This window comes from Psychrobacillus sp. NPDC096426 (assembly GCF_044762745.1).
GTDB lineage: Bacteria > Bacillota > Bacilli > Bacillales_A > Planococcaceae > Psychrobacillus.
Genome location: NZ_JBIWEX010000007.1, coordinates 1 through 57671 on the forward strand (window position 1 = coordinate 1; position 57671 = coordinate 57671).

Annotated in this window: 56 protein-coding genes, 1 pseudogene and 2 other annotated features; of the genes and pseudogenes, 49 read left to right on the forward strand and 8 right to left on the reverse strand. The window is 36.4% G+C overall.

The window, feature by feature from the left end:
• From ACIQYS_RS07455 to ACIQYS_RS07465, 3 genes are all read left to right on the forward strand, one after another.
• Positions 1–272: aromatic-ring hydroxylase C-terminal domain-containing protein (locus ACIQYS_RS07455; RefSeq protein WP_483880183.1), on the forward strand; the 272-nt coding region annotated here is incomplete at its 5' end.
• Between the two features lie 28 nt (positions 273–300).
• Positions 301–1374: a maleylacetate reductase gene (locus tag ACIQYS_RS07460; RefSeq protein WP_402976991.1), complete on the forward strand. Its 1074-nt coding sequence runs from the start codon at positions 301–303 to the stop codon at positions 1372–1374.
• 183 nt (positions 1375–1557) lie between these two features.
• The gene (locus ACIQYS_RS07465; RefSeq protein WP_402976994.1) at positions 1558–2397 is read left to right on the forward strand and encodes a dioxygenase family protein; all 840 of its coding nucleotides are present in this window, start codon (positions 1558–1560) and stop codon (positions 2395–2397) included.
• 112 nt (positions 2398–2509) lie between these two features.
• Here ACIQYS_RS07465 and ACIQYS_RS07470 read toward each other — a convergent pair whose 3' ends face one another.
• Positions 2510–3289, reverse strand: coding sequence for an IclR family transcriptional regulator (locus ACIQYS_RS07470; RefSeq protein ID WP_402977592.1), 780 nt, complete (start codon positions 3287–3289; stop codon positions 2510–2512).
• A gap of 297 nt (positions 3290–3586) precedes the next feature.
• On the opposite strand from ACIQYS_RS07470, the gene ACIQYS_RS07475 reads away from it, so the two are divergent.
• The 8 genes from ACIQYS_RS07475 (at position 3587) to ACIQYS_RS07510 (ending at position 11751) form a co-directional block, all read left to right on the forward strand.
• Positions 3587–5050 (forward strand): aldehyde dehydrogenase, encoded by a 1464-nt coding sequence (locus ACIQYS_RS07475; RefSeq protein ID WP_402976997.1) that lies wholly within the window; start codon positions 3587–3589, stop codon positions 5048–5050.
• A gap of 16 nt (positions 5051–5066) precedes the next feature.
• Entirely contained in the window at positions 5067–5855 is a 789-nt protein-coding gene (locus tag ACIQYS_RS07480) for a 2-keto-4-pentenoate hydratase (protein ID WP_402977000.1), read from the forward strand.
• Between the two features lie 30 nt (positions 5856–5885).
• Positions 5886–6674 (forward strand): 2-keto-4-pentenoate hydratase, encoded by a 789-nt coding sequence (locus ACIQYS_RS07485; RefSeq protein ID WP_402977003.1) that lies wholly within the window; start codon positions 5886–5888, stop codon positions 6672–6674.
• Between the two features lie 21 nt (positions 6675–6695).
• A complete protein-coding gene (locus tag ACIQYS_RS07490) occupies positions 6696–6887 on the forward strand; it encodes a 4-oxalocrotonate tautomerase (RefSeq protein WP_402977006.1) in 192 nt (63 codons plus the stop codon).
• 141 nt (positions 6888–7028) lie between these two features.
• Complete coding sequence (locus ACIQYS_RS07495; protein ID WP_402977009.1) at positions 7029–8036, forward strand: VOC family protein; 1008 nt, start codon at positions 7029–7031, stop codon at positions 8034–8036.
• A gap of 163 nt (positions 8037–8199) precedes the next feature.
• Positions 8200–9219: an amidohydrolase family protein gene (locus tag ACIQYS_RS07500; protein ID WP_402977012.1), complete on the forward strand. Its 1020-nt coding sequence runs from the start codon at positions 8200–8202 to the stop codon at positions 9217–9219.
• A 333-nt stretch (positions 9220–9552) separates the two neighbouring features.
• On the forward strand, positions 9553–10899 hold the full coding sequence (locus ACIQYS_RS07505; protein WP_402977015.1) for an MFS transporter: 1347 nt from the start codon (positions 9553–9555) through the stop codon (positions 10897–10899).
• 309 nt (positions 10900–11208) lie between these two features.
• Positions 11209–11751: an NADPH-dependent FMN reductase gene (locus ACIQYS_RS07510; RefSeq protein ID WP_402977018.1), complete on the forward strand. Its 543-nt coding sequence runs from the start codon at positions 11209–11211 to the stop codon at positions 11749–11751.
• Positions 11752–11853: 102 nt separating this feature from the next.
• Here the strand turns inward: ACIQYS_RS07510 and ACIQYS_RS07515 are convergent, their stop codons facing one another.
• A complete protein-coding gene (locus ACIQYS_RS07515) occupies positions 11854–12504 on the reverse strand; it encodes a VC0807 family protein (protein WP_402977021.1) in 651 nt (216 codons plus the stop codon).
• Between the two features lie 4 nt (positions 12505–12508).
• A complete protein-coding gene (locus tag ACIQYS_RS07520) occupies positions 12509–13258 on the reverse strand; it encodes a MerR family transcriptional regulator (RefSeq protein WP_402977024.1) in 750 nt (249 codons plus the stop codon).
• A gap of 126 nt (positions 13259–13384) precedes the next feature.
• Here ACIQYS_RS07520 and ACIQYS_RS07525 point away from each other — a divergent pair, with 126 nt between their 5' ends.
• From ACIQYS_RS07525 to ACIQYS_RS07535, 3 genes are all read left to right on the forward strand, one after another.
• Complete coding sequence (locus ACIQYS_RS07525) at positions 13385–13939, forward strand: GNAT family N-acetyltransferase (RefSeq protein WP_402977027.1); 555 nt, start codon at positions 13385–13387, stop codon at positions 13937–13939.
• Positions 13940–14000: 61 nt separating this feature from the next.
• Positions 14001–14245 (forward strand) — a binding site (T-box leader).
• A 53-nt stretch (positions 14246–14298) separates the two neighbouring features.
• On the forward strand, positions 14299–17388 hold the full coding sequence (gene ileS, locus ACIQYS_RS07530; RefSeq protein WP_402977030.1) for an isoleucine--tRNA ligase: 3090 nt from the start codon (positions 14299–14301) through the stop codon (positions 17386–17388).
• Between the two features lie 91 nt (positions 17389–17479).
• Positions 17480–18055 (forward strand): GNAT family N-acetyltransferase, encoded by a 576-nt coding sequence (locus ACIQYS_RS07535; RefSeq protein WP_402977033.1) that lies wholly within the window; start codon positions 17480–17482, stop codon positions 18053–18055.
• A gap of 550 nt (positions 18056–18605) precedes the next feature.
• Here the strand turns inward: ACIQYS_RS07535 and ACIQYS_RS07540 are convergent.
• Positions 18606–19115, reverse strand: coding sequence for a DUF3231 family protein (locus ACIQYS_RS07540; protein WP_402977036.1), 510 nt, complete (start codon positions 19113–19115; stop codon positions 18606–18608).
• A gap of 270 nt (positions 19116–19385) precedes the next feature.
• Positions 19386–19603, forward strand: a binding site (T-box leader).
• Positions 19604–19682: 79 nt separating this feature from the next.
• Between ACIQYS_RS07540 and trpD the strand changes: the two genes are divergently transcribed.
• The 5 genes from trpD to trpA are packed head-to-tail and all read left to right on the forward strand — an operon-like array spanning position 19683 to position 24072.
• Positions 19683–20711, forward strand: coding sequence for an anthranilate phosphoribosyltransferase (gene trpD / locus ACIQYS_RS07545; protein WP_402977039.1), 1029 nt, complete (start codon positions 19683–19685; stop codon positions 20709–20711).
• Positions 20711–21502 carry an indole-3-glycerol phosphate synthase TrpC gene (trpC, locus tag ACIQYS_RS07550; protein WP_402977042.1) on the forward strand — a complete coding sequence of 264 codons (792 nt, stop codon included), beginning with the start codon at positions 20711–20713 and terminating at the stop codon, positions 21500–21502. Before trpD ends, trpC begins: the two co-directional genes overlap by 1 nt.
• Positions 21499–22101 carry a phosphoribosylanthranilate isomerase gene (locus ACIQYS_RS07555; protein ID WP_402977045.1) on the forward strand — a complete coding sequence of 201 codons (603 nt, stop codon included), beginning with the start codon at positions 21499–21501 and terminating at the stop codon, positions 22099–22101. The genes trpC and ACIQYS_RS07555 overlap by 4 nt, the downstream gene beginning before the upstream one ends.
• A gap of 4 nt (positions 22102–22105) precedes the next feature.
• Positions 22106–23296 (forward strand): tryptophan synthase subunit beta, encoded by a 1191-nt coding sequence (trpB, locus tag ACIQYS_RS07560; RefSeq protein WP_402977047.1) that lies wholly within the window; start codon positions 22106–22108, stop codon positions 23294–23296.
• Positions 23293–24072 carry a tryptophan synthase subunit alpha gene (trpA, locus tag ACIQYS_RS07565; protein ID WP_402977050.1) on the forward strand — a complete coding sequence of 260 codons (780 nt, stop codon included), beginning with the start codon at positions 23293–23295 and terminating at the stop codon, positions 24070–24072. Before trpB ends, trpA begins: the two co-directional genes overlap by 4 nt.
• Positions 24073–24221: 149 nt before the next feature.
• Here the strand turns inward: trpA and ACIQYS_RS07570 are convergent.
• A pseudogene (locus ACIQYS_RS07570) lies at positions 24222–24502 on the reverse strand (DUF2277 domain-containing protein).
• A 151-nt stretch (positions 24503–24653) separates the two neighbouring features.
• Between ACIQYS_RS07570 and ACIQYS_RS07575 the strand changes: the two are divergent.
• The gene (locus ACIQYS_RS07575; RefSeq protein WP_402977053.1) at positions 24654–25538 is read left to right on the forward strand and encodes a GNAT family N-acetyltransferase; all 885 of its coding nucleotides are present in this window, start codon (positions 24654–24656) and stop codon (positions 25536–25538) included.
• Between the two features lie 5 nt (positions 25539–25543).
• Here the strand turns inward: ACIQYS_RS07575 and ACIQYS_RS07580 are convergent, their stop codons facing one another.
• Positions 25544–25759, reverse strand: a complete 216-nt coding sequence (locus tag ACIQYS_RS07580) for a hypothetical protein (protein ID WP_402977056.1) — start codon at positions 25757–25759, stop codon at positions 25544–25546.
• 90 nt (positions 25760–25849) lie between these two features.
• Here ACIQYS_RS07580 and ACIQYS_RS07585 point away from each other — a divergent pair, with 90 nt between their 5' ends.
• The 11 genes from ACIQYS_RS07585 (at position 25850) to ACIQYS_RS07635 (ending at position 37914) form a co-directional block, all read left to right on the forward strand.
• On the forward strand, positions 25850–26335 hold the full coding sequence (locus tag ACIQYS_RS07585; RefSeq protein ID WP_402977059.1) for a tetratricopeptide repeat protein: 486 nt from the start codon (positions 25850–25852) through the stop codon (positions 26333–26335).
• 103 nt (positions 26336–26438) lie between these two features.
• Positions 26439–26813: a cytochrome-c oxidase gene (locus ACIQYS_RS07590; RefSeq protein ID WP_402977062.1), complete on the forward strand. Its 375-nt coding sequence runs from the start codon at positions 26439–26441 to the stop codon at positions 26811–26813.
• 236 nt (positions 26814–27049) lie between these two features.
• Complete coding sequence (locus ACIQYS_RS07595) at positions 27050–27838, forward strand: helix-turn-helix domain-containing protein (protein WP_402977065.1); 789 nt, start codon at positions 27050–27052, stop codon at positions 27836–27838.
• A gap of 237 nt (positions 27839–28075) precedes the next feature.
• Positions 28076–29314 carry an LL-diaminopimelate aminotransferase gene (locus ACIQYS_RS07600; protein ID WP_402977068.1) on the forward strand — a complete coding sequence of 413 codons (1239 nt, stop codon included), beginning with the start codon at positions 28076–28078 and terminating at the stop codon, positions 29312–29314.
• A 13-nt stretch (positions 29315–29327) separates the two neighbouring features.
• Positions 29328–30200: a diaminopimelate epimerase gene (gene dapF / locus ACIQYS_RS07605; protein WP_402977071.1), complete on the forward strand. Its 873-nt coding sequence runs from the start codon at positions 29328–29330 to the stop codon at positions 30198–30200.
• Positions 30201–30204: 4 nt separating this feature from the next.
• Entirely contained in the window at positions 30205–31530 is a 1326-nt protein-coding gene (gene glnA / locus ACIQYS_RS07610; protein WP_402977074.1) for a type I glutamate--ammonia ligase, read from the forward strand.
• A 53-nt stretch (positions 31531–31583) separates the two neighbouring features.
• On the forward strand, positions 31584–33434 hold the full coding sequence (gene asnB, locus ACIQYS_RS07615; RefSeq protein ID WP_402977077.1) for an asparagine synthase (glutamine-hydrolyzing): 1851 nt from the start codon (positions 31584–31586) through the stop codon (positions 33432–33434).
• Between the two features lie 230 nt (positions 33435–33664).
• Positions 33665–34108: a MarR family winged helix-turn-helix transcriptional regulator gene (locus ACIQYS_RS07620; protein WP_402977080.1), complete on the forward strand. Its 444-nt coding sequence runs from the start codon at positions 33665–33667 to the stop codon at positions 34106–34108.
• 68 nt (positions 34109–34176) lie between these two features.
• Complete coding sequence (locus ACIQYS_RS07625; RefSeq protein WP_402977083.1) at positions 34177–34995, forward strand: MBL fold metallo-hydrolase; 819 nt, start codon at positions 34177–34179, stop codon at positions 34993–34995.
• A 106-nt stretch (positions 34996–35101) separates the two neighbouring features.
• Positions 35102–36358: an MFS transporter gene (locus tag ACIQYS_RS07630; RefSeq protein ID WP_402977086.1), complete on the forward strand. Its 1257-nt coding sequence runs from the start codon at positions 35102–35104 to the stop codon at positions 36356–36358.
• 581 nt (positions 36359–36939) lie between these two features.
• A complete protein-coding gene (locus ACIQYS_RS07635) occupies positions 36940–37914 on the forward strand; it encodes an NAD(P)H-dependent flavin oxidoreductase (RefSeq protein ID WP_402977089.1) in 975 nt (324 codons plus the stop codon).
• Between the two features lie 54 nt (positions 37915–37968).
• Here ACIQYS_RS07635 and ACIQYS_RS07640 read toward each other — a convergent pair whose 3' ends face one another.
• Complete coding sequence (locus tag ACIQYS_RS07640; protein ID WP_402977092.1) at positions 37969–38250, reverse strand: DUF2277 domain-containing protein; 282 nt, start codon at positions 38248–38250, stop codon at positions 37969–37971.
• A 269-nt stretch (positions 38251–38519) separates the two neighbouring features.
• Here ACIQYS_RS07640 and ACIQYS_RS07645 point away from each other — a divergent pair, with 269 nt between their 5' ends.
• The 13 genes from ACIQYS_RS07645 (at position 38520) to ACIQYS_RS07705 (ending at position 50387) form a co-directional block, all read left to right on the forward strand.
• Positions 38520–38882 carry a cytochrome-c oxidase gene (locus ACIQYS_RS07645; protein ID WP_402977095.1) on the forward strand — a complete coding sequence of 121 codons (363 nt, stop codon included), beginning with the start codon at positions 38520–38522 and terminating at the stop codon, positions 38880–38882.
• A gap of 130 nt (positions 38883–39012) precedes the next feature.
• On the forward strand, positions 39013–39897 hold the full coding sequence (locus ACIQYS_RS07650) for an aminoglycoside phosphotransferase family protein (protein WP_402977098.1): 885 nt from the start codon (positions 39013–39015) through the stop codon (positions 39895–39897).
• Positions 39898–40051: 154 nt separating this feature from the next.
• Complete coding sequence (locus tag ACIQYS_RS07655) at positions 40052–40477, forward strand: NUDIX hydrolase (RefSeq protein ID WP_402977101.1); 426 nt, start codon at positions 40052–40054, stop codon at positions 40475–40477.
• Between the two features lie 407 nt (positions 40478–40884).
• Positions 40885–41433 carry an RNA polymerase sigma factor gene (locus ACIQYS_RS07660; RefSeq protein WP_402977105.1) on the forward strand — a complete coding sequence of 183 codons (549 nt, stop codon included), beginning with the start codon at positions 40885–40887 and terminating at the stop codon, positions 41431–41433.
• Positions 41426–42184: a hypothetical protein gene (locus tag ACIQYS_RS07665; protein WP_402977110.1), complete on the forward strand. Its 759-nt coding sequence runs from the start codon at positions 41426–41428 to the stop codon at positions 42182–42184. Before ACIQYS_RS07660 ends, ACIQYS_RS07665 begins: the two co-directional genes overlap by 8 nt.
• A gap of 1 nt (position 42185) precedes the next feature.
• Positions 42186–43064, forward strand: a complete 879-nt coding sequence (locus ACIQYS_RS07670) for an ABC transporter ATP-binding protein (RefSeq protein WP_402977113.1) — start codon at positions 42186–42188, stop codon at positions 43062–43064.
• Positions 43061–44320 carry a hypothetical protein gene (locus ACIQYS_RS07675; RefSeq protein ID WP_402977116.1) on the forward strand — a complete coding sequence of 420 codons (1260 nt, stop codon included), beginning with the start codon at positions 43061–43063 and terminating at the stop codon, positions 44318–44320. Before ACIQYS_RS07670 ends, ACIQYS_RS07675 begins: the two co-directional genes overlap by 4 nt.
• 13 nt (positions 44321–44333) lie before the next feature.
• Positions 44334–45473: a transporter gene (locus ACIQYS_RS07680; protein ID WP_402977119.1), complete on the forward strand. Its 1140-nt coding sequence runs from the start codon at positions 44334–44336 to the stop codon at positions 45471–45473.
• A 166-nt stretch (positions 45474–45639) separates the two neighbouring features.
• Positions 45640–46209 carry a helix-turn-helix domain-containing protein gene (locus ACIQYS_RS07685; protein WP_402977123.1) on the forward strand — a complete coding sequence of 190 codons (570 nt, stop codon included), beginning with the start codon at positions 45640–45642 and terminating at the stop codon, positions 46207–46209.
• 309 nt (positions 46210–46518) lie between these two features.
• A complete protein-coding gene (locus ACIQYS_RS07690; RefSeq protein WP_402977128.1) occupies positions 46519–47763 on the forward strand; it encodes a CynX/NimT family MFS transporter in 1245 nt (414 codons plus the stop codon).
• A 125-nt stretch (positions 47764–47888) separates the two neighbouring features.
• A complete protein-coding gene (locus ACIQYS_RS07695) occupies positions 47889–48476 on the forward strand; it encodes a lysophospholipid acyltransferase family protein (protein ID WP_402977131.1) in 588 nt (195 codons plus the stop codon).
• A gap of 143 nt (positions 48477–48619) precedes the next feature.
• Complete coding sequence (locus ACIQYS_RS07700) at positions 48620–49414, forward strand: DUF4097 family beta strand repeat-containing protein (RefSeq protein ID WP_402977134.1); 795 nt, start codon at positions 48620–48622, stop codon at positions 49412–49414.
• 160 nt (positions 49415–49574) lie between these two features.
• A complete protein-coding gene (locus ACIQYS_RS07705) occupies positions 49575–50387 on the forward strand; it encodes a YitT family protein (RefSeq protein ID WP_402977137.1) in 813 nt (270 codons plus the stop codon).
• Between the two features lie 38 nt (positions 50388–50425).
• Here ACIQYS_RS07705 and ACIQYS_RS07710 read toward each other — a convergent pair whose 3' ends face one another.
• Positions 50426–51889, reverse strand: coding sequence for a SulP family inorganic anion transporter (locus ACIQYS_RS07710; protein WP_402977140.1), 1464 nt, complete (start codon positions 51887–51889; stop codon positions 50426–50428).
• Between the two features lie 185 nt (positions 51890–52074).
• Here ACIQYS_RS07710 and ACIQYS_RS07715 point away from each other — a divergent pair, with 185 nt between their 5' ends.
• The 5 genes from ACIQYS_RS07715 to ACIQYS_RS07735 all read left to right on the forward strand — a co-directional run bounded on the left by ACIQYS_RS07715 (position 52075) and on the right by ACIQYS_RS07735 (position 57401).
• The gene (locus ACIQYS_RS07715) at positions 52075–53643 is read left to right on the forward strand and encodes a spore germination protein (RefSeq protein ID WP_402977143.1); all 1569 of its coding nucleotides are present in this window, start codon (positions 52075–52077) and stop codon (positions 53641–53643) included.
• A 21-nt stretch (positions 53644–53664) separates the two neighbouring features.
• Entirely contained in the window at positions 53665–54852 is a 1188-nt protein-coding gene (locus ACIQYS_RS07720) for a Ger(x)C family spore germination protein (protein ID WP_402977146.1), read from the forward strand.
• 4 nt (positions 54853–54856) lie between these two features.
• The gene (locus ACIQYS_RS07725; RefSeq protein ID WP_402977149.1) at positions 54857–55078 is read left to right on the forward strand and encodes a hypothetical protein; all 222 of its coding nucleotides are present in this window, start codon (positions 54857–54859) and stop codon (positions 55076–55078) included.
• 33 nt (positions 55079–55111) lie between these two features.
• Positions 55112–56251, forward strand: coding sequence for a GerAB/ArcD/ProY family transporter (locus ACIQYS_RS07730; protein WP_402977152.1), 1140 nt, complete (start codon positions 55112–55114; stop codon positions 56249–56251).
• A gap of 205 nt (positions 56252–56456) precedes the next feature.
• Positions 56457–57401 (forward strand): tyrosine-type recombinase/integrase, encoded by a 945-nt coding sequence (locus tag ACIQYS_RS07735; RefSeq protein ID WP_402977155.1) that lies wholly within the window; start codon positions 56457–56459, stop codon positions 57399–57401.
• Positions 57402–57671: the final 270 nt, after the last annotated feature.

The window sequence follows — 57671 nt, forward strand, 5'->3', positions numbered from 1 at the left end:
CTATTTTTGATCAATTAGGTCCATATTTCACCTTACTACGTTTTGATAGCTCGCTTGATATACATGCGTTTGAAAAAGTAGCAGCAGAGCGTAATGTACCGGTAAAAGTTGTCACACTTGAACAACAAGATTTACTGGAGAAATACGAGAAACCATTCATTTTAGTTCGTCCAGACCAACATGTTGCTTGGCGAGGAGAGCGATTAAGTAGTAGTGAAGCAGCAAAAATCTTAACTATAGTTTGTGGTCTCAAAGAAAAATCGAAGATTTAACATCTTTTACACGAAGGGGTGGACTAAAATGGATTTTCACTATGTAAGTCATGCGAATCGAGTAATTTTTGGTCAAGGAAAAATTAAGGAGACAAAAGAGGAACTGGCGAAACTAGGTAAAAAAGCGATTGTTCTTGCTACACCAGAACAAAAGGATCTAGCAAACGAAGTAGCAGAGATTATCGAAGAACTTTGCGGCTTTGTCTATACAAAAGCTGTTCAACACGTACCGGTTGAAACAGTTATAAATGCTCAAGCTATTGTAGAGAAGGAAAAAATTGATGTGTTACTAGCAGTTGGCGGCGGTTCATCAATCGGTCTGGCGAAAGCACTTGCTCTAAATACTTCTTTACCGATTTTAGCAATCCCTACGACTTATGCTGGTTCAGAAATGACACCTGTTTGGGGACTCACGGAAAATAATTTGAAAAAGACAGGTACAAATATGATTGTAAAGCCTAAAACGGTTATTTATGATTCGAACTTAACTTTAACTTTACCAAAAGGGCTAACAGTCACGAGCGGAATGAACGCTATTGCACACTGTGCGGAAGGATTATACGCAGAAAACGCCAACCCAATCGTTTCATTGTTTGCAGAAGATGGTGTCCGTGCATTAGCAAGCAGTCTCCCAAGAATCCTTGAAAAACCAGAAGACATGGAAGCACGTGGAGAAGCGCAATACGGCACAATGCTGGGCGGTATGGTACTTGGTTCTGTAGGTATGGCATTACACCATAAATTATGTCATACACTAGGTGGGACATTCAATCTTCCACACGCAGAAACACACACAGTCATCTTACCGTATGCAATTCAATACAACGCATCCCATATACCAAAAGCAATGGAAGCATTAGCGCGTGCGTTAAATACAACACCGGATGATGTACCAGGTGCTTTATATGATTTATCTTCTTCGTTAGGAAGCCATACATCTTTAGAGGCATTAGGAATAAAAGAAATTGAACTTGATAAAGCTGCAGAAATCGCAACGAAAAATCCGTACTACAATCCACGTCCAGTAAATAAAGAAGGAATTCGCGAGCTTCTTCAATATGCTTTCGAAGGAAAACGACCTGAACTTGCATATGTAAAATAAATATTTTACTTTATAGGAGACCATAAGCACTTCAAGAAATATAAGAGTGTTCTGGTGAAAATATCTTTAGCATAAACGTCTTATGACAGAGCGACTTGAAATAGTGATTGGGTATTTGCGACATTATGCGTAGAAGAAGACGGAAAGGTCATGCAGGGTAACACTATTTAGGGGGGATATTGTATGGACCAAAAGTTAGTTGTAGTCGAAAAGAAAGATCAACGCTTATACGATATTGCAGAAAAACTAACAAAACATATTCATGATGTAGTCATAGAGTACAAGGTAACAGAGGAAGAGTGGATTTCTGCAATCGAATTCTTGACAGAAGTCGGTGTTAAAAATGAATATATCTTATTGTCAGATGTTATGGGTGTTTCGGTGTTAGTGAATGACTTAGCTCACCATCACGATCATGAGGAGCATGTGACAGACCATAATGTAGAAGGGCCATTATATCGTGCAAATGCACCATTAGTAAAAACACCAGCGCAATTATGTACCGATGAAGCAATTTTAAATAGTGAGCAGCCTTATGTAATGGTTGGTCAAGTATTATCGGTGGATGGTAATCCAATTCCTAATGCTATCGTTGATGTATGGCAAGCGGATGAAAAAGGCGATTATGAAAACGAAGACCCAAACCAACCGGAATACAACTTACGTGCTCGTATTGAAACAGATGCAAAAGGACGTTATGAATTTAAGTCGGTTTTACCTGGAGGCTATGAAATTGGTAAAGGCGGTCCGACCGGTAAGTTCTTAAATCGCATAGGGCGTCACGCATGGCGTCCGGCACATATTCACTTTAAAATTGTAGCGGAAAACTTTAATGAGCTAACAACGATGGTATTTATTCCAAATGACCCATGGATTGACTCAGATGCCATTGGAGCTGTAAAAGATTCGTTAATTTTAGATTTAAAGCAAGTTGATAGCGTCAGCGAACAACAAAAGTACGGATTTAATAAAGCATTTTCCATAACGGAGTACAATTTTAAGTTAATCCCTGAGGTTAATTAACCGTATTTCTACTTTCTATATGAGCAAAGATACGCAAAAGGTTGAACCGTCGTATACGTAACGGTACGTACGGTGGTTTGAGAGGTTGGCTAATCAAATAATGATTAGCCTCCTACTCGATTTTTCTATACCCTAATCGACTCGACACTTCGGTACTTGCACGCAAGGTATGGTGTAGAATGCTTTGAATTTTTCCGGAATGGATTCGTTGTTTTGGTCCGACGACTGACAAAGCAGCTACAATCTTACCTGTGTAATCAAATATTGGGGTCCCAATGGAAATAACACCTTCTGAAAGTTCTTCATAACTGTAAGAATGCCCCTGTTCTTTAATTTGCTTTAATTGTGTCCGTAATGCGTCCGGTTCAGTGATTGTATGCTCAGTGAAACGTTGCAATCCATTTGCAATGATTGCTTCTGTGATTTCTTCATTTGAAAACGCCAGTAGAACTTTCCCAGAGCTCGTACAATACGCTGGATTGCGTTTTCCGACATGTGTTAAAAAGCGTACGGGGTGATTACACTCCACTTTTTGTAAATAAATGACTTCATGCTGATCCAATACAGAAATATGGGCAGTTTCACCGCATGCTTCTACAAGCTTATTTAAGACAGGTATGGATTCTTGATAGATATCCAAGTTGCTATTGATGATGCCACTTAGTGAAAGAATGGACAAACCTAGTCGAAACTTTTGTGTCTCAGGATCTTTTATGACAAATCCTTCGCTAGCCAAGGTGGACATTGTTCGACTGACTGTACTTTTGTTCAGCTTAAGTGACGTTGAAATGTCACTAATTCTTTTCTCCGGTTCATCCATGGAGAAGCTTCGTAAAATACGTAAAGCATTTTTCACGGATGAGAGCTGATTTCCTTCTTGGCTTTTTTCAATCAATACCATTCACCCCCTTGAAAATGTTTAGCTAAGAAAAACATTGATGCTCTATGTTAAACAAAAATTTAAAAGATTGTCAATAGACTGTTGTTGTTCGGTGAAGATACCACTCAAAACAATCGATTGTTTAAAACAAGATGACACTTATCTGATTCTTTGGCCGTTCGGATGAAAAATGAAAATAATTTTATTGTGTTGCGTCTAGCGGAACTGTGAAGTTGTATACGCAATAATTACGTGATATCTTAATATTTAGAAAATACGCAAAATTTTAATTGCAGGGAGGAGAAACGTATGTTAACAAAAACAAAAACACAAGCCATCAATTGCCGACATTTTATTAACGGACAATTTGTTGATTCAGAAAGTAAAAAAAGCTTTGAAAATATAAATCCTACAACGGAAGAAGTGCTTGGCATTGTGGCAGAAGGCGGTAAAGAAGAGGTTGACCAAGCAGTCGTTGCTGCTAGAAGAGCTCTCCATGGTGCTTGGAAAACAATCACTCTTGAGGAACGATCTAAAATTCTTCGTAAAATTGGTGATTTAATTCTCGAGAGGCAAGAAGAGCTAGCGCAATTAGAGTCCTTAGATACGGGTAAACCTTTTTCATTAGCAAATTCGGTTGATATTCCACGAGCGGCTTATAACTTTCATTTCTTTGCCGACTATATTATTTCTGTTGGAACGGACGCCTATCAGCAAAACCAAGTTGCTCTTCACTATTCGATTAGGAGGCCAGTAGGTGTCGTTGGCATAATAAAACCGTGGAACCTTCCATTATTACTGTTGACTTGGAAGTTGGCACCGTGTTTGGGAATGGGAAATACTGCTGTCATTAAGCCTGCCGAATGGACACCAATGACCGCGACTATCTTAATGGAAATCATTAAAGAAGCGGGAGTTCCGGATGGTGTTGTGAATCTTGTCCATGGATTCGGTCCTAATTCTGCTGGAGGGGCGATTTCAGAACACCCAGATATTGATGCAATTTCATTTATCGGGGAACCAAGTACTGGTTCTTCCATTATGAAGGCTGCTTCTGATTCATTAAAAAAACTTTCATATGAACTAGGTGGAAAAAATCCGAATATCATTTTTGCGGACTCCGATTTAGATGAAGTAATTGAAACTACAATCAAATCCAGTTTTATCAATCAAGGAGAAGTTTGTTTATGTGGTTCTCGAATTTATGTGGAAAGAACTGTATATAAACAATTTTTAAGTGAATTTGTACAGAAGGTAAAAAATTTAAAAGTAGGAAATCCATTTGATGCAGATACAAACATTGGGGCACTTATAAGCAAGGAGCATTACGACAGAGTAAATAGTTATATTGATATTGCGCGCGAAGAAGGTGGAACTATTTTAACAGGTGGAAAGCGACCCGAAGGATTAGAAAAAGGCTATTACTTGGAACCTACAATCATTACTGATTTGGATCAGAATTCCCGTTGTGTCAGGGAAGAAATCTTTGGTCCTGTTGTAACGGTCGTTCCATTTGATACAGAAGAAGAAGTCATTAAGCAAGCAAATGATACACATTACGGACTAAGTGCAACTATTTGGACCAATGATTTAAAACGTGGTCATCGAGTTGCTCAACAAGTGGAGGCAGGTATTATCTGGGTGAATACATGGTTTCTTCGTGACTTGAGGACACCATTTGGTGGAATGAAACAGAGTGGAATTGGCAGAACTGGAGGCATGCATAGCCTTGATTTTTTTTCTGAGTTATCGAACATTACGATTAAGTTGTGAAGGGGAATGAAGAAAAATGACAATAGAAGTAGTAAATAAACGTAAACAATTTGCTAATCAATTACGCAAGGCTGAAGAGAGTTTAGTTGGTATGCCTCCCCTAACTTCAGTGGAACCAACACTTACCATTAAGGATGCCTATTCCATTCAACTTGAAAATATTGAAAGAAAAGTTGCACAAGGTCATAAAATTGTCGGCAAGAAAATCGGACTTACGTCGAAAGCGATGCAAACATTGCTCGGTGTCAATGAACCGGATTATGGACATCTACTAGATAGTATGGTAGTTGAAAATGGAAGCGCTGTCCCGAGGCAAAAATTACTCCAACCAAAAGTGGAAGCGGAAATCGCATTTGTTTTGAAAAAAGATTTAATAGGACCGAACGTGACAACGCTAGATGTGCTAAAAGCAACAGATTATGTAGTTCCAGCCATTGAAATTGTGGATAGTAGAATCCAAGAATGGAAGATTCAACTTCCGGATACAATTGCTGATAATGCTTCTTCGGCTTTCTATGTACTTGGAGGAAAACCGGCAAAAATTGAAGATGTCGATCTCGAATTACTCGGAATGGTATTAAAGAAAAATGGAAAACTCGTCAATACGGGTGTAGGGGCAGCTGCACTTGGAAACCCAGCTCATTGTGTAGCGTGGCTTGCAAATCGATTGGGTGATTTCGATATTTCGCTTCGTGCAGGTGAAGTTATCTTATCTGGTGCACTATCTGCAGCTGTGGAGGCGACAGAAGGAGACTCCTTCACGGCACGTTTCGCACATTTAGGGGAAGTAAGTGTTCATTTTTAATTTGGGTGAAGTATAGAGGAGGTAGTTGTAATGAATGCGACAGCAATAAAGGAAATCGCCAGTTATTTACTTGCTGGAGAGCATGAAAAACGGGAAGTTGAAAAAGTGACTGCCCAATTGAAACCGGATTTAACTGTGGAAGAAGGTTATCTCGTCCAACAAGAACTCGTTGCGATGAAACTTGCAGAAGGGCATAAAATCGTTGGACCAAAAATGGGGTTAACGAGCCAGGCGAAAATGCAACAAATGAACGTGAATGATCCAATTTACGGATATGTTTTTGACTATATGATTATTGATAATGGAAGCAAAGTTTCCCTACGCGATTTGATCCATCCGAAAGTGGAAGCGGAAATTGCTTTTATCATCGGTGAGGATATCGTCGGACCGGGAATAACAGGTGCTCAAGTGTTAGCGAAAACTGAGTCCGTTCTTCCTGCGCTAGAAATTATTGATAGCCGCTATGAAAATTTCAATTTTACACTGCCAGACGTAGTAGCGGACAATGCTTCTACATCAAGAGTCGTTTTTGGAACGACATTGAAAACGCCAGCTAAATTTGAACTCGATTTAATCGGTGCTACGTTATCCATTAATGGAGAGATCAAAGAATTAGGAGCAGGGGCAGCTGTTCTTGGACATCCAGCAAATGCCATTGCGATGCTTGCTAACATGCTTGCCAAAAAAGGAGACAAGATTAGGAAAGGTGATGTCATTTTGTCAGGTGCGATTACTGGGGCGGTTTTACTTAAAGAAGATGATGTTGTGAATGGAAAATTCGATGGTCTAGGCGAAGTGTCTTTCACAGTAACAAACTAACTAAAAGAGAAGAGGATACGTATGCCAATTATTCATGTCAATTTGTTGGAAGGCAGACCGAAAGAGAAGGTCGCCGAAGTCATTGAAAAAATTACAAAAACGGTTTCTGAAACATTGGATGCACCAGTGGAATCGATTCGGGTGCTCGTCACAGAGATTCCACAAACGCATTGGGGAAGAGCTGGAAAGTCTGTATCAGAAAATAATCACTAACATTCTCTTTAATAATGAAGGGAGTGATGGAAGAAGACAGTGTATTTATTCTTGAAACTTCGAATTAAAAGAAAGATTGCTACTCGTTATGAATTTCACAATCATTTTACAAATTCAAAATGTAGATGGGGGAATATAATCATGAGCATATCAAAAGAAAAAATAATTCAAGAACAATCACTTTTAGAAAAATTGGAAAAGCAAACTACAACCATAGCCCATATTGGCCACGTAGAGATAGGAGTGACTAATTTAGAAAAGTCATTGTGGTTTTTTACAGAAGTAATGGGTCTCTATGTTTCGGCAAGTGAAGGCGACAGGGTTTATTTAAGAGCATGGCAAGATTTTGATCATCACACATTAGTTCTTAAGAAGTCGGATACATCTGGAGTTAAACAAATCGGTTGGCGAGTAAGTTCCGCTGAAGCCTTGAAATCATTTGAAAATCAATTCAAGGACATGGGTCTAGATTATAAGTGGGTCGAAGAAGGCTCGAAAAAAGCACTTGGTGATACTATCCAATTTAGATCACCCGCGGGTTTGCCTGTCGAACTATATTGGGAGAAGGAATTGTTTGTTAACACTGACCCAGCGACTGCCTCAAAACTACCAAGTCACCCTAGTAAATACACTGGAAAAGGGGTATCCCCTCGGCGCTTCGATCACGTAAATTTCATGGTGAACGATGTGGTTAAGGAGCAGCAATGGTGGACAGATCTATTAGGAATCCATCATCGTTACTTCGTGCAAAACGAGAATGATATTCGTTTAGGATCATGGTTGAGCCGTACGAATATTGCCCATGAGATTGCTTTGATGCGTAACGCCAATCAGAACGGTGCACTATTCCATCACTTAGCCTACTATTTGGATTCACCAGATGAGCTTATTAGAGCAGCTAACTTAATGGCTGAAAATGATATAAAAATTGAATGGGGACCAGGGAAACATGGTACAAGTGGTGCACAGTTTATATATGTCATAGAGCCTTCAGGAAATAGAGTGGAAATTTGGACGGGGGGATTCTTAATATTTGCTCCAGATTGGAATCCAATTGAATGGAGTCCTGAAGTTGGTCCATTGGGTCTTGATTTGTGGGGAAGTAAAGCTCCAGAGAGTTACTTCACTTATGGAACTAAATTATTGTAATTCGCACTTCTTCATTTATATGCAAACAGTGGGTATTGATAAGTGAGATAGATTTAAGTCTTCGTCTATCTCATTAAACTCTGAATTGATTAATAGTTAAAAGCTTTTGCCAATCAATTGGTAGGAGGAAATTATTGGAGCTACAAAAAAGGGGATGTATTTGTTGTCAATAAATAATTTGCGCGTTGACTTTCATACACATATCATTCCGGAAGATTTTCCGGATTTAGCAAGTAAATATGGAGATGATCGCTGGCCAACTTTGAAAAAAACATGTGATTGTGGTGCCGAAATTTTTATTAAAGGAAAATCTTTTAGAAAACTAACGAATCAGGCTTGGGATGTGGAAAAAAGAATTGCAGATATGGATAAAGAAGGTATAGATATTCAAGTACTATCTCCAATTCCTGTGACATTTTCTTATTGGTCACACCCGGAGGCTGGCCTAGAACTTGCAAAAAATCAAAACAATTTTATAGCTTCTGTCGTTAAAGAAAAACCTGAACGGTTTATAGGTTTGGGAACAGTTCCTTTGCAAGATGTAGATATGGCAATTGCAGAAATGGATAGAGCGGTTCATGAATTAGGACTAAAAGGTATTCAAATAGGTTCGAATGTCAACGGTTTAAATCTGGATGACAGTTCACTGTTTGTTTTTTTTGAAGCGGCGGCAAAATGGGAAGTTCCTCTCTTCGTGCATCCATGGGCAACATTAGGTGGGGAAAGAATGCCAAGGCATAATTTTATGTATAGTATCGGAATGCCTTCGGAGACAGCACTTGCTGCAGGTAGCTTAATTATGAGTGGAATTCTAGATAAGTTTCCTAATCTGAAAATCTGTTTTGCGCATGGTGGGGGTTCATTGCCGTATATACTACCAAGAATGGATAAAGGATGGGAAGTTTGGCCGGAAATCAGAAAAACTGAAAAACCACCAAGTTATTATGCAAAGAAGTTGTATTATGATTCACTTGTTTACGACACTAGGAATCTAGCGTTTATGATTGAAAGATTTGGTATTGATAAAATCATTGCCGGATCGGATTATCCATTCTTATTAAGAGAAACACCAGCAGGTAAAGTAATAGATAAATTGAAAGCGCTATCAAAAGAGGACGCTCAACTAATGCTTGGACAAAATGCACTAAAGTTTTTAGGGATAGCTGAGATGGCTAAATTATAATAAAATGCTTTATTTAGTAGCTTAAAGAATCTCTCCAGATTCTGAAAATGGAAGTTACCACACAACCTTAACGGAATAGAGAGACCCTATCTCTATTATAAGCCAACAATGATTATTTGGCATCGACGAATCATTATCGATCATTTTGAAAGCATTATTCATAATATTTACTTAGTACATTCGATAGCCCTAGATTGGTGGGTGCTCGTGAGAACTATTATAAAGCAAAGAATCTAACGATTGTTAACTTCACAAATGTAATCTAATAAATGGATTTAATATATGTTAAGAGTACAAAACCATTTGATTAAAAAAATGAAGGGGAGTTAGACTATGCGAGTGACAAATGTGGAAGAAATTATTGAAAAGTCAAAGTTTAATAAGTTTCACGGTATGTTACTTTTCTGGGGTGCACTGATAATGGTGTTTGATGGATATGATTTAACAGTATATGGAGCTGTTGTGCCGATCATCATGAAAGAATGGAATATAACGGCTGTTGAGACAGGGATGATTGGTAGTTATGCATTAATGGGAATGATGTTAGGAGCTTTAGTTTTTGGAACAATTGCAGATAGAATTGGTAGAAAAAAAGTGATTTTAATATGTACATTCATATTTAGCTCTTTTATGCTACTTGCTGGTTTTGCCGGTCTTGCTAAAAGTCCTGAATTGTTTGGTATTTGTAGATTTATAACAGGTTTTGGACTAGGGGGAGTTATGCCAAATGTAATAGCTCTCATAAGTGATTATTCATCTAAAAAATCACGCAGTCGAATGATCGCTACCATAATGGCAGGTTTTTCAATAGGGGGAGTTATTGCTGCTACCCTTAGCATCGTAATTATCCCGAAATTTGGATGGGTATCAGTGTTTTTCTTTGGGGCTATCCCATTATTATTACTACCATTTTTATTCCGTTCATTACCTGACACAGCTAGATTCTATATCATCAGAAAAGAATATAAACAGGTGAAAGAAATACTTGTAAAACTAAATCCATTATACAGTCCCGAGAAAAATGAACAATTCGTTATGAATAGCATTCAAAAAACTTCTTCATCAGTCAAATCTTTGTTTTCAGAACGCAGAGCATCTTCAACTATTTTGTTTTGGCTAGTTTTTTTCATGTCACTTCTCATGGTTTATGGATTAAATACTTGGTTGCCAAAATTAATGATTGAAGCAGGATTCCCACTGGGATCTAGTTTAAGCTTTCTACTCGCATTAAATGTTGGGGCAACAGTCGGTGCCATTATGATGGGCTGGTTAGCAGATCATTGGGGAGTTAAAAGGGCACTTATTCTATTTTATACTGTCGCAGCAATTACAATTACGAGCTTGGGAATTACAACTAATATGGTAGCTCTATATGTATTAGTGGCTATTGCGGGAGCAGCAACCATTGGGACTCAAAATCTTGCTAATTCCTATGTATCTCAATACTATCCTATTTCTATTCGTTCTACTGGTTTAGGTTGGGCTTTAGGAATTGGACGCCTCGGAGCTGTCGTGGGTCCTATGCTAGGTGGCGTTTTACTAGCTTCATCTTTAGCACTCCAATTGAATTTCATAGTATTTGCAATACCAGGTATTATTGCTGCTCTAGCAATTTTCTGGATTGATAGACAACCGCGAAAGGTAAATGTCCCTGACCAGCAAGTAAGCTCTCTTTCTTAATGGGCTGAAATAATTATTTTGATAAAAATTTGAATTATGGCGTAGAGTTTAATAAAGAAATAAACTAAGAAACTGTCCCAAAAGGTCGTTGAATAACGATTTTTAGGGACAGTTTCTATTTATTTCCCTCAAAATGAGTTTAATTGTGTTGCTTTGGGAAGGCAAATTCATTCCTTGTTGAGCTAATAATTATTAAAATGAAGGGACATAGTATAGAATAAAAATGTTGTTTGAATTTTCATTTTGATTAATTGGGGCAACGATTTTATACTAAATTTTTCGTCTAATAGACACCAGGAGGAAACAAACATGAAAGTAGTAGCAATCGTAGGAAGTATTCGAAAAGATTCATACAATTTAAAATTAGCACAGCATGTACAAAAGCGCTATGCAGATCAATTTGAACTTGAAATTTTAAGCTTACGTGAGCTACCAATGTATGACCAAGATATCGAACTAGACGCACCACAAGCTGTCCTTGATTTCAAAGCTAAAGTAAAAGAAGCTGATGCAGTTCTTTGGGTAACACCAGAATACAATTCAACAATTCCAGGGGTTCTTGGTAATGCAATTGACTGGATGAGCCGTGTGGACAAAGTGATGAACGGCAAACCTTCTATCATTATGGGTGCTTCTATGGGCGTTTTAGGAACGGTAAAAGCACAAATGCACTTACGTGATATTTTATTCGCAAGTGGCTTAAACTCACCATTATTACCAATGAATGAAGTTTATGTTGGTGCAGCACATACGAAATTTGATGCGGAAGGTAATCTGACTGACGAATCTACAGTCAAATTCTTAGATGTAGTAATTGAAAACTTCCAAGTTTGGATGAAACAATACGTATAATGAACTGGCTCCCTTATACAACTAGAGTATAAGGGAGTTTTTTATTTTTGGGATAGCTGACACCATACACTAACTTTCAATTAAGTATATGTTTTACTCAACTTAGACAGTTTGGCCAGGCTTTGACCACTCGATGTCCTGTTCCTTCATTAATTGCATTGCTTTATTTCCAGCAAATAAAAATCCAATAAATATTAGACCTGAAAATACAAAACCTAATGCTTTTCTAACGATAATTAAATGCATGAACGCATCCGCACCGTGATTTATAATTAGCCAGACCATTATGGAGTTCATGATAAGTCCTCGAATAACGAAAATGGCAGTAACCAACTGAAATAGCTTTACATTCCCTTTCATAAAATACAATTTTTTACTATTCTCTTTTGGGTATCCTTGTAAATACATGAATTCTACCGCAAGATAAATTGCTATAGGTTTTTGAATAATCATGGAAATAATATAAATGAAAGTGAATGCGTAGCTCAAAAAGACCGAATTCCATAGCATCTGAAGGGCAGACCCCGCAAGTAAATCAAGTAAGGAGCTAAGCAAAAGAGAAGAAATAATGAAAACACCAATCATATTGAATTGACGGTCCTTCAAGAAACGATAAATTGTATAGACGATTGCGGGAATCGTAGAAAACAACATTGCATAATAATCACCTATAAAACCTCTGCCATATGTCCATATGACATAAGGTAAACCTATATAAACAATTAACTCTAGTAAGATATAGTTTATTTTCATATTATTATCCACGGACCTTTTCTTTGAAATAATGAGTGATTGCCTTTTCTATAAAATCTACAACAGCTGGGTCAAATCGGTAAAATCCAAGACCATCTTTTATTTCTTTTTGTTTACTCCATACTTTTTCAGCTAGTTTAAAATTCCAGTGAAAATCTTTTTCAAGTAAATCAATCCATCTGCTTGCCAAATCTTGAGCCTTTGGACTTGCAATATCAATGTGGATATTTATTCTAATATCATTTATTAACGAAGTATAGATCTTTATTGTTTCGGTATCATCCCCAATCTTAGGTAATTGCTTAAAGAATTGAACTTCATCTTTTGAAAAATATTTACTCCAAATACTCTCATATACTTCCGTAGGGGTAGGAGAGGAGTTCATAGGAATACGATCAAATACATCTTTCCAATTTGCTAGGTCCTCAAATTCACTTACTTGAAGTAAATACCGAATAGAACGAGAACGTTCCTCTAGACGTGCCTTCTCTAGTTCCAATACTTTTAATTGCATAGTGAGCGCTTCTTTATGACTTAAATGCTGATCTTCTAACATTTGTCGTATACTGTTTAGACTAAATCCCATTTCCTTCAAAAGCTTTATGTAATGTAATTTGATGACATCTTTTTCTTCATAATAGCGATGTCCGCCTTCGCTTAATTGTGAAGGAGCTAATAGTCCTATTTCATCGTAATAACGAAGAGTTCGTACTGTGGTGTTGCTTAATTTTGCTAAATTACCGATTGAATACAAAACTAACCCTCATTTCTATACCCATTATAAAACCTTACGTTACGTAAGAATCAAGTATTTATTTGATTAGTGTGATATTTTATAATTAGTGAAACATTCTAATTTATTGTGATAGGAGAATTATACTTGAAAAAACCAAATTTATACATAGAAACCGAAAGACTTATTCTCAGACCGTTCCAAGATAAGGATTACGTAAATTGGTATGAGGGGTTCGACAATCGTTTGTCTTCGCAATACAAATACGATGATGGACATGCGGATATGTCGAATTCCACAAAAGAATGGTTTGTCCAATGGATTGAAGGATTTCACAAAGCGGCTGAAAAAGACGAAATGTACATTTTAGGAGTATTTAGTAAAGAGGATGGTGTTAATGTAGGAAAAGTTGAGTTGATCACCATTCTAAGAATGGATTATCAGTGGGCGATGATGGGGTATTCGATACATAATCAGTTTTGGAAAAATGGATATGGTGTAGAAAGTGTAAACGCAGCAGCTAAAGTTTTCTTCACGGAGTTAAATTTTCACCGGATTGAATTGCATATTAATATAGATAATGAACCATCCAAAAAGTTAGCCGAGCGAGCGGGATTTACATTTGAATGTAAACGAGAACAATTTTCTTTAGAAAACGATAAATGGACAGATTTTCTTATTTATTATCAAAACAAAAAATAAAGCATATACTAAGTTGACAAATTATTAAGACTTATGTTAAGTTTTACGATAATAAAACCATACAAATTCGTTGATGAGAAAAAGTAGTAGATGAAACTGTTCCAAAGAGAGCCGGTGTACGCTGAAATCCGGTGTTCAGTTCATGTATGAAAATCCTCTCTGAGAAGTCGAGCTGAAATCGAGTAAGTGAGACCGGGTGTCTACCGTTAAAAAGAACGCGTATGATAGTACGTGGCTAAGTGCTATTGCAGAACTAAAATGTTGCAATAGAATTAGGGTGGTATCACGGTTAAACCCGTCCCTTTTTACAGGGACGGGTTTTTTGTATGTTTTATTAATAAAATGAGGAGTGATACCAAATGGTTAAGGAAAACGAAAAAGAAACTGCTTTAAAGCGAGAGGAGCGCATTCGACTGCATTGGCAGCAAAATGAAATCTTTCAAAAATCCGTGGAAAATCGAGAGGGTAGCCCTTCTTTTGTGTTTTATGAAGGTCCACCGACTGCCAATGGATTGCCGCATGTTGGTCATGCATTAGGACGTACGATCAAAGATGTCGTTGCAAGATATAAAACAATGACTGGACATCAAGTAGTACGGAAAGCCGGTTGGGATACACACGGCTTACCGGTCGAGCTCGGAGTCGAAAAGCAATTGGGGATTTCTGGTAAAAGCGAAATTGAAAAGTATGGAGTAGAAGCATTCATAGAAAAATGTAAAGAGAGTGTTTTTGTTTATGAAAAACAATGGAGAGAGTTTACGGAAAGTCTTGGTTATTGGGTGGATATGGATGATCCGTATTTGACATTAAGCAATGCCTATATAGAAAGCGAATGGAATATACTCGGTACTATTCATGAAAAAGGACTACTCCAAAAAGGTCATAGAGTATCTCCGTACTGTCCTAGCTGTCAAACTTCTCTCAGCTCGCATGAAGTGTCACAAGGATATAAGATGGTAAAAGATTTATCGGCAATAGCTAAATTTAAAATAACGGATCGAGACAATGAATACTTTCTTGGATGGACTACAACGCCTTGGACTTTACCCGCAAATGTGGCACTCGCAGTTCATCCTTCGTTGAAATATGTTCGTGCTAAACAAGGGCAAAACATTTTCATCGTAGCAGAAGCATTGGCAAGTTCGGTATTAAAGGAGGAATATGAAATACTTTCTGTCCATCTTGGCGCAGAATTTAAAGATATTTCATATACACCATTATTTGATTTTGTAAATGTAGAAACCGGACATAAAGTAGTGACTGCTGACTATGTGTCCGCAGAAAGTGGAACAGGGATTGTTCATATTGCGCCTGCTTATGGGGAAGATGACTACAAAGTAGTAAAAGAAAATGGATTATCTTTTGTCCATGTAGTTGACGAAAAAGGAAAGTATACTCCGGAAGTGGTCGATTTTGAAGGCCGATTTGTGAAGGATTGCGATGTGGATATTGTTCGTTACTTAGCTGCGAAAGATTTACTTTTCAGCAAAGAAAAGTACGAACATAGCTACCCCCATTGTTGGCGTTGTGATTCTCCTCTCTTGTATTATGCAAATGAAAGCTGGTTTATCCAAACAACTGCTTTGAAAGAAAAGTTTATTCAAAACAATGAAGGGGTTACTTGGCATCCGGAACATATTAAGCACGGGAGATTTGGAAACTTTTTAGAACAAATGGTGGACTGGAACATCAGTAGAAAACGTTATTGGGGAACCCCGCTTAATGTTTGGGAATGTGCGGAATGTAATTATGAATATGCACCAAAAAGCATAGAAGAATTAAAGCATCATTCGATTGATCCATTAGATGAGATTGAATTGCATAAGCCCTATGTAGATGAAGTGAAGCTTCATTGTTCCAATTGTGGAGGGATTATGACTAGAACACCCGAAGTCATCGATGTTTGGTTTGATAGTGGTTCTATGCCATTTGCCCAATATCATTATCCATTTGAAAATAAAGAGCTATTTGAAAAACAATTTCCAGCGGATGTAGTAATTGAAGGAATCGACCAAACACGTGGGTGGTTTTATAGCTTGCTGGCAGTATCTACTCTTTTTACAGGTAAAGCGCCTTATAAACGAGTACTCTCGACGGGTCATATTTTGGATGAAAACGGGCAAAAAATGTCTAAGAGCAAAGGAAATGCGCTAGATCCGGTAGAGTTAATTCAAAAGTATGGAGCGGATGCATTAAGATGGGCATTATTAGTCGATAGTGCTCCTTGGAATACAAAACGTTTTTCGGAGCGTATCGTGCAAGAAGCTAAATCGAAATTAGTAGATACACTAGACAATGTGCATAGTTTTTATTCGTTGTATACGAATTTAGATAATTACAACCCTAAAACAGACGTTAAAATGAAGAAAAACAAATTGGACGATTGGATATTATCGCGTTTGCATAGCACGATTAAAGCAGTGCGAAATAGCTTAGATGATTATCAATTTACAAACGCTGCAAGAGAAATTGCAAAATTGTTAGAGCAAGTCAGCAATTGGTATGTAAGACGTTCTAGGGAGCGCTTTTGGTCCAGTGGCATGAATCCAGAAAAGGCGGCTGCTTATAAAACGCTCTATGAGGTTTTAACAACGACTAGCCAGTTGTTAGCACCACTCACTCCTTTTATTGCAGAGGATGTGTTTATGGCATTAACAGGTGACAGCGTACATTTATCCGCTTTCCCGGTGCATGATGAATTACGGATTAATGAACAGCTTGAAAAAGAAATGGATGCGGTGTTGCAAGTTGTAGAGCTAGGTAGAAGTATTCGAAATACGACTTCATTGAAAGTAAAACAACCATTAGGCATTCTATCACTAATGAGTACAAATAAGAATCCTAACTGGAAACTATACGAAGATATTATTAAAGATGAGTTAAATGTGAAGCAATTGAAACAAACGGAAAATGATGCGCAATTTGTTTTAACAAAGATAAAACTAGATTTCAAAAAATCAGCTGCTAAGTTTGGAAAATGGTCGAATGCAATTAATACTTTGCTTCAAAGTTTAGACGAGAAACAAGCCAAACAATTCATCCAGGCGGGCTTTATAGAAATAATGTTAGAGAAAAACTTTCAAGTAATGGTGGAGGATGTCCTGATTGAAAAAGTAGCGAAAGAAGGATATGCTTCTGCGACAAATGGGGAGTATACCGTAACTTTAGATCTCACTTTAACGGAAGAACTAATACAAGAAGGAATGGCTCGCGAATTAATCAGAGCGATACAAGCGTATAGAAAACAATTGGATCTACCAATTGATATGCGTGTTGATATTGCCGTAGCTACTGATGATGAACTTCAAGTAGTAATCAAAAAGTATAAACAGACGCTGCAAAAGAACCTATTAATGCGCAATTTATTGATAACAGAAAATGCAATCGAAGGAACAGCAATTAAAATAGCAAGCCATACAATTTTATTACAAATAACACCTGTAAATTGAGACTATCGCTTTTGAAATGGGGTATTAGCACTGGATCTAATACCCTATAATTATTTTTAATTAACTCATCATAGTATTAGGAGGTTTTTAAATGTTTTCATTTAATGTAGATAATCAAATAGAAATAGAGTTATTACAACAGCAGCACAAGGAGGAATTATTTAATCTAGTTAATACTAACAGAGAGCATTTACGAAAATGGCTACTTTGGGTAGATAAGAGGAAAACAGTAGAGGATTTTGAACCAATCATTCCAATTTGGATAAATAATTATGCTAATAATAATGGATTTGATGCTGGGATTAGATATAATGGAGAGCTTGTTGGAATGATTGGTCTCCATTTCATTGATTGGAAGAATAAATCAACGAGTATTGGTTATTTTTTGTCCGAGAAGGACCAAGGAAAAGGCATCATTACTAAAAGCGTACAGACATTAGTAAAATACCTTTTTGAAGATTTGGATTTACATAGAATTGAAATTCAGGTTGCAGTAAATAACCTGAAAAGTACAGCTATTCCAACAAGACTGGGATTTGAAGAAGAAGGAATTAAACGAGACGGACAATGGCTATATGACCACTATGAAGACTTGATAACATTTAGTTTATTAAAGAGTGATTGGGAAAATAGCATAAATAATAAAGTAGAGGGGAATAGATCGTAAAAAAGATATTGAGAACAGTTCTAATATTACTTCTGGCTATCCGACGTTTACATATCCTGAAGAATCTTGGGAAATCGCACATACAAATGATTAGCAAAATAAAGTCTAGTAAAGAACTCCAAGTGATTTTTGAAAATGAATCTGAAATTGTTTACAGCTATTTGTTAAAAAGGATAGTGTAGAACAAATTGATTTATTAATTGATATTACAAGTACACTAGCCTTGCATTAGATTAATCTCTATTTTAAAAATTCACAAAATGTCACTAAAATTGTGCATAAAAAAAGCCCTTTTTAATGGATAAAGGCAGGTGGTAACCCGTCCAAATCCACTAATAAAAGAACTAACTCATGGACAAGATTTCAGTACAAACTTCATTTGGACAATGGTTTTCATTACTGCGATTTGCGTAGCCTCCCGTAACGGTGCCTACACGCTTAGTGATTGGTGTCCGCTTTGTAAGAGAAGATGGGATGTTGTTTCCAGAAAAACCAACTATTGAGTCATAGTTAAAGGGCAATCAGTATTAGATTGCCCCAGGGAATTAGTTTATTTATCTGGAAAGTCTACGTGTAATGGAGGAGGGATAAGCCAACCTTTACTTTTATTAAGTCTTAAAAGCTTTGCACCTAGTTGTGCTTTAGTCATATGGAACTGTCCATACATTAATGCGATATCTTCCCTAATGCATTGTCCCATAGCTTGACTGCATGCGACTAATCCAGCAGCGACATCAATGGAAAGTGCAGCACTGATTTCAGGATCATTAAATCTTGCTCCGATAGGGATATCCTCTAATCTAGCAACCGGACGCTCTGGTGGTGCAGGAGGAAGCCCAATACCATTGATTTTTAATATTTTTTCTAATTGGTTGTTTTCTTCTTTCATACATTGGATTGATTCTTCAATCATTTTTTCTAAATCTTCATCACCAGTGTGGTTGAAAAAGGTTTGGTATGCAGCAATCAACCCATTGTTTGTAGCTAGATTTGTCCATATGGCGAACACTTCACCATAATGTAACGGTTCATCTTTTGGATTTCCACTTAATATTCCCATATTGCACTCCCTGTCTTTCATGATTTTTCATACAGTGATTAGTTTGTGCGAACTAAAGGTATTTATACAATGAAAGGAATACAATTGTACTATCGGATGGGTAAAAAATAGGGAAAATAAATGTTTCTCTAATTCACATAAAAATTATTTGACAATTAGAAGTGTTGCTACTATCATAGACAGTAACTTAAATGTTCGGATACGGGTAGAAGATGTCGGTAGCGAGATCGCCCATAGAACAGTTGAGCCGAGACTAGATGAGTATAGCAGAGAAATTATTTGAATAAGAAGAGTAGCACTTGTGTGCAATTTAGAGAGTCAGTGGTTGGTGAGAACTGATTTGTAGCAAGTGTGAATGGACTTATGAGAGCTACTTTGAAAACGAGCAGTCGTTTTAGAAGTAGACGTGGTTCCTACGTTACAGGAATTGAAGTGGGAGTGGGAACGCTCCAACAAGAGGTGGCACCGCGGTTAAAACCGTCCTCTTCAAAGGGATTTTTTGAATTCCTTTGAAGAGGACTTTTTTTATTCCCAAAAAAGTTAAGCAGAGCAGAGGAGAGACTTGAGATGAGAGAGTTTATTGAAAAAGTAGAGAAACAGGAGCACTTACAATATGAAGAGATGATCGATGCTTCTCGATTATTATTTAGTGAAACAACCGAACTACAACAAATTGCTGATTTTCTAATCGCACTATCTAATAAAGGAGAAACAGCAACCGAAGTAGCAGCTCTAGCTACTGTTATGAAGTCGTTTGCGCTAAAACTGAATGAACCAGTAGGAAATTATATGGATAACTGCGGAACTGGAGGAGACGGTTTAAAAAGCTTCAACATTAGTACGACTTCGGCCTTTGTACTAGCAGGAGCTGGAGCATCTATTGCAAAACACGGAAATAGGAAAATTTCAAGTGCGGCAGGCAGTTCAGATGTATTAGAAGCGCTAGGTATAGATACCAATATCTCTGTAGATGCATCCATGGATTTACTTGCACGAGAAGGACTTACTTTTCTTTATGCACCAAGTGTTCATCCGAAATTAAAACGTATTGGGTTAGTTCGGCAACAAATTGGAAAGCCGACGATTTTCAATCTGATTGGACCTTTAACAAACCCAATTGAACTCGCGACCCAGTATACAGGCATTAATAGACCGGACTTTACGATGGAATATGCAACTGTTTTGCAGATGCTGGGAAGAGAACGTGCAATAGTTGTTTGCGGGGCTCTAGGGATGGACGAAGCATCTTTAGCAGGAAAAAACTCTTTTGTACTTGTGGATAAAGGGGATTTAATCCCTTTCTCATTAACACCTGAGGATGTTGGTCTAAAAGCTGCTCCAGTATCAGCAATCCGAGGTGGAAATGCAGTAGAGAATGCCAAAATCATGAAATCAGTGTTGCAAGGGGAACGTAGCCCATTTTTTGACACAGTCATTTTCAATGCAGGTGTTGGTATATATGCAAATGCGATGGTAGGCACTATTCAAGAAGGTGTAAAACTTGCAGCGGATAGTATTTTGTCAGGCAAGGCACTTGCAAAATTAGAAGCGGTTATCGAGTTCAGCAACAATGCACGCAAACAGGAGGTAGTATGATGGTAACGATTTTAGATAAAATATTAGTCGAGAAAAAGAAACAAATCGAGATCATGCTAGAGCAACTTGCTCCAAACGAAGAAAAAGGAGTAGAACGTCCTTCTTTATTTGATCGATTATACCATAGTGAGCATTTGCAAGTCATTTCCGAAATAAAACGTGCTTCTCCTTCTAAAGGTTTGATTGTGGATGGCGTAAACCCAGAAGCGCAAGCGAAAGCCTATTATGAGGCAGGTGCAGCTTGTATATCTGTTTTGACAGATACTCCATTTTTCAAAGGGTCTTTCGAAGATCTAGTAGAGGTTGCAAATGCAGTTCCTATTCCTTTATTATGTAAAGATTTTATTATTCATCCTGTTCAAATTGATCATGCTAAAAATGCTGGGGCATCTGTCGTACTTTTGATTGTTGCAGCACTAAGTAAAGAAGAGCTAAATGAACTTTATCAATATGCAACTAATCTAGGGCTAGAAGTACTTGTCGAGGTGCATGACGCGGAAGAATTGAATAGTGCATTGCAGCTTGGTGCAAAGATAATTGGCGTAAATAATAGAGATTTACGTACATTTGATGTAGACCTTGCTCGGACGGAAGAGATTGCTTCTATTTTTCCTTTTCATGAAGAACGAGTACTCATTAGCGAAAGTGGCATTTGGAAAACGGAAGATGCAGTGCGAGTTGCAAAAGTTGGCGCCAGTGGAGTGCTAGTTGGAGAGTCCCTTATGCGAAGTGGCAATGTTGAAATTGCACTTCGTTCCTTACAAGTGGAGCGAGGGGGCATAACGAAATGACAAAAGTAAAAATTTGCGGATTAATGGAAAAAGAGCATGTGGCAGCTGCTGTTGAAGCCGGGGCTGATGCAATTGGATTTGTTTTTGCCCCTAGTAAGCGGCAAATCACGGTAGAAGTGGCACATGAATTATCGAAAAATATACCTTCATCGGTGTTGAAAATTGGCGTTTTTGTCAATCCAACACATGAAGAACTGGAAAAAGCTTATCGTGAAGTACCGCTAGATATTATTCAATACCACGGGAATGAAAGTCCAGATTTTATACAATCAACGAATTACCCTTCAATTAAAGCATTGTCGGTACGAAGTGAAGAGGATGTCGAAAGGGCAAAGCAATATAATACGGACTTTTACTTATTTGATGCACCTCAAGCTGGAAGCGGCATTACATTTGATTGGCAGCTAATGCAAGGGCTTGAAGTTCCACAGGAAAAAGTAATTTTAGCAGGCGGACTAAATGCAGAAAATGTAGCCGAGGCAATTCAGAGAGTAAAACCTTATATGGTGGATGTTTCTAGTGGAGTCGAGCAAAATGGCGTAAAAGACAACGAATTGATTCGTACGTTTATACATTCGGCAAAAGATGAGGAGAGATGAGCAAATGGTACAAACAACATCGAGTAGATTTGGAAAATTCGGAGGGCAATTCGTTCCAGAAACATTAATGACGGCACTGATCGAGTTAGAAACAGCTTATGAGGATGCTAGATTAGATCCCACTTTTATCGAAGAGGTAAATTATTACTTAAAGGATTATGTTGGACGAGAAAATCCTCTTTATTTTGCAGAACGTTTGACACGTCAGATTGGGGGAGCAAAAATTTATTTAAAACGTGAAGATTTAAACCATACAGGAGCACATAAAATTAATAACACAATCGGGCAAGCTTTACTAGCAAAGCGGATGGGGAAAAAGAAAATTGTAGCAGAAACTGGTGCAGGACAGCACGGTGTAGCTACTGCAACTGTTTGTGCCTTATTTGATATGGAATGTGTTGTGTTTATGGGGAAAGAAGATGTTCGCAGACAGGAGCTAAACGTATTCCGGATGGAACTTCTGGGTGCAAAAGTCGTGTCCGTAGATCAAGGTTCTGGAACGCTAAAAGATGCTGTCAATGAAGCTCTCCGCTACTGGGTGTCAAATGTAGAAGATACGCATTATATATTAGGTTCTGCACTAGGGCCACATCCTTTCCCTAAAATTGTACGTGACTTCCAACGAGTTATTGGAGTGGAAACGAGAAGACAAATAGTAGAAAAAGAAGGGCGTTTACCGGATGTAGTTGTAGCATGCGTTGGTGGTGGTAGTAACTCAATCGGTATGTTCCATCCTTTTATTGAAGATGAAAAGGTTGCATTATATGGTGTTGAAGCTGCAGGTAGTGGAATTGAAACAGGTAAACACGCCGCAGCAATTGCAGGTGGTAGAGAAGGTGTACTGCACGGGGCATACATGTATGTGTTACAAGATGACGATGGATTGATCAAAGAAGCGCATTCCATTTCTGCCGGACTCGATTACCCAGCTGTTGGACCTGAGCATTCCTATTTACACGATATAGGCCGAGTAACCTTTACTTCCGTAACTGACAATGAGGCACTCGAAGGATTACAATTGCTTGCAAAAACAGAAGGAATTATTCCAGCTTTAGAAAGTGCACATGCTATTCACTTTGCGACGGGTTTAGCTAAAACAATGAGTGAAGATGAGATTGTGGTCGTATGTTTATCAGGACGTGGGGACAAAGACGTGCATACTGTTCGAGAAGCACTTGGAGGTGGGCAGGAATGACTAAAACAACATTAACTGAAGCAATACAAAAACGCTTGAACGAAGGGGAAAAAGCATTTATTCCTTACATTATGGGAGGGGACGGGTCTTTAAAAGAACAAATCCTATTCCTTCAATCAGCAGGAGCTACTGCAATCGAGGTTGGCATCCCATTCTCCGATCCAGTTGCGGATGGTCCGACGATTCAACGAGCTGGAGAACGTGCACTTCAAAATGGCCTCACATTGCGAACTATTTTAGAAGAATTAACTGTCATTCGAGATGAAGTGACGATTCCACTTATTATCATGTCTTATATAAATCCGATATTAAGCTATGGGATAGATGCGTTTGCACAAGCATGTACAAAAAGCGGAGTTTATGGTTTGATTGCACCAGATGTACCTCTAGAAGAAAGTGAATTATTGGAAAATGCATTACTAGAGACAGATGTTGCACTTGTCCAACTTGTTTCGCTAACAAGCCCACCTGGACGTATTGAAAAAATTGTCGCTGCTGGAGAGGGCTTCATTTATGCAGTTACAGTTAATGGTATTACGGGAGTAAGAGATGGGTTTAATGACCAATTAGAACAACATTTGAAGCATTTGAAAAACATTAGTCCAGTTCCGGTTCTTGCTGGATTCGGTATTTCTACACCGGAACAAGTAAAATCGGTTGGCTCCTTGGCAGATGGCGTTATTGTTGGAAGCGCGATTGTCGAAGCGTTTCATCAGAATGAGTTGGAGAAAATACAAGAACTAGTACAAGCTTCTAAAAAGGAAGTACTTAACTAAAGAAATGGTCCTTTGATGTGAAATCAAAGGGCTCTTTTTTGGTTTTGTCGCATTGGTCGGTGGTTTAGTCGCGTTCAGGATTATTATTCCAATAATAAAAAATATAGAGCTGCTCCTAACTGGGAAGCCCTAGAAGATTACTACAGAAATTATGAAATTTGGCCGGTTCCAAATCTTTTTGCGTTACTCACTCGAGCCTGTTCCGCTTCAACCTCTCGATCACGAGGTTCTGCACTAGTCTGTAGTGAGTTTAGCAAATTTCTAGTGATAACGGACACTTCCTCCACAGCTTTATGAAAACATACCTCATTTACTTTTAAAGGCTTATTGTAACAGAAACTTTCCGTACATATTGCAGGGCATCCGTTTAAATTTCGTCGTCGGTAGATGGTGGATCAAAATTATAGAGTGTTTTAATATTTCGGCACATATTATTCTCCTCTATAATTGTGTTATTTTCTTGAATGTACCATATTCCTATTCTGTCAAGTTTATTTACTTACAAATAGCATTATAATAGATTATAATAAATAGAATGATTAAAATATTTAGAAATATTCATTGGAATGAGGATAATAAAAATGACTATTATAATAAGTTCACCTATAGACATTGAAAAACTTTCACTTTTTTTAGAAGAAATGAACAAAAAAACAGAAAGTCATATCGGTTATTGTGGGGAAATGAACGAAGAGATTGCTCATACTTTACTCCATGAGTTCTCTGATGTTGATATTACCCAAAGTTTTGTAGTTGCGTATGAGAATGAAGAAATCGTTGGAGCATTAGGTTTCGATATAAACGAAGAAAATAAAAGTGCGGAAGTATGGGGACCTTTTATTAATAATGAAAGCCAGTATCCAGGGCTTGCAGATGCGTTATGGGGAAAAGTGAATACATTGTCTGGTATTGAGCTGAATGAGTTTTCGTTTTTTGTGAATAAAGAAAATACATTCGTACAGCAGTTTGCGAGCAATAAAAAGGCAGTTAATAAAGGAAGTCATCTACTATTAAAAGCTTTTCGTAACGATTTAGGTGAAGTTGATTTAGCACAGATAAAATCATATGAACATCCTTATAAAGATTCCTTTACGAGCCTTCATGAAGCTACTTTTACCAATACATACTATGATGCGTCTGAAATACTTAATCGATTAAGTGATCATCATCAATTACTTGTAATGATTGATGATAATAGAAAGATTAAAGGATATGTTTATATAGAAGCAAGCCCGGAGCATAAAGAAGGAACGATTGAATATATTGCTGTATCCGCTGAATATCGAAAACAAGGGATTGGGACAAAACTAATCCGAGCTGCTTTATCCTATCTTTTTTCTTTCAAAGAAATCGAAGAAATTTCATTAATCGTTGCAAAAGTTAATAATAAAGCCATCCATCTATATAAAGCGGCTGGATTTACCGAAGTGCATGAGCTTATTTATTACCAGAAAAGCTTGAAATAAAGGAATTACAGAGTATTTGGTGTTTTTTCTTCATATTCAGTTTCATGTTTTGTATCTTGAATCCTTTTTTCTTGTTTAACGTTTGGATTATTTCCGGTCATTAAATCATCGAAAGGTGTATAACGACTGGAAGGAATGCGTTTAATTTTATACATTCTATAAATAACAAATAAGAAAAGAACAAGATAGATGAGAGCAAAGACGATACTCATTATATTCATACGAACATTCACTCCTTTTTAGTATATATTCTATGAAAGGGTGTAAAATCCCTTTAAAAAGGAAAATAAGCGGTTTAAAGGAGAAAATAAATGAACAAAGAATTGCAACTAGCAATTGCTTTACGAACAGAAGGGAAGCTCAAGGAATCAAACAAATTACTTTTACAAATGATAGAAAAGTATCCTCATGATGCATTTCTTAACTACCAGTGTGCTTGGAGTTTTGATGTATTAGGAGAAGAGTCAAAAGCTGTGCCTTATTATGAACATGCGATTGAATTAGGACTTCCCGATTTGGAGTTGGAAGGTGCCTTGTTAGGTTTAGGAAGTACATACAGAACATTAGGAGAATATGAGAAGTCTAAAAGTGTATTTCTTAAAGGTATACAACTGTTTCCAAACAATAAAGCAATTCAAGTTTTTTACTCGATGACTCTTTACAATTTAAACGAACATCATCAGGCTATGGAAGTATTATTAAAATGCTTAGTAGATACAACTACTAATAAAGAAATTTTGAATTATGAAAGAGCGATTCGTTTCTATTCTGATAAACTAAATGATATTTGGCTATAAAATGGACAACCCATTATTTTACAAACTAAGCATACTCTTTTTCTTTCGTAAATAGAATATATAAGAACTAATTATTTTATTATACGAAAGGAGAAAGGTTGGTATGGCTGTTCGGTTTATCAAGATTGCGGTTGTCTATTTTGTCATTGGAGTTCTTTTAGGTCTGTACATGTCCATGGCGCACGATTATGCACTGAAAGGAGTACATGTTCACATCAATTTATTGGGCTGGGCTTCATTTGCTCTTGCAGGAATCATATATCATTTATTCCCAAGTTCCAGTAACAACATGTATGCAAAATTGCATTTTTGGAGTGGAAATATCGGACTTCCGGTAATGATGATTGCACTGACAGTACTTATTCTGAACGGAGCAGAAGTTGCGACGGTCTTTACTGCGATTGGTGGAGTGTTAGTCGTGTTTAGTGTGATTATGTTCGCTATTAATGTATTCATGAACGTCCGGTCTACAAATTAGTATAGAAGAATAAAAAGCAGAACTGTTATTTTATTTACTCAACTTTCGCACCTGATTAAAGCATTTTAATCCAAGGATTTCTCTCTATTAAAGTTGAGTAAATGATAAATAGAATGTGAGCTCTCATTGTATTTAATGCAAGAGAGCTTTTTTATATTCGTATAAAATTCTATATATATCTCAGTTGCAGAAACTTGTAAATTTAGTATAAAATAAATGAGCAAAGGGGGAGTTAGATGCTCTATATAAATCCAGATCAATTTATTTTGAAACCAGCATTTGCGACTATTCATTGTGAACCGAACTGGAAATGGAGAAAGCGTGATAAACCGATGCCGAATTATGATTTGTTCTACGTATGGAACGGTGAAGGAAAAGTAGTATTAAATGATAAGCCATATAATGTGGAAAAAGGACACTGTTTTCTTTTTAAACCTGGTGATTTAACAACTGCAATTCATAATCCTCAAAACCCTCTTATCTTAACCTATATTCATTTTGATATAACTGAAACACCTCGACTGGTTCCACCAGCTCATCGGATCATAGAAAATACAATTATCTTCGAATCTTTATTAACTCAATACGTTCGTTTGTTTTTAGTGAAAACGTTTGGTGCGGAAATAGAAGCCAAGCTAATATTGAAGCAATTGATGATACACTTATTAAGAGAAGAACTAGAAAAAGAAGAACAAATAAATGATATGAGTAATCGTTTATCAGAAACCATTCGAGAAATTGCCAATTTTATTCAGCAACATCCTGGAGAACCACATACAATTGAAAGCTTAGCAACACGTGCAAATTTATCCCAACGATATTTCTCCGAGAAATTTAAACAGATTATCGGACAGACAGTTAAATCTTATATCTTACATACGAGGATAAAAAGAGCGGAGCATTTATTGCATTTTACAGGTATGACAGTAACTGAGACAGCCTATGCCCTTGGCTATAATGACCTTCACTTTTTTAGCAGACAATTTAAAAAATACACAGGAAAAAACCCATCAGAAGTTCGATAATTAACAACATATTAATTTTTTTGGAGTACTTAGAAAAGCGGACCGCTTTTTGAGTACTCCTTTTTTGTGCTTTAGATCAGCTTTTTTTCAGACCTACATAAAAGTGCAAATGTTTATTTAATTGGTCTAAATAAATTTGATTTTCAGAATGTTAGTATAAAAAACAAGAACAAGAAGATATCGAGTTTGAACGAAAATTTTATGAGTAAAATGGCTTAATTTGTTGGAGGAATAGAGATGGCAAATGATTATTTACAAATGCTATTTGCAGATCGAATTGGTGGATCACAATTTGGCTTGAAAAAAGAAATTTACAAATTCGAAAAAATAAAAAGGGCAAAAAGAGAAGTAATAGTAGCAAATCCAACTATGCAATTGATTGATCTCGGTGTTGGAGAACCTGATTCGATGGCAGATCAATCGGTTGTAAAGAAGTTAGCTGCAGAAGCTAGTAAATGCGAAAATCGCTTTTATGCAGATAATGGGATCCGTGAATTTAAAATCGCTGCAGCAACATATATGAAAGAAGTATTTTCTATTGATGACCTTGATCCGGAAACAGAGATCAATCATGCGATTGGTTCCAAGTCTGCACTAGCAATGCTTCCAACCGCCTTTATAAACCCAGGGGATATTACGATTATGCCGACTCCAAACTATCCCATTTTAGGGACTCATACAAAATATTTAGGAGGAGAGGTTGTTCATCTACCACTACTTGCAGAGAATTCATTTCTACCAGAGCTAGATTCATTGAGTGAAAGTGTGTTAAAAAGAGCAAAGTTGCTTTACTTAAATTACCCAAATAATCCAACGGGTGCTGTTGCGAGTGGGGAGTTTTTTGAAGGAGTCGTCCGATTTGCGAAGGAGAATGAATTGATTGTTATCCATGATGCTGCTTATGCCGCACTTGTTTTTGATCAAGAACGTCCCTTAAGTTTCTTATCTATTCCAGGTGCCAAAGATGTTGGGATCGAACTACATTCTTTATCCAAATCCTTCAATATGACAGGTTGGAGGATTGGCTTTATAGCAGGTAATGCTAAACTCGTTTCCGCGTTTGCAACTGTGAAGGATAACTATGATTCAGGCCAATTTATCCCGATTCAAAAAGCAGCTGCACATGCACTATTACATCCAGAATTAACGGAGAGAGTAGCTGCAAAATATTCAAGGCGTCACGATCTTCTTGGGGAAATATTACGTGCGTGTGGATTTGAAGTAGAAAAACCAAAAGGATCTTTTTTCTTATATACGAAGATTCCGAAGTCAGTAGTAAATGGACCAAGGTTTCAGTCAGCAGAGGAATTTAGCAAGTATTTAATTAAGGAGCATTTAATCTCTACTGTTCCATGGGATGATGCCGGACCATATGTCCGCTTTTCAGTAACCTTTCAAGCAGATGGTATCGAAGAGGAACAGCAAATATTAGAAGAAATTAAAGCAAGACTTTGCAAGTCTAAATTCATTTTTTAAGGAGGGGAGAAAAGTGTTGTTTACGAAAATGCACGGATTGGGAAACGCGTATGTGATTTTTAATCAATTGGAAGATGATATGAGAAATCAAGACTTTCACAAGCTTGCTAAAGACATCTCAGATGTGAATTTCGGAATTGGATCTGACGGGATAATACTCATCTGTTCATCAAAAACTGCTGACTTTCAAATGAGAATTTTTAATGAAGATGGTTCAGAGGCACAGAACTGTGGAAATGGTTTGCGCTGTGTATCTAAGTTTCTTTTTGACCAGAAATATGCCACAACACCACGTTTTACGATTGAAACATTAGGCGGTGTTGTGACTGTGGAGGTGGAGCAGCATCATGAACAACTAGTGGAATATGTCACGGTTGATATGGGTGAACCGAAACTGTTAAAAGGAATGATCCCAATGGTAGGTGATCCATTCATTGCGGCCATTAATGAACCGTATTCATTTGGAGAGGCAACGCATCATCTTACTTGTGTATCAATGGGAAACCCCCATGCGATCATGTTTGTGGATGATGTAAATGCATTCCCATTAGAAAAAATCGGTCCGATCATTGAACATTCTAGCCTATTTCCGGAACGAGTTAATGTTGGAATTGTTCATGTTAAAAATCGACAAGAGCTTGATTACCGAGTATGGGAGCGAGGGTCAGGTATTACGATGGCATGTGGAACAGGGGCTTGTGCAGCAGTAGTAGCCGCCACATTAAATGAATTACTTGATAAATATAAACCAGTAACGGTCCATCTTCCAGGTGGAACTTTGACGGTAAAATGGGATGAACATGGGCATGTATGGAAAAGGGGAGAAGCAACTTATATATGTCAAGGTGAGAGGGATTTAAATCTACAAAAGAATCTAGGAGGATGATGAAATGAATAGAGAAACTATATTAGAAATGGTAAAAGAACATAATGTTCGATATATTCGCCTACAATTTACTGATATATTTGGAACAATTAAAAATGTGGAAATTCCAGTTAGTCAGTTGTCGAAAGCACTGGATAACAAAATGATGTTTGATGGTTCGTCTATTGAAGGTTTTGTTCGTATTGAAGAGTCTGATATGTATTTATATCCTGACTTAAATACATTCGTTATTTTCCCATGGACTGCCGAAAAGGGAAAAGTAGCCAGGTTCATTTGCGATATACATCACCCCGACGGAACCCCATTTGAGGGAGATCCCCGCAATAACCTTAGAAGAGTATTAAAAGAAATGGAAGAAATGGGCTTTACTAATTTCAATGTTGGACCTGAACCGGAATTTTTCTTATTCAAACTGGATGAAAAAGGGGAACCGACACTCGAACTGAATGACCATGCTGGATATTTCGATCTTGCCCCAACAGATTTAGGAGAAAATTGCAGACGTGATATTGTTTTAGAATTAGAAGAAATGGGATTCGAAATCGAAGCTTCCCATCATGAAGTAGCCCCTGGCCAACATGAAATTGACTTTAAATATCAAGATGCATTAAAAGCTTGTGATGATATTCAAACATTTAAACTCGTTGTAAAAACCATTGCTCGTAAACATGGATTACACGCAACGTTTATGCCAAAACCATTATTTGGTGTAAACGGATCGGGTATGCATGCAAATTTAAGCTTGTTTAAAGGAAAAGAAAATGTTTTCTATGATCCAACAGCATCATTAGAAATTAGTGATTCAGCTAGGAACTTTTTAGCAGGAATATTAAAACATGCACAAAATTTCACTGCGATTACTAACCCAACGGTTAATTCTTATAAAAGATTGGTGCCTGGTTATGAAGCGCCATGTTATGTTGCTTGGTCAGCAAGAAATAGAAGTCCGTTAATTCGTATTCCTGCTTCCCGAGGTTTAAGTACACGTGTCGAAGTTCGTAGCGTCGATCCAGCGGCAAATCCATATTTAGCAATGGCGGTTTTATTGGCTGCTGGGTTAGATGGTATTAAAAATAAAATAATGGCTCCGGAGCCGATCAATCGAAATATTTATGTGATGTCAAAAGCTCAGCGAGAAGAATGTGGAATTATAGATTTGCCTGCTACTTTGGCGCAGGCTCTTGATTATTTAAAAGCAGATCCAGTTATTACGTCCGCATTAGGTGATCATTTATTAGCTCATTTTGTGGAGGCGAAAGAAATCGAATGGGATATGTTCCGCACACAAGTCCATCCGTGGGAACGCGAACAATATATGACACATTATTAATAGATTAGTAGTGAAGTAAGGAGAAAAAAACTTTTAAGAAAGAGTGATGACGAGTGTGTGGAATAACAGGATGGATTGATTGGCATCAAGATTTAACACAACAAGTATTCATCGTGAAGAAAATGGCTAATACCTTATCGAAGCGGGGGCCAGATGCTTCTAATGTATGGAGCTCACGCCATGTTTTACTTGGTCATACACGACTTATCGTTGTCGATCCCACAGGGGGTGCGCAGCCGATGGCAAAGGAAAAAAATGATACTGTATATACGATTGTATATAATGGAGAGCTTTATAATACGGAAGACATTCGGAAGGAGTTACTGAAAAGAGGATACTCTTTTCAGTCTTACTCCGATACGGAAGTATTACTTACTGCGTATATCGAATGGGGTGAGAAATGTGTAGAGCATCTAAATGGAATTTTCTCCTTTGCAGTTTGGGATCAAAGCCTTGAACAGCTTTTTATAGCAAGAGATCGTCTCGGTGTCAAACCACTATTTTACCGTGAAGAAAATGGATCATTACTATTCGGATCAGAGATTAAAGCGGTCATTGCACACCCAAAAGTAAAACGGGAGATTGAGCGCGGGGGACTACAGGAAATTTTCGGATTAGGTCCATCTCGGACACCCGGACATGGCGTATTTCGGGGTATAAAGGAACTTCGCCCAGCACATGCATTGACTTTTAATCGAAATGGATTGAAATCGTGGCGTTATTGGAATGTTGAAAGTAGCCATCACGACCATACACTAGATGAAACGGTGGAGCGCGTATTATTCCTTGTCAAAGATGCAATTGAACGCCAACTAGTTGCAGATGTTGCTGTATGTACATTTTTATCAGGTGGAATTGATTCAAGTGCGATTAGTGCGATTGCTGCTCATTATTATAAGGAGAAAGGAATGGGCCCCCTCCAAACCTATTCGATTGATTTTGAACAAAACAATCAATATTTTAAAGCTAATTCTTTTCAGCCTGATGAAGATGGACCATGGATACGAAAAATGCAACAATATTTAGGTTCGAACCATCATGCAGCGGTTATAATAAATGACCAGCTTGCAAATCTCTTGGAAGATGCGGTATTGATGAGAGATCTACCAGGAATGGCAGATGTTGATTCTTCACTATTATGGTTTTGTGAACAAATAAAACAGAATCATACAGTCGCATTATCAGGAGAATGTGCGGATGAAATCTTCGGTGGATATCCATGGTTCTATCAAACAGACATTTTACATTCGAACGGATTTCCATGGATGAGGTCAGAGGAGGAAAGGCAAGATCTGTTACTCCCGCATTGGCAAAAGCGCCTTGACCTGAAAGAATACGTAAATGAGCGGTACAAGGAAACCATTGCTGAAGTCCCACAATTAGCAGGGGAAACACAAGCTGAAGCACGAAATAGAGAAATGTTTTATTTAAATATGATTTGGTTTATGCCAACATTGCTTGAACGAAAAGACCGTATGAGCATGGGAGCGAGCCTAGAGGTACGTGTCCCATTTGCTGATCACCGCCTCGTTGAATATGCATGGAACATCCCTTGGGAGATGAAAATGCTGAATGGCCATGAGAAGGGAATATTACGAAAAGCATTAGAAGGAATCCTGCCTGATGAAGTGCTTTATCGTAAAAAGAGTCCATATCCGAAGACACACCATCCAAACTATATGAAACTAGTGAAAGCTAAGTTAAACAATATCATTAATGATAAAACATCCCCAATATTAGAACTAGTTTCTAAGCAAAAAGTAGCCGATATCCTAGAATCAGACGGATCCTCTTTCAAAGCCCCTTGGTTCGGGCAGCTAATGACTGGCCCGCAGCTTATTGCCCATCTAACTCAAATTAATTTTTGGCTAAAACATTATAATATTAACATTATCGATAACTAGACGTGCACTGGGGGGGGGCTGGCCACCAATGCATATATATAATTTTAATAGAATGGCGGGTATTATGGATGAGCGACTTGTATCATTAAATAGTGTCTGGATTATGTTAGGTGCAATCAAACCTATTTATATGCTAAATATACCTTGTATACAAATTACTAGTATACAAGGTATTTTTGATGTATTATAATCAAATTAATCAGAAAATTTAAAGAAATTGTGGGATATTCATGGAAAAATTCGATATCTGTGTTCATTTTCTTTTAAGTAAAGCATTGCAAAGTGTGAATCAAGTGAGTAAATCCAAACTCTCCTCCTTTGGTGTGACGCCTGTTCAATATGCGCTGCTGCGTCTCCTTTGGAAAAAGGATGGACAATTTGGTTATGAGTTAGCTAAAAAACTGCTTCTAGACAGTGCAACTATAACAGGTATCATTGACCGGCTAGAACAAAACGGGTTTATAGAGCGACAAGTTGATCTCTATGATCGCAGGAACAAGGTGGTTTTTCTAACAGAGAAAGGGAAATCTATAGAGGCTTCATTATGTCAAAAGATGAATGAAATGAATAATGAAGTAATGTCCAATTTTGATGACGAGGAGATTCAGTTATTTAAGAAAATGCTCTTTAACATGGGAATAACTAATAAGAATAAGGAAGGCAAACTGAAATGATTGACGATTATGATGTAATTAGATTTAAAGTTAATATGTCATGATTAATAGGATAGGAGAGTGAGCCCGTGATAAATGTATATGAAAAAGAGGACGTAATTTGTATAGAGGGTAGCAATGGGGAATCTGGTCACAAAGGCAGAACAGTTTATGAATTTTTAGTAGACGGTATGTTAATTGATACAGGATTCAAACACATTGAATCCGATCTAATTCCATTTTATGAAAATCATTCTATCGAGCTAGTCACACTAACCCATAGTCATGAGGATCATTCAGGAACAGCTTCATGGTTCCAAGATAACCGAAATGTTCCAATCTATGTTCATGAAAAAGGAATTAGTATTTGCGCCGAACAATGCCCGTATCCAAAATATCGGCAGTTGACTTGGGGGGTGCGAAAACCGTTTACAGCTTTGCCTCTTGGAGAGACTATTCAAACCGGCAGGCAAGAGTGGAAAGTGATTTATACTCCAGGGCATGCAGATGACCATATCGTACTTTATCATAAAGAAACAGGTAGGTTATTTACAGGTGATTTATTTGTGGCACCGAAGACAAAGGTCATTATGGAAACCGAATCAATTCCAGTGATAATGGACTCCATCCGAACGTTGCTCTCCTATGATTTTGGATCCATTTTTTGTAGCCATGCTGGGTACATACAGGACGGAAAAAAGGTGTTAAAACAAAAGCTAAATTATCTTGAGAATCTTTGTGAGCAAGTTAAAAATCTTCATAAACAAGGACTCTCAATAAATGAAATCAATAAAAGTATTTTTCCGAAGAAATACCCAATTGTTGAAGTTTCTGGGGGTCAATGGGACTCTATTCATATCATTTCTTCCATTGTTTCAAAGGAAAGCTTATTAAATCCTAACATATAAATTTATTATGTTAGATATTTTTCCAAGTACACTTATTTCATATTTTATAAGTTTACTATATATTAATCGCAAAACTGTTGATGCTTATCGCGAAGGGGGGAGCACATTGATAACAAGTGGCAGAGGTACATATTATGGGTGGTACATTGTTGCATCGGCGTCCGTGATTGTTTTACTTACCATGGGGTTGCGGATGGGGATCGGTCCATTTGTTGCGCCGATGATGTTAGATTTGGCATTGTCTAGAACAGAATTTTCACTCATTGTTTCAATCGGAATGATAGTTTATGGATTAGGGATGCCTCTGGCTGGATATCTTTTAAAACGTTTCAGCACCCGTTTCGTCTTGTTAACTGGCTTGATCACCGTTTGTGCATCGATATTATGGACGATAAGTTCAAAAGGATTGTTTTCGTTTCTACTTTCTTTCGGTATTTTTCTATCCCTTGGTCTTGCGTTTTTAAGCAATATTGCTTTGGCACCGATCATTAGCAAGTGGTTTGTTCAACAAAGGGGAAAAGCTCTCTTTTATCTGTCCACAGGTGGAATGGCAGGAATCGCTATTATGACACCTGCTGAAACGCTACTAGTTCAGCTGGTCGGGTGGCAGCAGACACTTCTAATATTTGGAGGGATTTTCATTTGTGTGGTGCTACCCTCAGCTATCTTCATAATACGAGAAGACGTACCAGACGGGGCCGATGGTGCTACAGTTCGCGGGGGGAAAATCAAACAGGACATCCAACTGGAAATTTCATGGAAAGATGCTACTAAGACACGGGCTTACTGGCAACTCGTCATCGGTTTGTTTGCCTGCGGTTTTGGTATGAATTTAATAGGGTCCCACGCAGTCCCTATGTTGGTAGATCATCATTTTGAGCCTATTACTTCCTCTTTCGGCGTTGGGGTAATTGGGCTTGTAGCGATATTTAGCACTTTATTCTTAGGATCAATCTCAGATCGCTATCCTCGAAAAAACATTCTCTTTTTGGTCTATTTTGTTCGTGGGATGGGGATTCTCGGTTTAGTATTAGTGGTCACTCCATGGCAACTCTATTTAGTGGCAGCTACAGGAGGATTGGTGTGGGCAGGTTCGATTGCCATGACCTCTGCGATTCTGAGCGATTTATATGGGGTTCGTTTGCTTGGGATTTTAAATGGATGGGCTTTTTTCGGGCATCAGATCGGAGGAGCACTTGGTTCATTTATAGGTGGATGGGGATATGAGACGTTTGGAACGCATGTATTAGCATTTGGACTAGCAGCTTTTATTTCCCTTATTGCTAGTGCTGCATCTTACTATTTGCCTGAAAAAATTACATTTCCTAAGTATTTTGAAATTGATAATGGACGTTCCCTATGAAAGATAGAGTATTCTTATGACTAATTTTTTTCTTAACAGAGTGGTTGAATTATTATTCTAAGATATTAATAGTTTTAGGGGTTGATGTTGTTGAAACGTATAGAAGAATTAAAGAAGATGATAGCTGGTGAGAATCCTGCACCACCAATAGCTTAATTACTAGGGATAGAATTACTAGAGGTGGAAAAAGGAATGGTTGTATTGGAAATGGAAGCCTCAGAAAAGTACACAATCCAATGGGAACACTTCATGGGGGCGTACTCTATGATTTAGCTATGGGTTATGCTTTCTTTAGTACACTGGCTGATGAAGAACTATTTACTATCGTGTAGATTAAGTTGAATTTCCTTAAACCAATTTGGGAAGGTAAACTTCGAGCAGAAAGTAAAATAATAAAAAAAGGAAATTCTATCGGTTTAGTCGAATGTCATGTATATGAGGAAGTCTTGGTGCTCACTCGACTAGTACTTGTATGATTCTAAAAGAAAACGCGGATGGTAAAAGGATCAAATCTTAATACTTTTCAAAAAAGTACCTGTTTTTACAAATAATATGCCTATAAATTGAATGGAGGAAAACCAATGCCAACATTTCTGTCAGTACTTCAGAATTTGCGTATCCCTGTAATCGGAGCACCGTTATTTATTATTAGTAATCCTAAGTTAGTTATAGAGCAATGTAAGGCAGGGATTGTTGGATCAATGCCTGCACTGAATGCTAGACCTGTATCTTTACTTGATGAATGGTTGGCAGAAATTACAGAGGAGCTTGCAGCTTATAACGCAAAAAATCCTGATCGTCCAGCTGCACCATTTGCTATTAATCAAATTGTTCACAAGTCAAATGAACGCTTAGAACACGATATGGAATTGTGTGTGAAGTATAAAGTTCCCATCATTATTTCGTCATTAGGTGCCCGTGAGGAGATATTTGAGACTGCACATAGCTACGGAGGAATTGTTCTGCATGATGTGATCAACAACCATTTCGCACACAAGGCAATTGACAAAGGTGCAGATGGCTTAATTGCAGTTGCAGCGGGAGCTGGCGGTCATGCTGGTGTGAAGAGCCCTTTTGCTTTAATTCAAGAAATACGACAGTGGTTTGATGGTCCGCTTGCTTTGTCTGGATCGATTGCAACGGGAAGTGCTATCCTTGCTGCTCAAGCGATGGGAGCTGATTTTGCATATATTGGCTCACCGTTCATTGCAACACATGAAGCCCGTGCATCTGAAGAATATAAGCAAGCAATTGTTGATTCAACGTCTGATGATATTGTGTATAGCAGTCTTTTCACTGGTGTACATGGTAATTATCTAAAACCATCTATTCAAGCAGCAGGATTAGACCCTGATAATCTTCCTGAAAGTGATTCTTCCAAGATGAATTTTGGAGAAAAGTCCGTTAAGCCATGGAAGGATATTTGGGGAAGTGGCCAAGGCATTGGTTCTATTAATGAGATTACTAGTGCAAAAAAATTCATAGACAAACTTGATAAAGAATATTTTGAAGCAAGAGACCGTCTAATTAGCCGTAGTATCGTTAAGAACATCTAAATCTGAAAATAGAGCTGCTCCTTTTCGAGTAGCTCTATTTGATTAATACTTAAATTATGAAATTTGTCCAGTTCCAAATCTTTTCGCGTTTCTCGCTCGAGCTTGTTCCGCCTCCACCTCTCGATTGCGAGGTTCTGCACTAGTCTGTAGGGAGTTTAGCAAATTTCTTGTGATAAAGGTCACTTCCTCCACAGCTTTATGAAAACTTTCTTCATTGATTTTTGAAGGCTTACTAAATCCAGAAACCTTCCGTACATATTGGAGGGAAGCAGCATAAATTTCGTCGTCCGTTGCGGTTGGATCAAAGTTAAAAAGTGTTTTTATATTTCGGCACATATTGTTCACCTCTATTCGTATGTTTTTTCTCGATTGTATCATATTGCTTATTTATTAAGATTATTGAAAGTATGATCATTATAATAAGTCTACTATCGACGTCCTACTCCAAGTTTACTAGTTATTATAATAATTCATTGCTTTCAATGGCTAGTTAGTTGCTCCTAGTTTTTTTTGGAATGTACTACACCATTATTTTACAAACCAATAATACTTTCTTGCTTTCATATTGAACTAATTATTCTATTATAAGAAAGGGAAAAGGTGGTATGGCTATCCGCTTTATCAAGATTTCCGTAGTTTATTTTGTCATTGGGGTTCCTTTAGGTTTGTATATGTCGATGGCGCACGATTATGCATTAAAAGGTGTGCACGTGCACGTTAATCTTATAGAATGGACATCATTTGCTTTAGCTGGTTTTGTTTATCGTTTATTTCCAAGTACTAGTAGAAATATGTACGCCAGGTTACATTTTTGGATTGCGAATATCGGGCTACCATTAATGATGATTGCACTTACGGTACTTATTTTGAATGGTGCAAGAAGTGGCAACTGTGTTTACTGCAATTGGTGGAGTGTTAGATCAATGTATTCACTAACGTACGGTCAGCAAATTAGTTTAGTAGAATAAAAAGCTGTTCTGATGTTCTTTTGTTGAGTAGTGTAGTGATTTTTTGTATGCGAAAAATGTTGAGAAATATCTGAAAATATTGTAAAGTGAAATTCGTTGCTCAAATATTTCCAACTTGAGGAGGAATAAAATGGACAAGCTTAAATTACCGTTTCTACATAAGTGCATCTCTTTTCAATTAATAGAAGAAGGATTTTCGGACGATGAAAAATGGTGCGTCGACAATACATACTTACTACGTATTTCTCCAAAATCTGATATTAGCCAATTAGTAGAGCAAGCGAACCTTACAAATGCCGTACATGCTTTAGATAATCGTATTCCATATGTGCATGATGTAGGTGTATATGAAAATAGAGCTTATATGATTCTCGATTATATGATCGGTGAAAATGGAGATGTTGCTTTACCAATGAAAAGTCCGGAAGTTCAATACGAAATTGGACTTCAAGTAGGAAGTACGCTCAAGCATATGCATAGCATAGTGGCATCGAAAGATTATCCGAATTGGGAAGAGACTTGGAGAGGTCGATTCGAAAATCAATCCGCTCGTTTTGAAGAAATTGCTAGAAGACATCCAAATTATGCGAGCATCTTGCCATTTATACAAGATAATTTGCGTCTTTTAATAAATCGACCAAGCTGTGTTCAGCATTTTGATTTTCATCCCGGGAATGTATTAATTCATGAAGATCGTTTCACAGGTTTAATCGATATGCAAAAAATAAGATACGCGGATCCTATCAATGAATTTTACAAGATGGAATATTTTAATGTACAAGTTAGCATAGCTTATGCGCGAGGGGTATTGGACGGGTATCATGATGAGAAGACCATACCAAATTCGTTTTGGGAGTTGCACCGATTGTATGCGGCAATGCATCTTGTATTTGCAGAAGTTTGGGGCCATGAAGGTGGTATTGATCAAATGGAGAAGTTCCAAAGGTATACTCGTTTTACAGTAGATCAGTTTGACGAATTTAGGTTACTTGTTCCGAAATGGTATAGTCAATGAACAAACTGCTCACTTCAGCAATTAGTGAGCAGTTTGTTTTTTATATTCCATGTTGGGGGATATAAATCTAAGATAGTATTATATATTTAAAGGCGAAAAGAATTTATTTCTGAAAGGGAACGATGAATTGTTTAAGTACAATGTATGTTTTTTAATGAGTGATGATAAAATTTTGATGCTGAATCGTGAAAAGCCACCAATAATGGGAGTGTGGAACGGCGTAGGTGGTAAAAATGAAGCGAATGAAACTGCCGATGAGGGTGCTATTCGTGAAGTGTTTGAGGAAACAGGCTTCAAAGTCAGTCAATATTTTTCAAAGGGTGTCATTACTTGGGAGACAAGTAACGATGAAAAAGATGGACTATATGTGTACTTATTTCATGTAGATTCGACGTTAGATAATGAAGTCATGCGAAAAACAAGAGAAGGAATTCTCGATTGGAAACATATTGATTGGATATTGAATCCGAATAACTTAGGTGTTGCTGAAATGGTCAATCAGTATTTACCAGTGCTATTAGAAAAAGAAGGTGACTCTTTATTTGAATATAATGACGGTATTGTCACGCTTATAGAGTAATAGAATGAATTCTAGTGAATTGCTCTGATGCCTTTCATTCTTCTAATTTTGTCATTGGTCGTCCAGATTTATTAAGGGCTGGTTTAGTCATTTTAAAAAATATAATTAGTACTAGATACTAAAACCAGCTAATTTGTATTTGCAGAAATTTAGAGGTATGAAGGTGGTATTGTTCAGAAGGAGAAGTTCAAAAGGTATACTCGTTTTACAGTAGATCAGTTTGTTAAATTTAGGTTACTTGTTCCGAAATGGTATAGTCAATGAACAGACTGCTCACTTCATCCATTGTGAGCAGTTTGTTTTTTTATTTACATTTTTTTAAAACTATCAAACTATTTTCAAACCTAATCCGAATATATAATTGAGACGGCAATAATGATGAAGGAAGCATGTGGTGAATTGCAAATATGGAGAGACTTTGGATTAAAAAGATAAAGCGAAGTGCAAGTGAGGAAGCAGCAAATAAATTAATAACGAAGTATTACAAAGAAATATATGCATTTATTTATAAGCAAACGTTAGATAACGAACTAACGCTTGATCTAACACAAGAAATTTTTATAAGCGTTCTAAAGTCTATTCATCATTTTGATGACAAAAAGGCTTCATTTCGAACATGGCTATATAAGCTAGCTTCGAATCGACTCGTAGATTATTTCCGCTCTAAAAGTTATCAATATACGCAAAAAGAGCATCCAATCGAAGAATATGAGTTTCAAGATGAGCAAAATATAGTTATTTCACTTGAATATAAAGAAGACTATGAAAAAGTGATTTCACTTCTAAATGAACTAGATGCCACTAGTCAACAAATTGTCCGTCTCAAACTTTTTGGTGAATATACTTTTCAAGAAATTGAAGCAATTGTTGCGATCCCGCTATCTACTGTAAAAACAAAATACTATGCTGCGTTAAAACGAATACGATATACGATGAAGGAGTGCCATTATGAGTAAAGAAAAGTTTCATGTGCCTTTGCCAGATGAAGAGATTATACAACAACAAATACAAAAAATTGTTACCGAAGGCGTGAAACCAAAAGAATCCTTTTTTGCTTTTTTAAAATCGATGTATAACCAAATTGGGCTTCGTCATTTATTTTCGAATCGGGCAGGGTTTGTATTTACATTGTTTACAGTGATTATTTTACTAAGTTTTTATCTTTTTAGTGCAAACATGACTTTTTATAAGCCAGAAGATTTATATGCTTACATTTTCCTTTTTTCACCAATACTATTTCTCGTTTTTTCTATGTATACCTACACAACTAAAGTGATGAATACGACATTTGATGTGGAAATGACATGTAAATATAACGTCTATCAAATCATCGCTTTTCGAATGTTAACTTTTAGTGTTCTGTCGATTTTCATTAATACAATGACGATTTCCGTAATGACGATGTTTTATAACAACATCGAATTTTTTAGAGCATTTATGATTTCTACTACAGGATTGTTCTTGTTTTCGATACTTTTCTTGTATGCATTAATGCGAAATCATTCGTTGCTTACAATGATTAGCATAGTTATTGTTTGGTTTATTGGAAATATAGTTCTTCAAGCGACGAACAATGAATTGTATACAGAGGTTCTTATTCAATTACCACTTTTCATATATGGTCTTGTTTTCGCTGGTACTGCTTTCTTATACTTAAAGTTTTTAAATAGATTGATTCATTTTAAACAAAAGGAAGGGGTTTATTAACATGCTTGTTGTCCAAAATATTACGAAAAAATACGGTGATTTTTTAGCGCTTGATTCGATCAATCTAGAATTTACAAATGGGCTTTATGGTTTACTCGCTCCAAATGGTGCTGGAAAGACAACGCTCATTAAAATGCTGACGACGTTAATTTTTCCGACAAAAGGAGAAATTCTATACAACGGAAAAAATATACTCGAGATGGATGAATCATACCGCACACTACTTGGTTATTTACCACAACAGTTTGGATATTATAAAAACTATTCTCCTAAGCAATATTTATTGTATTTAGCTGCTTTAAAAGGAATGAGTAAAAAAGAAACATTACCTATTATTGAAGACTTATTGCAAAAAGTAGCACTTAGTGAGGTAGCGAATAAAAAAATGCGCAAGTTTTCAGGTGGAATGATTCAAAGGGTAGGAATCGCTCAGTCACTATTAAATAATCCGGAAATCTTAATTTTAGATGAGCCGACTGCTGGGTTAGATCCAAAAGAGCGAGCTCGTTTTCGCCAACTGTTGTCGGAGCTTGCTAGAGACCGTCTAGTAATTGTTTCAACGCATATCGTATCGGATATTGAATCGATTGCTAACAAAGTAATTATGATTAAAAATCAACAACTTCTGTATAACGAAAGCGTAGAAAGTATTTGTGCAACACTGAACGACGCGGTGTATGAAACATCAATTAAATATGAGAATCTAGAGTCTTTTCGCGAACAATATACGATACTTTCTGAAAAACAAGATAAAGACCATATGATTATTCGTTTTATTCATAAAGGAACACCAGAGCCAGATTGGACAACCTTAAACCCACAACTAGAAGATGTGTTTTTATACGAATATCGTGATAATGAGCAAGGCGAAGTAAGATGAATCGACAAGTGATTTGGAATGAATGTCAAAAAGTGTGGAAATCGCCTATATTTTTAGTGCTCATTGTTGTGTTTTCTGCTTTTAATATATTTCTTATTGTGAGTAACAGCTATATGAAAGATGAATTAAAAATGGCGAATCATCTAGCGGATACTTATGGATTGCAAATTACAGATGAATCATTGCGACTGTTCGAACAAGACATTCAAAAAGATGTGGAGCAGTTACAAACGATTACTAATACAAAGTTTAATAGTATATATGAGTTTTTAGAGCAAACGTCTTGGGATGAATACAATGCTTATAGTGAAGAAGACAGATCTTTCTTTCATCAGTTGGAACTTAAAGAAATATACCTAAATATAGCAAAAAACATGGAGACTGAATATAACAAGCTATCTATCGAAGAAATCGCAGAAGGCACGATTAACATGTATGGATTAAGTGGGAAACCAGCTGAAATGACTAGAAAAGAATATGGGAAACTGTCTGAACGCTTGGAAGAATTGAAAGAAAGCGGAGAATATAAACAATGGGCTTTTGCTGGAAAACCGTATAGAATGCATAGCTTATTGTTTAGAAGCCTTTTTAAAACGCTTGTTTTTGAAACACTTATTTTAATCGTGTTAGCCACTGCATTTATTACGAACTATGAATTTGAAAACAAAACCCATCTATTGAGCTATTCAACAAAAAGAGGAAGATCTTTCATGAAAGATAAGCTAGCTGCATCGCTTATCATTTCTACTACCATAAGTTTTATATTACTTGCAGTTACATTAGGAACTTACTTTAGCATTTTTGACTATGCTCATTTATGGAGTAGTTCTATTAGTAGTGCATTTAATTGGGAATACAATCTACCATACATAACTTGGTGGAAGATGCCGTTTATCAAATTTCTCTTGCTCGTTGTTTTAGTTTTGTATAGTTGTATGCTGCTTTTTTCAGCAATCGTATTTGTAATTTCCGTTTTTGTAAAGAACAGCTATTTCACTTTTTTTATCTTTGCTATATTTTTTATAGTTGGATATTTAATGACAGGTTTTATGCCTACTTCCTCTATCTTCATTATTATTGCAACATATAACTTATCAGTTGTCGTGTTAAATCCGCATATGCTTTTTAGCGGGCAAAGTGGACTGGGCACGATGTTTCAGTATTTTGAAGTTATTACGATTGTCATTTGGACATTCATAGTAGTAGCTACAAGTATGCTCGCATGTAAATATTTTAAAAAACAAGACATTCAATAGGGGGAAGCATACGTTGAGAATTTTATGGCATGAACTAAAGAAAATTATTACGTGGAAGATGTTACTTTTGCTCTTCATCGTGAATTTTATATTATATTTTTTGTTAATTGAGTTCGATATCGAATATTTTCCAAATGGAAGACCAGCTCTTGATTCTTATCGGATAGGAATTGAGATGATAGAGAATTATGGAACACATATGGATGAACTGGAATTCGTCGATTTTAAGAGAACGTATGAAACACAAGTGAAAGAACTAAATCAGTTTTTACAATCCCGTAATGATTTTGTAGAAGAAGGCATAGATACCTATGAAAAGTTTCAAAATATTGATCACGAAAACGATCAACTATATGCACTTCATAGCAAATTATTTTTTGAGGAAAGTGTAGATACCGTTTGGGAACTTCAAGAAAGGGAAAGGCTTATGGAGTTTTATGAAAGGAAAGAAGAAGGATTAAAGATTGATCTTCGGGATGCTAAAGTATGGCAAAAAGATCGTTTTCTTGAAATGAGAGAAGAAGGACTTTATGGAGTTTATCCCGAGGTAGTAATACGAAATTTTAAAACATTTATCTTATCCGTCGCTATTACAATTATGATTAGCGTCGTGCTATTCGTCTCACCAATTTTCCTAAAGGACAGAATGAAGCAGCTACTCTATTTGCAATATACATCTAAAATAGGGCGTAATTTATATAAGTCGAAGGTTCTTGCAGGTCTTATTTCTACGCTCTTACTTATAACAACTTTACTAGTTATTTATCTTAGCTTTTATACGTTAAATGATACGTCCATGTATTTTGATGTGCCTATTCATATGTTTATAGGGGAATCCAACTGGTACGATCCGACATTCTTCCAATTTATTGTGATAAACATAGTGGCGATTTATGCGTTAGGTTTTATTGTGGCTCTACTTGCAATGGTTTTTTCTAGTATAGTACCAAACTATATTGTGCTAATTGGTGCGCAAATACCTATTATTGCTGGAACTATCGGATATGGGTTATTGTATTTGATTACGTTGATCATCAGTATTTGGATTCCACAGTGGGTTGTTCCAACAACTTATTCTTTTATGTTATTAATTGGAATTGGACTACTTGTATACATGTGGAAACGTGAGAAACAAAGGAATATTTTGGAGTAGAGAATATTGTGTACATCAGACCAATCTCGGGTCTGGTGTTTTTATTTCTAGATCAGGCATAGAAAAAGTATGTTTTCCCATTCTTTATGTGTGATATTATATACTATAACAAATCTTAAGCTTTGTGTTATATACTACTTTCATAATGAGGGAGTGATTGTGGGAAATGGAAATGGAAATGGATGATCCAAAACAAGTTGTTTTACAAGTTGGTACAGCGCTTAGAAAACTTCGTAAAGAAAAGCAATTAAGTTTGGAAGATTTATCAGAAATAACAGGTGTAAGCAAACTAACACTTGGGAATATCGAACGTGGAGAAACAAACCCAACGCTTGGAATGTTGTGGAAAATTTCAAAAGGTTTATCCATACCACTTATGGCCTTATTTGCAACTGAAAGTAATGTGAATTTATCACGTGCAGGCAAAGGATTGAGAATTGCTGGGGATCAAAAGACTTGGATAGTGGAACCGATTTTTCAAAATGCAAGTAATGAGATTGAAATGTGTCGAGCTTACCTGCAACCGAATAGTACATACCATCCGGAAAAACATCACCATAATACAACGGAAATTGTTACTGTAATGACAGGTGCTATAACAATTAACGTGAATGAAGAGTCATACAAGTTGAATCAATTTGATTCTATTAGTTTTCGTGCAGATGGTACACATTCATATATAAATAATTCAAATGATGTGGTTGTTCTCCATATTTTGTTGAAATACGGAATCTGATTGTTGCTACTTTTTATCATAAGACAAAAAATAGCCCTCTATCATCCATAAGGACGATAGAGGGTTATTTTTTGTTTTTAGTTATATATTCGTTGGAAAAGTTGAGTTGGTATTCAAAGCTTTTCATAAACAGAAAAGTCCATTTTCGTAAATTATAGTATACATTTTATTTAATATAATATAGTATAATATATGTCGTTTAAATTAAATAAAAACATTGTAGAATGAATGATTCTGCAGATGTAGTAAATGCTAATCAATACAGACCTTGATTAGTTACTTTAGTTACTAATATAAGGAGGAAGCATTATGAGTTCACAAAATCAATTTGGTAAAGATCAACATACCAAGTCCAATTCAAAAATTCGTAATCAATCAGCTTCGTGGTTGATTATTTTAGGGATCATTTTTATTGCAACTAATCTTCGAGCACCTTTAACTTCAGTTGGCCCATTGGTTGGACTTATTCGAGATAATATGCATTTATCGAATACATTAGCTGGAATGATCACCACGCTACCACTACTCGCTTTTGCGTTTTTCTCCCCTTTTGTTCCAAAATTAGGACGGAAGTATGGGTTTGAATTAGTCATTCTATTTTCTATCATCTTCCTGACTGTAGGAATTATTTTACGCTCTTTATCAGGCGTTGCTTATTTATACATTGGTACTGCTGTCCTTGGATTCGCAATTTCCGTTTGTAATGTATTGTTGCCTAGCCTTATTAAACGAGAATTCCCTAAGCGAATTGGCCTAATGACGGGTGTGTACTCCATTTCTATGAATTTATTTGGAGCAGTCGCTTCTGGTATTAGTGTTCCGATTGCGATGGGGTTAGGATTTGGATGGCAGGGGGCACTGGGGATTTGGGGTGTTCTAAGCTTCATCTCTATTTTATTTTGGTTACCTCAAATGAGACACCGCCATATGAAAACAGTTTCCACTCATCAGCAAACGACTAACGATAGTAAGTTGAATTTATGGCGATCCGCACTGGCTTGGCAAGTAACCTTGTTTATGGGACTGCAATCTATGGTATTTTATGTGCTTATCGCATGGTTGCCTGAGATTTTAAAGGAACAAGGAATAAGTACCGATCAAGCTGGCTGGTTACTCTCAACGATGCAATTAGCTTTACTTCCGTTTACTTTTATCGTTCCAATTATTGCTGGGCGTTTGTCTAGCCAACGTATGTTAGTTACCATTACATCGATTTTACTTTTAATGGGAACTCTTGGATTACTTTACGGAGGTTCGAATTTGATCGTTTTATGGATCATCTTACTAGGAGTTGGGGGAGGATTTGCCTTTAGTTTATCTATGATGTTTTTCAGCTTACGTACAGAGAATGCACATCAAGCTGCAGAACTATCTGGTATGGCTCAATCAGTTGGTTATCTACTTGCTGCTGTTGGTCCTACACTATTCGGTCTTCTACACGACGTTACAAATAGCTGGACTATTCCACTTCTCCTATTGGTTGGAGCATCGGTATTGCTCTTTATCTTTGGTCTAGGGGCGGCTAAAAATCGATATGTAGGTTCTGTTAAATAAGTAAATCAAATAATTTGTAGTAATTGTCTTATCTATGCCAGATCTTTTTGGGGTCTGGTTTTTTTTATTCAATAATATTATAATTAGTACTAGATACTAAAACTAGATAATAGAAGGTGATGACTATGTATAATTTTACATTATCCGTTGCAAAATTGGTCGTACGTTTATTTGGAAAAGTAGAAATGAAAAACGAGCATATATTGCCTAAAAATGAGGGATATATCGTCACTTGTACGCACAGGGGGTGGTTGGAAATCGTCATATTAGGAATATGTGTGCCAAAGCCGATACATTATATGGCAAAAAAAGAGCTTTTTGAAAACAAAGTGATTGGATGGTTTTTAAGAAAAATAAATGCATTCCCTGTTGACCGAAATAACCCATCACCAAGTAGTATAAAGCAACCAGTGAAGCTTCTAAGATCTGGAGAAGTAGTTGGCATATTTCCGAGTGGAACAAGAACATCAGAGGAAGCTCCATTAAAAAGGGGAGCTGTAACGATTGGAAATTTATCAAAAGCGCCAATTGTTCCTGCATTATATGTTGGTCCGAGAACATTAAAAGAGTTACGGAAAATGAAAAAAGCGACCATCATATTTGGAGAACCATTTTACATAAAAACAAACAGTAAAGAGGAACTGGCTACTTATACTGAACTGCTAAATGAGAAAACTAATTTACTAGAAAAACAGATAGGAAAAATGGAATAAATCATAAGAATATTTAACGAAGAGAAAATTGACATTATACGCCTTAAGGCTTAGATGAAATCACTGCTCCAGACCATTTGAATATATTCTATGTTCTATATAATAAGGTGTAACAAGTAAAATAGTAAATGGAGGATGACAAGATGAGTTTTAAAAAAATTGCAATAATATGTTTGTTTGTATTATTAGCTGGAGCAGCGATAAATATTATCTTAAATGTCCAAGATAAATTCGTACAAAAATCAGATGAAATTATCGTAGAGGATAAAAATTATTCTAACATTGAGGTTGTAGCAGATAATGCAACTGTTGAATTACTACCAACGAAAGAAAAGAAAACGACAGTATCATTTTCAGGTAAGATGAAGAAAAAATTGAAATATCATTTGAGTGCTGATGTTAAAGGAGATACACTTTATGTTGAGTTAAAAGAAAAACGTCGGAATTTTATCCAATTTGGTTTTTCTTCATTAAGTAATAAAATCACTGTTCACGTCCCTGTAAAAGAGTATGGCGAAATTAAGACAGAAATCGATAATGGAAGAATTATCGTAAAAAACATGCAAGCTACAAGCGTAAATCTAGAATCAAATAATGGAGAGATAGAGTTGACAGATATTGCTTCTGAAAATGTATATGTTCAAACGGATAATGGGAAGATTTCGCTTCGTCACGTAGAGGGCTCCATAAATGCAGAAACAGATAATGGGCAAATATCATTACTAACTAACAACCTAGATCGGGCAATTTCGTTGGAAACAAATAATGGTCTTATAAACATTCAAGCGGAACAGGAACCAACAAATGCAACAATTCATGCTAAAACAGACAATGGTAGAATTAGCATCTTTGGTAAATCATCTGAGCAAACGACGTTTGGAAACGGTGAAAACATGATCAAACTTTCAACTGATAACGGAATGATCACAGTAAAATAAGATTATTAATTGCAGGGGATCAACATTTATTGACTTCCATGAATTTCTTTGTTAAATTATTACTTGTATCATTTAGAAGAGAATAATTTTGTGATTACAAGTAAGGCTCGTCCTAATTGGGCGAGTTTTTTTTTGAAACAATTGGAGGGGAACATATAGAATGAAAAATTTAATTGTCATTGTGGGCTCCCTAATTATTGCGTTTGCATTTAATTTCTTTTTAGTCCCTAATGAAATACTTAGTAGTGGGGTTAGTGGAATTGCCATTTTGCTTGGATTAATAACTCCATTTGATACTGGATTACTGAACTTTATCCTTAATTTACCTTTACTTGTATTAGGATATTTCAAGCTCGGGAAAAAAATTACGTTGAATACACTCGTTTGTGTGATTTCCTTATCCGTTTTTTTGTACTTTTTACCTGCACAATCTATCACTGATAATATATTACTCTCTTCTATATTCGGTGGAATAATTGGTGGGATTGGTATTGGAGTTATTTTAAAATATTCAGGTACTTCAGGTGGAATGGATATTATTGCAATGATTATTTCTCGAAAAAGTAATATTCGTGTCGGTTTACTTTTAACAGGGATGAACGGCCTGATCGTTCTCATATCAGGAGCAGTATTTAACTGGGAAATTGCATTATATACATTGTTGTCCATTTACTTGACCGGTAAAATGGTGGATACAATCTACACGAACCACGAAAAACTGACGATGCAAATTGTTACAACTTTTGGTGAAGAAATACGAAAAGAACTACTTAGTTCGATTTACCGTGGAGTGACTATTACAGATGGTTATGGTGGTTATACTTTAGAAAAAAAGCAAATTTTAATGATGGTTGTTACCCGTTATGAGACGATGCAGATTAAACAAATCGTTCGTAAACATGATGAAAATGCATTTATTAACATTTCTGAAACTGTTGAAGTCGTTGGGGTTTTTGCAAGAAATGAAAAATAAAGCGGATGCCCGAAAAATAGGGCATCCGCTTTTCTTTCTTACTTAATATCCGAGGTAATATTTAGATGATTGTAAATCGTTAATTTGTTCACCAGTTTTTTACTCATTGAATCTAATCCTTGCAGTGTAACGACATTATTATTTTCACGATATTTCGCGACTACTTTATCGATTGCCCCGACAGCCGAATCATCCCAAATGTGGGAGTTTTCAAAATCGATTATAATATTTTTTTGCTTCACTTGAAAATCAAATGCATGTTCAAAATCTTGAACGGAAGCGAAAAATAGCTGACCTTCTATCTCAAAGAGCAAGTTATTCGCTTTTGTGCTTTTTCTAACATTGATCTTAGCAATTTTTGCTACAAAGAAAACTGCACTTAAAATGACTCCTGCAATGACCCCTTTAGACAAATCGTTCGTAGCTACTACGATAATTACGGTAACGAGCATAACGATCGCATCCGAACGAGGAGCTTTTCGAATGTAAGTAAAGGAATTCCAGTCAAATGTCCCGATACATACCATAATCATAATCCCTACAAGTACAGGCATTGGAATTTGTACAACTAAATCTCCAAGCACAATGATTAAAAACATTAAAAAGACGCCTGCAACAAACGTAGAAAGTCTACCTCGACCGCCTGATTTCACATTAATAACAGATTGTCCAATCATCGCGCAACCAGCCATTCCTCCAAAAAATCCATTAATCACATTAGCAATTCCTTGCCCTTTCGATTCTCTGTTTTTATTACTTTCCGTTCCGGTCATGTCATCGATTATAGATGCCGTTAATAAAGATTCCAACAAACCTACGATAGCAAGTGCAATCGAATACGGAAAAATGATAGTTAGAGTTTCTAAGTTAAATGGAACATTGGGGATAAAGAACTCAGGTAGTGACTTTGTAATTGTACCTAAATCACCAACTACCTTTAAATCTATACCTGCATAAAGTGTTGCCACTGTTAACGCTACTATTGCAATAAGCGGGGCGGGGATAGATTTCATAAATCGAGGAAGCACATACACGATAACAAGTGTAACAGCTACAAAAATATAGGTCATAATAGATTCCCCTAAAATATGAGGAACTTGCGCCATAAAAATTAGAATAGCTAAAGCATTCACGAATCCAATCATTACAGCCCTCGGAATAAACTTCATTAATCTTGCTATTTTAAAAACACCAAAGACTACTTGAATAACACCGGTTAAAATGGTCGCTGCTAGTAAATAATCGAGCCCAAAACTTTTGACTAGAGGACCCATCAGAAGTGCCATCGCACCAGTAGCAGCTGAAATCATTGCAGGACGACCACCAACAAACGAAATCGTTACGGCAATAATAAAGGAAGCATACAAACCGACCATCGGATCGACTCCCGCAATAATCGAGAAAGCTATTGCTTCAGGTATTAACGCTAACGCAACAACAATTCCTGCAAGAATGTCTGCTCGTACATTTGAAAACCATTCTTTTTTAATCTTTTCTACCACATCTACACCTCTTCTAACTTTCCACTCAATTTTTGCGCATTTGTACAGTTTATCATTTTTTTGTTTAGAACTGAATCTTTTTTATCCATGTATATAATATCGTACATTTTAAACATGAATAAACAAAACGTGAACTGGTTAAACTTATGTAGATCTATCCAAGTTATATTTTGGTAAAGAGGGGGATGACGAGTATTACGAAAAAAAATAATGCAAGCAATGATACTTCTTCATCGAATGAAAAAATTTCAATAAAGTCCAATCTTCAAGATAATTTACAATTTATAAAAGATACACTTGGCGAAAGCACTGATATTATCTTTCGTGAAATACGAATTGGTAAAGATGGTGCGATAAAAGCAGGTATCATCTATACAGACGGCTTAAGTGATGCAACCTCTTTACAAAACTTCGTACTGGAAACACTGATGTTAGATATTGAAAATACGGAACTTGAAGAAAATCTCATAACTACATCAAATCTAATGAATACGTTAAAAGACGTTGCGTTGACTGTTGGGGAGATTAAAGATTTAATAAATTTCGAAGATTTACTAACGGCTCTTTTATCGGGGGACGCTATTTTTTTAGTAGACGGAAACTCTAAGGGATTCATCATTGGAAATAAGCACTGGGCAGAACGTGGTGTGACGGAACCAACAGCTCAGTCTGTAGTAAGAGGACCGCGAGAAGGGTTCTCCGAAAATTTACGTATAAATACAGCATTAATTCGCCGTATTATTAAAGATCCGAATCTATGGATGGAATCTAAGGTTATTGGGAAACGGTCCAAAACAAATATTGCGATTATGTATATCAAAGACGTAGCTAAAAACTCTGTATTAGAAGAATTACGCACCAGATTAGATAGTATAGACATTGATGGGATACTTGAAAGTGCAAATATTGAAGAATTGATTCAGGATTCAAAGTATTCTCCATTTCCAACCGTTTATAATACAGAGCGTCCTGATAGCACAGCTGCATCTCTATTGGAAGGTCAAATTGCCATTCTAATAGATGGCACACCGTTTGTACTAATCGTACCGGCTCTTTTCACCCAGTTCTTTCAATCTACTGAAGATTATTATCAGCGAAGCACAATGGCTAGTTTAATTCGACTTCTTCGTTTTTTTGCATTTGGAATTTCTTTACTCGCTCCTGGTTTGTATGTTGCGATTATTACTTTTCATCATGAAATGTTACCGTCTCCACTGCTCATTAGTCTTGCTGCACAACGTGAAAATGTTCCATTTCCAGCTTTTATTGAAGTAATGATTATGGAAATTGCATTTGAAATTTTGCGGGAAGCAGGACTTAGGATGCCAAGGGTTATTGGTGCAGCTATGTCTATAGTAGGTGGTTTTGTTATTGGAACTGCGGCAGTTGAAGCTGGTATCATTTCAGCTGCGATGGTTATTGTTGTGTCCCTTACAGCTATTGCAAGTTTTGTTCCTCCTTCATATGACATCGCAATTGCTAGTAGAATGTTGCGTTTTATGTTTATCGCATTAGCTGCTATGTTTGGTTTATATGGTATGACAATTGGCTTAATAGCATTAATACTACATTTATGTAGTTTAAGTTCATTTGGAATTCCTTATATGACTCCATTAGCTCCGTTTATTCCATCTGCTCAAAAGGATATATTCATTCGTCAGCCATTATGGAAATTGACAACACGTCCAAGTTTTCTATCTAAAAATAAAATTAGACAACGATACGAAAATCCAAAATCTGACAAGGATAAATAAGCATAAGGTAGTGGTCAAGTTATGGCAAAAAAAATAATTGTATTACTAAGTCTTATCTTTTTACTTGCAGGTTGTTGGGATAAACGAGAGTTAAATGAATTAGCCATTACGATGGCTATTGGGATTGACAAATCAGATAATGGATATAAAGTTTCTGCACAAGTTGTAGTTCCTTCAGAATTATCTTTGAAAGGAGGACCTGGCCATTCGCAAATAGTCCTCTTTCAAGCGACTGGACTAACTGTGGAAGAAGCCTTACGGAAATTAACAAAAGAGTCGCCAAGGATCATTTATCCAGGTCATCTGCAAATGCTTGTTTTTGGTGAATCTTTAGCAAAAGAAGGAATTGGAAAAGCATTAGACTTTATGTCAAGAAATTGGGAAGTCCGAGCAGATTTCTATGTAGTAGTAGCGAAAGATAGTACTGCGGAAGAAGTGCTAAATGTTCAAACTCCATTAGAGAATATCCCTTCAAATAATATGTTTAACATACTTCAGAAAGCAAAAGATAATAATTCTACTACAGTTGGAGTAAAGTTAGCTGATTTTATCGGAGATTTAGAACGTAAAGGAAAAGAGCCAGTATTAACTGGAATTATTATTACTGGAGATAAGAAGAGTGGATCGAATAAACAGAACCTAGATTCAATCACACCTTCTGCACGAATGCAATATGATGGCCTTGCGATTTTTAAAGAAGATAAATTGATAGGTTGGTTAGATGAATTTGATGAAAGAGGGTACAATGCCATAACTAAGCATGTAAAACGAGCAGTTACTACTGTTGCTTGCCCAAAAGAAGGGGAATTAAATTTGGAAATTCAACGCTTTCAAACAAAGGTTAAGAGTAAAACAGTAAATTCTTCACCTGAAATAGATATAAAAATGGATGTTGAAGCAAATGTCGGTGCAGTAGAATGTTTGATAGATATTAGAAATGAAAAGACGATAACAGAGCTTGAGAAAACTTTTGAAACTCAAATAAAAAAGAATATTCATCATACGATCAAAACTGTGCAGAATGATTTTAATTCAGATGTTTTTGGATTTGGAGCAACTATTTATCAACAGGAACCGAAAGTATGGGGAAAAGTGGAGTCCAATTGGGAGGAAGAATTCCCTAACTTAAAAGTGAATGTTGGCGTGAATGTAAAGATAAAGTATGCAGGGGCAATTGATAATTCTTTCTTACAGAATATGAAGGACTAAAGATATGGTAAAAACTTTTGGAATTCTAATTGTAGCAGCAGTCATCGTAATTTTAGAAGTACCTCAACTCGTAAAAAAAAAGTTAATAAAAGAGGTAGCCATATTTTCGGTATTACTAGCTTTTGGTGTTGTTTTGAGCATTTTATTAGCATTTGGAGTAACAGTTCCGAATCCAGTGAATTTCTTAACTTACATGCTAAAACCACTAAATAATATTATAAACTAGTAAGAAAAGGAAAACTAGAGAGGGGGAGGAAAGGTGCAAAAAAATAAAATAAATCCATTTCAATTTTTGGTGCTGGTCATTTTTTTTACGATTGGTACAAGTATCTTGGCTTTGCCTTCTGCATTAGCTATTAAATCTGCCCAAGATGCTTGGATTGCCGCAATTATAGGGGCTATAGTTGGTGTTTTGGTCATTTGGTTTTTTACTTTTATAGGCCTTTGGTTCCCTGAACTAACTTATATCCAATTGAATGAAAAAATATTGGGTAAATGGCTTGGAAAAATAGTTTCTCTTATCTTTGTATTAATGTGTTTGCTTTATGTTGCTACTCTATTAGTCCATTCCGGATCTTTTTTAAAAACGCAAATGTTGCCTAACACACCAATGGTCGTGCTTAATAGCTTAGAAGCTTTTATCTTAACAATGGCGGTACGCCTTGGGTTGCCTACATTTGCTCGAACAGCAGAAATATTAATTTTTGTCTTCTTTTTCTTGTTTATCGTATTAGTAGGTTTTATTCTTCCTCAGATCGAAATTGTTAATTTAGAACCTATTTTTCAATCTAGTGGTAAATCTCTAATACAGTCATCGTTGCAGGTCGTTGTAATAACATCCGTTAATGCAATTGTTTTACTAATGATATTTCCCGCATTTATAACCCAAGTTAAGAAAGCAAAAAAATATTTTTTTATCGGTAATATTATTGGGGGGATCATTATTATTATTATTACAATGCTGTGTGTGTTCGTTTTAGGTTCCAATGTAACAGCCAGACAATTTTATCCAAGTTATGCTTTAGCTAAAGTAATAAATGTAGGGAATTTTGTGAACCGAATAGAAGGATTTATGGCTGCGTTATGGATTATGTCTTTATACTTTAAGATAGTTCTTTATTTTTTTGCTTCTGTTTTAGGTCTAGCTCAGATTTTGAACTTGAAAGATTATCGTCCATTAACTTATCCATTAGGAATAATAGTTCTCGCATTATCGGTTATTACTTTCCCCAACATTATTTATCTAGAAAATTTTGATACAACAACTTCCTTGTCCTTATCTATAGTAGTAGGGCTTTTTTTTCCACTGCTTTTAGTCATTATATATGCATTTCGAAAAAAACAACTAAAGAAAAATACCAGTAGTTCTCAAGTTTCAAGTGCGGAAAAGCCCGATTAATTGAGTTTTGCGTTATAAGGTAGTTTGTGTATAATCAGTCGTGAAAAAATAGTTAAAATGCTCTCAGTTCGAATTTGAAGCAACCTAATATTTGGAATGAAATGATTTATAAAATGTTTTTTTGCGATAAATTTCAATAAGGTTCCCAAATACATATTTGGGAACCTTATTTTGTGATAAAATAGGAGGTGAAGAGGTGGAGTAAATGCCGAAAATTTTAAAGGACTTTTTAGTATATTTAACAACGATCAAAGGAAAATCTATCCGAACACGTAAAGAGTATGAATACGACATCACATTATTTTTGCGTTTCTTAAAAGCAGTTGAAGCTGATATAGATTACGCGCAACTGGATGAGATAAGTATTAAGGACATTACGATAGATTTTATTAAAGAAATATCATTAGAAGATATTTATTTGTTCATGGAGTACTGTGAAACGCAGCGTCATAATAGCGCGGCAACACGTGCGCGTAAAGCAGCAACGATCAAATCATTTTTCAAATATTTGAAAGGGAAAAGGCGACTAATAGAAGATAATCCAGCAGATGAACTGGAAACGCCCAAGATCGGAAAGAAAAAACCTATTTATATGAATCAAGAAGATGCCGAATTGTTTATAAAAGGGATTAAAAGAAGTAATCATTATTACAGAAATTACGCAATGATCATGTTCTTCTTAAACCTAGGGATCCGTGTATCCGAGTTATGTAGTTTAAATCTTACTTCCATCCAGGACAAAGTGTTGCATGTGGTTGGAAAGGGAGATAAAGAACGGACGGTTTTCTTAAACAACGTTTGTATACAATCGCTTGAAACTTATATGAAAAAGGAACGACAATACATACTAGGTGCGCGTACGAACGAGGCACTATTTTTATCGCAAAAAGGCACGAGATTAACAAGACAAACAGTCGCAAAAATTGTCAAACAAATAAACGCAGATTCTGGTTTAAATAAAGAAAAATTAACCCCGCATAAACTAAGACATACTTCTGCAACTATTATGTACAAAAATGGAGCAGATATTAGAAGTTTGCAGCATATCCTTGGACACACAAGTGTTTCTACGACACAAATTTATACACATGTGGAAGATAAAGAAATACAGCAAGTAATTGAAAACAATCCGTTTAACCATTTAGGTTAAAATAATAATATTATGTAAACTAAATGATATTTGATGAATTAGAGTCAAATGCCTAAAATAAAAAGAATACATTATCTACAATTTTCTATATCTAACTAACAAAAAGTGGAGATTTCAAGGGAAGTCCTTAGAAGCGTCCCACTTTTTTGTTGATTTGAGTAACTAATGCAATTGATGGAATATAATACGATATACGCATAATATACTAAGAGTTTAAAAGGAGAAGATGTACTTGAAGATATCTGAAATCTACAAAAAAATATTTGAATG

What these genes read in the sequence shown, in the direction of transcription:
- ACIQYS_RS07595 (WP_402977065.1), top strand. Translation starts at nt 27,050, where the DNA reads ATGCTCTATATAAATCCAGATCAATTTATTTTGAAACCAGCATTTGCG.
- ACIQYS_RS07480 (WP_402977000.1), top strand. Translation starts at nt 5,067, where the DNA reads ATGACAATAGAAGTAGTAAATAAACGTAAACAATTTGCTAATCAATTA.
- ACIQYS_RS07580 (WP_402977056.1), bottom strand. Translation starts at nt 25,759, where the DNA reads ATGAATATAATGAGTATCGTCTTTGCTCTCATCTATCTTGTTCTTTTC.
- ACIQYS_RS07460 (WP_402976991.1), top strand. Translation starts at nt 301, where the DNA reads ATGGATTTTCACTATGTAAGTCATGCGAATCGAGTAATTTTTGGTCAA.
- ACIQYS_RS07675 (WP_402977116.1), top strand. Translation starts at nt 43,061, where the DNA reads ATGAATCGACAAGTGATTTGGAATGAATGTCAAAAAGTGTGGAAATCG.
- ACIQYS_RS07650 (WP_402977098.1), top strand. Translation starts at nt 39,013, where the DNA reads ATGGACAAGCTTAAATTACCGTTTCTACATAAGTGCATCTCTTTTCAA.
- ACIQYS_RS07600 (WP_402977068.1), top strand. Translation starts at nt 28,076, where the DNA reads ATGGCAAATGATTATTTACAAATGCTATTTGCAGATCGAATTGGTGGA.
- trpA (WP_402977050.1), top strand. Translation starts at nt 23,293, where the DNA reads ATGACTAAAACAACATTAACTGAAGCAATACAAAAACGCTTGAACGAA.
- ACIQYS_RS07725 (WP_402977149.1), top strand. Translation starts at nt 54,857, where the DNA reads ATGGTAAAAACTTTTGGAATTCTAATTGTAGCAGCAGTCATCGTAATT.
- ACIQYS_RS07635 (WP_402977089.1), top strand. Translation starts at nt 36,940, where the DNA reads ATGCCAACATTTCTGTCAGTACTTCAGAATTTGCGTATCCCTGTAATC.
- ACIQYS_RS07465 (WP_402976994.1), top strand. Translation starts at nt 1,558, where the DNA reads ATGGACCAAAAGTTAGTTGTAGTCGAAAAGAAAGATCAACGCTTATAC.
- ACIQYS_RS07585 (WP_402977059.1), top strand. Translation starts at nt 25,850, where the DNA reads ATGAACAAAGAATTGCAACTAGCAATTGCTTTACGAACAGAAGGGAAG.
- ACIQYS_RS07685 (WP_402977123.1), top strand. Translation starts at nt 45,640, where the DNA reads ATGGAAATGGAAATGGATGATCCAAAACAAGTTGTTTTACAAGTTGGT.
- ACIQYS_RS07535 (WP_402977033.1), top strand. Translation starts at nt 17,480, where the DNA reads ATGTTTTCATTTAATGTAGATAATCAAATAGAAATAGAGTTATTACAA.
- ACIQYS_RS07515 (WP_402977021.1), bottom strand. Translation starts at nt 12,504, where the DNA reads ATGAAAATAAACTATATCTTACTAGAGTTAATTGTTTATATAGGTTTA.
- ACIQYS_RS07555 (WP_402977045.1), top strand. Translation starts at nt 21,499, where the DNA reads ATGACAAAAGTAAAAATTTGCGGATTAATGGAAAAAGAGCATGTGGCA.
- ACIQYS_RS07490 (WP_402977006.1), top strand. Translation starts at nt 6,696, where the DNA reads ATGCCAATTATTCATGTCAATTTGTTGGAAGGCAGACCGAAAGAGAAG.
- ACIQYS_RS07505 (WP_402977015.1), top strand. Translation starts at nt 9,553, where the DNA reads ATGCGAGTGACAAATGTGGAAGAAATTATTGAAAAGTCAAAGTTTAAT.
- ACIQYS_RS07720 (WP_402977146.1), top strand. Translation starts at nt 53,665, where the DNA reads ATGGCAAAAAAAATAATTGTATTACTAAGTCTTATCTTTTTACTTGCA.
- ACIQYS_RS07660 (WP_402977105.1), top strand. Translation starts at nt 40,885, where the DNA reads ATGGAGAGACTTTGGATTAAAAAGATAAAGCGAAGTGCAAGTGAGGAA.
- ACIQYS_RS07700 (WP_402977134.1), top strand. Translation starts at nt 48,620, where the DNA reads ATGAGTTTTAAAAAAATTGCAATAATATGTTTGTTTGTATTATTAGCT.
- ACIQYS_RS07575 (WP_402977053.1), top strand. Translation starts at nt 24,654, where the DNA reads ATGACTATTATAATAAGTTCACCTATAGACATTGAAAAACTTTCACTT.
- ACIQYS_RS07715 (WP_402977143.1), top strand. Translation starts at nt 52,075, where the DNA reads ATGACGAGTATTACGAAAAAAAATAATGCAAGCAATGATACTTCTTCA.
- ACIQYS_RS07540 (WP_402977036.1), bottom strand. Translation starts at nt 19,115, where the DNA reads ATGGGAATATTAAGTGGAAATCCAAAAGATGAACCGTTACATTATGGT.
- ACIQYS_RS07705 (WP_402977137.1), top strand. Translation starts at nt 49,575, where the DNA reads ATGAAAAATTTAATTGTCATTGTGGGCTCCCTAATTATTGCGTTTGCA.
- ACIQYS_RS07655 (WP_402977101.1), top strand. Translation starts at nt 40,052, where the DNA reads ATGAGTGATGATAAAATTTTGATGCTGAATCGTGAAAAGCCACCAATA.
- ACIQYS_RS07475 (WP_402976997.1), top strand. Translation starts at nt 3,587, where the DNA reads ATGTTAACAAAAACAAAAACACAAGCCATCAATTGCCGACATTTTATT.
- ACIQYS_RS07695 (WP_402977131.1), top strand. Translation starts at nt 47,889, where the DNA reads ATGTATAATTTTACATTATCCGTTGCAAAATTGGTCGTACGTTTATTT.
- trpC (WP_402977042.1), top strand. Translation starts at nt 20,711, where the DNA reads ATGGTAACGATTTTAGATAAAATATTAGTCGAGAAAAAGAAACAAATC.
- ACIQYS_RS07690 (WP_402977128.1), top strand. Translation starts at nt 46,519, where the DNA reads ATGAGTTCACAAAATCAATTTGGTAAAGATCAACATACCAAGTCCAAT.
- ACIQYS_RS07645 (WP_402977095.1), top strand. Translation starts at nt 38,520, where the DNA reads ATGGCTATCCGCTTTATCAAGATTTCCGTAGTTTATTTTGTCATTGGG.
- ACIQYS_RS07590 (WP_402977062.1), top strand. Translation starts at nt 26,439, where the DNA reads ATGGCTGTTCGGTTTATCAAGATTGCGGTTGTCTATTTTGTCATTGGA.
- ACIQYS_RS07510 (WP_402977018.1), top strand. Translation starts at nt 11,209, where the DNA reads ATGAAAGTAGTAGCAATCGTAGGAAGTATTCGAAAAGATTCATACAAT.
- trpB (WP_402977047.1), top strand. Translation starts at nt 22,106, where the DNA reads ATGGTACAAACAACATCGAGTAGATTTGGAAAATTCGGAGGGCAATTC.
- ACIQYS_RS07735 (WP_402977155.1), top strand. Translation starts at nt 56,457, where the DNA reads ATGCCGAAAATTTTAAAGGACTTTTTAGTATATTTAACAACGATCAAA.
- ACIQYS_RS07665 (WP_402977110.1), top strand. Translation starts at nt 41,426, where the DNA reads ATGAGTAAAGAAAAGTTTCATGTGCCTTTGCCAGATGAAGAGATTATA.
- trpD (WP_402977039.1), top strand. Translation starts at nt 19,683, where the DNA reads ATGAGAGAGTTTATTGAAAAAGTAGAGAAACAGGAGCACTTACAATAT.
- ACIQYS_RS07485 (WP_402977003.1), top strand. Translation starts at nt 5,886, where the DNA reads ATGAATGCGACAGCAATAAAGGAAATCGCCAGTTATTTACTTGCTGGA.
- ileS (WP_402977030.1), top strand. Translation starts at nt 14,299, where the DNA reads ATGGTTAAGGAAAACGAAAAAGAAACTGCTTTAAAGCGAGAGGAGCGC.
- glnA (WP_402977074.1), top strand. Translation starts at nt 30,205, where the DNA reads ATGAATAGAGAAACTATATTAGAAATGGTAAAAGAACATAATGTTCGA.
- ACIQYS_RS07670 (WP_402977113.1), top strand. Translation starts at nt 42,186, where the DNA reads ATGCTTGTTGTCCAAAATATTACGAAAAAATACGGTGATTTTTTAGCG.
- ACIQYS_RS07620 (WP_402977080.1), top strand. Translation starts at nt 33,665, where the DNA reads ATGGAAAAATTCGATATCTGTGTTCATTTTCTTTTAAGTAAAGCATTG.
- ACIQYS_RS07495 (WP_402977009.1), top strand. Translation starts at nt 7,029, where the DNA reads ATGAGCATATCAAAAGAAAAAATAATTCAAGAACAATCACTTTTAGAA.
- ACIQYS_RS07640 (WP_402977092.1), bottom strand. Translation starts at nt 38,250, where the DNA reads ATGTGCCGAAATATAAAAACACTTTTTAACTTTGATCCAACCGCAACG.